This is a genomic window from Ruegeria sp. CRTD044, assembly GCF_059613485.1.
Genome location: NZ_JBXWSP010000019.1, coordinates 388838 through 445028 on the forward strand (window position 1 = coordinate 388838; position 56191 = coordinate 445028).

The following is a 56191-nucleotide window of genomic DNA, read 5'->3' on the forward strand; positions in this document are numbered from 1 at the left end:
CACCCTGAACCAGCTGCTGATCCTGATCACGATGGGCCTGATCGGCGGCGTCGCGCAGATTCTGGTGACCTCGTCCTACCGGTTCGGGCAGGCCTCGATGCTGGCGCCCTATGATTATACGTCGATGCTGTTTGCGATCTTCATCGGCTATGTCTGGTTTGACGAGCTGCCGACCCTGGCGATCCTGCTGGGGGCGGCGCTGGTGATCGCCGGCAATGCGGTGGTGATCTGGCGCGAACACCAGCTGGGTCTGGAGCGCGGCAAAGCGCGGTCACTGACCGATCACAAACCCTGACTTTACCTTTCGCGCCCATCGCCTAGGTTGGCGCGGACAATCAACGAGGTTTTGCCATGAGCGACGCACAGGACCACAAACAGAAGATGCAACAGGTGCAGGCCCAGCACCGCAAGAAAGTGTCCGAGGCCGTGGATCCCGGCCGGGGGCTGGTGTTGATCAACACCGGCAAGGGCAAGGGCAAATCCTCGGCCGCCTTCGGCGTGGTGATCCGCGCATTGGGCTGGGGCCAGAAAGTCGCCGTGGTGCAGTTCATCAAGGGCAAATGGAAGACCGGCGAGCGGCGGTTCTTCGAAGAACGCGATCTGGTCACCTGGCACACGATGGGCGAAGGCTTCACCTGGGACACCCAGGACCGCGACCGTGACATTGCCGCCGCCACCGCTGCCTTCGACAAGGCGCGCGATTTGATGGCCAGCGGTGATTATGACCTTGTGGTGCTGGACGAGATCAACATCGCCCTGCGCTATGAATACCTGTCGGTGGACGCCGTGATCGAGGGGCTGAAGTCGCGGTCAGACCGGACCAGCGTGTTCCTGACCGGGCGCGACGCGCCGCAGGCGCTGCGCGAATATGCGGATCTGGTCACCGAAATGACCGAGGAGAAGCACCCGTTCCAGGCCGGCATCAAGGCCCAGCGCGGCGTCGATTTTTGATCGGTCAACGCGGGACGGCACCACTTGCCGGTGCCGCCGGCGTGCTCTGCGGGACAGTGGCGCTCCGGGCGTCCGCAACCCCGGCCGCCCGATCACAGCGTCCGTCCTGGCATTTGCAGTCCAGGTAGGCCACCAGGTCGCCATCGGCGCAACACCCGCTGCCAAGGGGCAGGTCTGAACTGGACAGAAGTTCGAGTATCGAGTCGCGCATCGCGTGGCCTCTCCGAAATCGTTTCCGAGACGGTGGCGCGCCCTCGCAGATGTTCGGCTTGGCGCGCAGGCCGTCTCGGAATCAAAGGCTTGATACCGGGTTATCTGGCGCTGGCCTATAACTGACAATTTTTGTCGATCTTTTCAAGGCCAAAATTCGCCCCGGCCAGATGGCCGGAGCAAGGGGTCAGGCGGTGGCTGTCTGGTCGGGCGCGCTGAGCGAGATCACGGCCACCACGGCGGCGCCATTCAGCCAGTAGTAGACCGCATCCAGACCGGTGAAGCCGAACAGGCTGGGCGCGAACAGGAAGGTGAGCCCCACCAGCAGATCGACGGCCAGGTGAAACCTGTAGGGCAGCACGCGCCAGACACCCAGGTGATGATCCGTCAGCACCGTCAACACGAAAGCCGCCACGCCGGTGGCCACCGACAACCACAGCGCAATCGGGTTCGACGCGCCCAGCCCCAGGGCAAAAGGCAGCCCCATCAGGGCGAGTGCCACCGGGTAGTCCAGATAGGCATGAATGGTGCGGGTAACGAAACGCAGAGACATGATATTTCCTTTCCTTGATTGACGATGGATCAAGGATAGGCTCGCCAACTCGAACGCAGCAGCCCAGATCGTTTGGGATATCTTGCAGATCGTCCGTCGAATCGCCGGATCAGTGCATCGCCCTGTAGGCGGCCGGAGAAAGACCGATCTGCTTCTTGAACACCCGCGAAAACGCCGCCTCGGAGGCATAGCCGACCTGAGCCGCCGCGTCGGCCACGTTCCAGCGGCCTTCGATCAGCCCGTGGCAGGCGATCTGCATGCGCCAGTCGGTCAGGTATTGCATGGGCGTGGTGCCCATCCTCTGGGTGAACAACTGCGCGAAGGTCGTGCGCGACATGCCGGCTTCACGCGCCAGCGATGCCACGCTCCACTCGCGGGCCGGGTCGCGGTGAAAGGCGCCCAGCGCGCGTGATATACGTGGATCTGCGAAGCCCGACAGGGCCGCATCGGTGGGGCTTTGATGTTCCAGATAGGCGCGGATTGCCTGGGCGAACAGAACCTCGGACAGTTTCAGCGCGATCAGGTCACCGCCGATCCGGGCTCCCGCAACTTCGGATTCGATCATCCGCAGCGTGGCCTCGATCCAGGCCCCGGCGGATTCGCCGTAGTTCTCGATCAGGATATAGGGCGGCAGGCGATCGATCAGCATGTGCCCGGTGCCGCGCCGCCCGGCCGGACCGGCAAACGAGAAATGCCCGCAGATCAGTTGGGTGTCACGGTCCTGCTCGGCTCCGCCATAGACCAGCACACCATCACCCTTGTAGCCGGCCCGGTCCAGGACCTGCTCCAGCGGCAGGGCATCCACGGGCCGGACCTCGTTGCACAGCAGCGCATGTGCGGCCCCGTGCGGGATCAGGATCAAATCCCCCTGCCGCAACCGCAGGGTCTCGCCGGTGGTTGACACATGCACCTTCAGTTCTCCGCGCTGGACGAAGTGAAACCGGGCGACGTTTTCGAACGCAGGCACCTGCACGCCGAAAGGCGGCGTGAACGAGGTCCGGAAATACAGGGTACCCCGCAAAGACAGGCGCGTCAGGATATCGCTGAGCAGGTCCAACATGTGCCAAGGATACGGATTCGCACCCGACCGTCCAGCGCAGCGGACGATCTGCAACAAACCCCGGACGGGCGGCAAGGCCGGTCGGCCACCGCCCGCGCGGATGTCGGATCAGCTGCGGACCAGCTGTTCGTAATCGTTGGCGATCTCGCGGGTCAGGTCGCCGACCTCGAAGGTATACTCGCCGATCTGGCCCACCGGCGTGACCTCGGCCGCGGTACCGGTCAGCCAGCACTGTTCGAAATCGGCCATCTCCTCGGGCAGGATGTGGCGTTCGTGTACGGTGATGCCCTTGTCTTTCAGCATCTGGATCACCGTCTGCCGGGTGATGCCGTTCAGGAAGCAGTCGGCCAGCGGCGTATGCACTTCGCCATCCTTGACGAAGAATACGTTGGCACCGGTCGCCTCGGCCACATAGCCGCGGTAATCCATGAACAAGGCATCCGAACAGCCCTTGGCCTCGGCCTTGTGCTTGGAGATGGTGCAGATCATGTACAGCCCCGCCGCCTTGGCATGGACCGGGATCGTTTCCGGGCTGGGCCGCTTCCACTCGGCAATGTCCAGCTTGGCGCCCTGCATCTTGGCATCGCCGTAATAGGCGCCCCAGGGCCAGACCGCGATGGCCATGCGGACCGGGTTGCGCGCCGAGGCCACGCCCATGTCTTCGCCCGAGCCGCGCCAGACCAGCGCGCGCACATATGCGTCCTTGAGGCCGCTTTTCTCGAGCGTTTCGGCCTTGGCCGCCTCGATCTGATCGACCGTGTAAGGCATCGGCATGTCCAGCGCCTCGGCCGATTTGATCAACCGCTCGGAATGTTCCCGGCTTTTGAAAATCTTGCCGTTATAGGCGCGCTCGCCCTCGAAGACCGAGCTGGCATAGTGCATCGCATGGGTCAGGACGTGCACCTTGGCATCGCGCCAGGGCACAAATTCGCCATCCATCCAGATGACACCGTCACGATCGTCATATCCCGCCATCCGAAACCTCCTGACCCGGGCCACATTTCCGATTGTTGCGCCACTTAGGTCCGACTCGGACACAAAATTGCGCAAAAACTGCGATTCGATACCTGTCCGCCCTTGGAATGTCAATAACGCTGACTTAAAGTCGGGGCGTGTAACGAATGAGGCCCGATATGTCCGAGATCCGCCCCGCCCCGGTCTTTGGCGGAGAAAGCCTGTTGTTTCTGACAGATGAACAGCTTCGGCAGGGGATCGAGGCGATGTTCTTTGCCTATCGCGGCTTTACCGCCGATCCCGACCGCATCTTGAGCGAAATGGCCTATGGCCGCGCGCATCACCGGGCGATCCATTTCATCAACCGCGCGCCTGGCACCACGGTGAACAATCTGCTGGCGATCCTGGGGGTGACCAAGCAGTCGCTGAACCGGGTGCTGCGCACGCTGATCGATGACGGCCTGGTCGAGAGCCGGGTCGGCACCGTCGACAAGCGCGAACGCCATCTGTACCTGACCGAAAAGGGCAAGGCGCTCGAGTCGCAGCTGTCGGACGCCCAGCGCGCCCGTATGCGCGCGGCCTACAAGGATGCCGGCCCCGAGGCGGTTGCCGGGTTCCGCAAAGTTCTTGAAGCGATGATGGATGCTGATATGCGTCGAGCCTATGTGAAACTTCGGGATTCAACTTCATGAGCGATGTGGACGCCCACCTTCTGATCGTCGATGACGATGAACGCATCCGCGATCTGCTCAAGAAATTCTTGATGCGCAGCGGATTTCTGGTGACGGCGGCGCGTGATGCCGCCCATGCGCGACGGGTCCTGTCGGGGCTGGATTTCGACCTGATCGTGATGGATGTGATGATGCCGGGTGAGGATGGCGTCAGCCTGACCCGAGCCCTGCGCGAGACACACGACACGCCGATCCTTCTGCTGACCGCACGCGGCGAGACCGAGCACCGGATCGCCGGGTTGGAAGCCGGGGCCGACGATTACCTGGCCAAGCCGTTCGAGCCCAAGGAACTGCTGCTGCGGATCAACGCCATCCTGCGGCGGATGCCGGAAACCACGGCGCAGGATACCGCCGCCAAGATCCTGCATCTGGGGCCGATCCGCTATGACATTGAACGCGGCGAGATGTGGCAGGGCGAAGAGCCGGTGCGGCTGACCGCCACTGAAAGCCAGTTGATGAAGATCTTCTCGGCCCAGCCGGGCGAGCCGATCAGCCGGTCGAAGCTGGTCGAGGATCTGGGGCGCGACAAGGGGCAGGCGCAGGAACGCGCGGTGGACGTGCAGATCACGCGCTTGCGCCGCAAGATCGAGCAGGACCCCAAGCAGCCGCGCTATCTGCAGACGGTGCGGGGCGCGGGATATATGCTGGCGCCCGATTGATTTTGCCGCTGCGCGGCGTTTTCTTGCCTTCGGCGAGAATATTGTTGGCCAGATGAAGTGGGGGATTTTGATGAAGACCGTTGTTTTGACGCATGCCGACTGTCTGGGTCATGTCACCCCCGAGGGGCACCCCGAGCGGGTGGCCCGGCTGGAACATATCCTGCATGCGCTTGAGCCGCTGGACCTGCAGCGGGTGACCGCACCGCTGGCGGCGGACGATGATCTGCTGCGCATCCATCCCGAGAGTTTCATCCGCGAAATCCGTGCCAGCCGCCCGACCGAGGGGTTCCGCCAGATCGACGGGGATACGTTCATGTCGCCCGGCTCGGTCGATGCGGCCTATCGTGCGGCGGGGGCCGTGGTGCGGGCGGTGGACATGGTGCTGGGCGGTGAGGCGCCGAATGCGTTCTGCGCCATTCGGCCGCCGGGGCATCATGCCGAACGGGAAACCGCCATGGGGTTCTGCCTGTTCGGCAACGCTGCTCTGGCAGCGAAGCATGCGCTGGATCATCACGGGCTGGATCGGGTCGCGGTGGTGGATTTTGACGTGCATCACGGCAATGGCACGCAGGATCTGCTGTGGGACGAGACCCGGGCGCTGGTGATCACCAGCCAGCAGATGCCGCTGTGGCCGGGCTCGGGGCGACCGGATGAAACCGGTGCGCATGACACCATCGTGAACATCCCGTTGGCCCCCGGCACCGGCGGGGCCGAGATGCGCGCGGCCTACGAGGCGCAGGCCTTTCCGCGGCTGCGCGCGTTCAAGCCCGAGCTGATCATCATCTCGGCCGGGTTCGACGCCCATCAGGACGATCCGCTGGCCAATCTGAACTGGTCCACCGACGATTTCGCCTGGATCACCGCGCAGCTGTGCCGGATCGCCGATGAGCTGTGTGGGGGCCGTATCGTCTCGACTCTGGAAGGCGGGTATGATCTGAACGCACTGGCCAAGGCCACACGCGCCCATGTTGAAGAACTGATGAAGGCAGCCCGATGACCGAGACCCCCGTTGAACAGATGACATTCGAACAGGCGATGAAAGAGCTGGAGGCCGTGGTCGGCCAACTGGAGCGCGGAGACGTGGCGTTGGACCAGTCGATCGCCCTGTACGAGCGCGGCGCCAAGCTGAAGAAACGCTGCGAGGACGAGCTGAAGCGCGCCGAGGAGAAAGTGGCTGCCATCACGCTGGATGCCGATGGTCAGCCCACCGGGACGACCCCTGTCGAAGGCCTGTAATGTTCTCCGAAAGGCTGGCGCAGGATGCTGCGCTGATCCAGGCGCAGTTCGATCTGATTCTGGGTGCTCTGGACGATGTCGATGTCACCCGCGCAATGGCCTATGCCACGCAGGGCGGCAAGCGGCTGCGCGGATTTCTGGTGCTGGAAAGCGCCCGGCTGCACGGGATGGACGAGACCTGCGCGATCTGGCCCGCGACCGGGATCGAGGCGCTGCACGCCTACAGCCTGGTGCATGACGATCTGCCCTGCATGGACGATGATGACCTGCGGCGCGGTCGTCCGACCGTGCACAAGCAATGGAACGAGGGCATTGCGGTTCTGGCTGGCGACGCTTTGCAGGCGCTGGCGTTCGAGCTGTGCGCCCGCCCCGAAGTGGGGCCGGCCGAGATCCGTGCCGACCTGACCCTGACGCTGGCGCAGGCGGCGGGCGCGCGGGGCATGGTTCTGGGTCAGGCGTTGGACATCGCTGCCGAAACTGCCGAACAGCCTTTGACCCTGCCGGAAATCACGCATCTTCAGGCTGGCAAGACCGGGGCGCTGATCGAATGGTCGGCGTGCGCCGGTGCTGTTCTGTCGGAGGCTGATCCGACCCCATTGCGCCAATATGCCCGTGCGCTGGGTCTTGCCTTTCAGATCGCCGACGACATCCTTGATGTGGAGGGTGACAGCGAAAAGGCGGGCAAACGATTGCAGAAGGACGCACAGGCGGGCAAGGCAACTTTCGTTTCGCTGCTGGGTCTGGATGCAGCGAAGGCGCGCGCTGCCGAGCTGGTCGAGCACGCCTGCGCCGCGTTGGACGCCTACGGACCGCGGGCCGAAACCTTGAAGGACGCCGCCCGCTTCGTTATTGCGCGTGAAAGCTGAACCGTAAGGGATGCCATGTCAGACCGTCCGAACACCCCGCTTCTGGACCTTGTGAACCGCCCGGCGGATCTCAAGCAGTTTTCGGACGCGCAGTTGCATCAGCTGGCGCACGAGCTGCGGGCCGAGACGATCTCGGCCGTTTCGGTGACCGGCGGGCATCTGGGCGCGGGGCTGGGCGTGGTCGAGCTGACCGTGGCCCTGCACGCGGTGTTCGACACGCCGCGCGACAAGATCATCTGGGATGTCGGCCACCAGTGCTATCCGCACAAGATCCTGACCGAGCGGCGCGACCGCATCCGCACCCTGCGCCAGAAGGGTGGCCTGAGCGGATTCACCAAGCGCGGTGAAAGCCCCTATGACCCGTTCGGCGCGGCGCACAGTTCGACCTCGATCAGCGCGGCATTGGGCTTTGCCGTGGCCCGCGACCTGGGCGGCGTCACGCCCGAGGGGCTGGGCGACGCGATCGCGGTGATCGGCGACGGGTCGATGTCGGCCGGCATGGCCTTCGAGGCGATGAACAACGCCGGCCACCTGAAAAAACGCCTAATCGTGATCCTGAACGACAACGAGATGAGCATCGCCCCGCCCGTGGGCGCGCTGTCGAACTATCTCTCGCGCATCTATGCCGAAGAGCCGTTTCACGATCTGAAAGCCGCCGCCAAGGGGGCGGTGTCGCTACTGCCCGAACCGTTCCGCGAAGGCGCCAAGCGCGCCAAGGAGATGCTCAAGGGCATGGCGGTGGGCGGCACTCTGTTCGAAGAGCTGGGATTCTCCTATGTCGGCCCGATCGACGGGCATGACCTAGACCAGCTGCTGCCGGTGCTTCGCACCGTCAAGGCGCGGGCGACCGGGCCGATTCTGATCCACGCGCTGACAAAAAAGGGCAAGGGCTATGCCCCGGCCGAGCAGGCCCGCGACAAGGGCCATGCCACCGCCAAGTTCGACGTGGTCACCGGCAAGCAGCAGAAGGCGCCGTCGAACGCACCGTCCTATACCTCGGTCTTCGGCAAGACCCTGGTGGACGAGGCCAGCCGCGACGATAAGATCGTGGCGGTGACCGCGGCGATGCCCGACGGCACCGGGCTGAACCTGTTCGCCGAACGCTACCCGTCGCGCTGTTTCGACGTAGCGATTGCCGAGCAGCACGGGGTCACATTCTCGGCCGCGCTGGCGGCGGGTGGGCTGAAACCGTTCTGCGCAATGTATTCCACGTTTTTGCAGCGCGGCTATGACCAGGTGGTGCACGACGTGGCAATCCAGCGCCTGCCGGTGCGCTTTGCCATCGACCGCGCGGGATTGGTGGGCGCCGATGGCGCGACCCATGCCGGGTCGTTCGACATCGCCTACCTGTCCAACCTGCCGGGCATGGTGGTGATGGCCGCCGCCGACGAGGCCGAGCTGGTGCACATGGTCGCCACAGCCGCCGCCCACGACGACGGCCCCATCGCGTTCCGCTATCCGCGGGGCGAAGGCGTGGGCGTCGATCTGCCCGAACGCGGGCAGGTTCTGGAAATCGGCAAGGGCCGCCTGATCCAGTCGGGGGCGCGGGTGGCGCTCCTGTCCTTTGGCACGCGCCTGGCCGAGGTGCAGAAGGCCGCCGAATCGCTGACCGCACGCGGCATCACGCCGACCATCGCCGACGCCAGGTTCGCCAAGCCGCTGGACCGCGACCTGATCCTGGACCTGGCCGCCAACCACGAAGCGCTGATCACCATCGAGGAAGGCGCCATCGGCGGGTTCGGCAGCCACGTGGCGCAGCTGCTGGCGGATGAGGGCGTGTTCGATCGCGGCCTGAAATACCGCTCGATGGTGCTGCCGGACATTTTCATCGACCAGGCCAGCCCCGCCGACATGTACGCGGTCGCGGGTATGAACGCCGAACAGATCGAAGCCAAGGTGCTTGCCGTTCTGGGCATCGCATCAATCGGAGAAAAGCGCGCCTGAATCCGACCGGATCGTCGGTTGCCCTCAGCCAGAGCGGCATTCGGGTCGAACGACGGGTGAACAAGGCCAGTCGCCCTCCAACAAAACCTCACATCGGGGTCAACAACCGGTCTTGCCTACGCCCGTGGGACGGTTTAAACGATCCTTCGCACCGCATACCGCGCCCCCACGGGCACGGGTGCGCGTCAAAAAATGGGCCGCTGTAGCTCAGCTGGTAGAGCACGTCATTCGTAATGATGGGGTCGGGGGTTCGAGTCCCTTCAGCGGCACCATAGCTTCTTGGAACAAACTTCTCTGGTTTGCCGCCAGTTTTCCCGTCTGTTGCTTCGGTTTCGCAATTTATCTGCCGTTCAACCTTTCCAGAAGTTTGGGTTGCTCATCCGCGTGGCGGCCCTAACTCGACGGAAATGACGCAGACAAACGAACGCTCCCCCAGCCGACTGATCCTGGTTCTCGGCGACCAACTGAGCCAAAGCTTAAGCGCCTTGAGTCAGGCGGAGAAGGCCCGCGACACGGTGTTGATGGCCGAAGTCGCGGACGAGGCGAGATATGTTCCGCATCACAAAAAGAAGATCGCGTTTGTCTTTTCGGCGATGCGTCATTTCGCAGATGAGCTCGGCGCGGCGGGGTGGCAGGTTCGTTATGTCAGGCTGGATGACCCTGACAATACCGGCTCCATCACAGGCGAGATCGCGCGGGCCATCGCGGATCTGTCTATTGCGAACGTTCAGGTGACCGAGCCCGGCGAATACCGGCTGAAAGCCGCCTTGCTTGAGTGGGCGGACCAAAGCCAAACCGATCTACATATGCTGGAAGATGACCGGTTTGTCGCCACGCATCAGGAGTTCCGCAATTGGGCGGACGGACGCAAGCAGTTGCGGATGGAATATTTCTATCGCGAGATGCGGCGCAAAACGGGGCTGTTGATGAACGGCGACCAACCCGAAGGCGGACGCTGGAACTTTGATGCGGAAAACCGCAAGCCCGCCACTGCCGATCTGTTCATGCCCCAACCGCCCCGATCCGAGCCGGATGACATCACCACCGAGGTTCTGAGCCTTGTCGAAACCCAGTTTGGCGGCAATTTCGGACAGCTGCGCCCGTTCTGGTTTGCGGTGACCCGCGCCGGCGCGCTCGAGGCGCTGGACCGTTTCGTGGAACACGCTCTGCCTCTGTTCGGGGACCATCAGGACGCAATGCTACAGGCAGAACCATTCCTCTATCACTCGGTCCTGTCGCATTACCTAAACGCGGGTCTGCTGGGGCCGATGGAGATCTGCCGGCAGGTCGAGCGTGCCTATTATGAAGGCCGCGCGCCTTTGAATGCGGTCGAGGGCTTTATCCGTCAGATCATCGGCTGGCGAGAATATGTTCGGGGCCTCTATTGGCTGAACATGCCCGGGTACACGGAGCGCAACCACTTCGGTGCAACCCGCCCGCTGCCGGATTTCTACTGGACGGCCAAAACGGAAATGGCCTGCATGGCGGCCGCAATCGGGCAGACGCGCGACCACGCCTATGCCCACCATATCCAGCGCCTGATGGTGACTGGCAATTTCGCGATGCTGGCCGGGGTCAATCCGCACGAAGTCCACGAGTGGTACCTGGCGGTTTACGCCGATGCGTATGAATGGGTCGAGGCCCCCAACGTGATCGGAATGAGCCAATTCGCCGATGGTGGATTGCTTGGATCAAAACCCTACGCAGCAAGCGGCAATTACATCAACAAGATGTCGGATCACTGTTCGCATTGCCGCTATGACGTGAAACGCAAGTTCGGTGCGAATGCCTGCCCATTCAATCCACTGTATTGGGATTTCCTCGCACGCAACGCCGACAAGCTGCGTGGCAATCCCAGATTGGGCCATGCCTACCGAACCTGGGACCGGATGGACCCCGAAAAACAGGCCCAATACCGCGACAGCGCGCGCGAGATACTCGACAGCCTCTAGCGTTGGCCGGTCGAAGATGATCGGGCTCGGCGGCAACGCTGCGAGCAGTGGCGGACCTCGTCCCAGACCTTGGCCCATTTTCGCCGCCAGGTGAAAGGACGCCCGCATGTGGCGCAGGTTTTCGTCGGAAGATCCGACTTTTTCCGCATCCGCATCTAGTCCCCCAGATCCAATGACAATTGCGCCGGGTTGCGGGTGACCCCACGGCTGTTTCCTTTCCGCAAGCGCCCCTTGCGGCTGCCATGCCGGGCCAAGACCTTCGCAGCCTCGTCCCGGAATCCTTCCCCGCGCCGCACCTCCCAGATCCGATCCCGGGCGAACCGGGCCGCCGCGACGTGATCGACGATGGGCATCGGGTAGCGTTTGCCCAGCACGGCACCTGCGTTCTCGGCCTTCCACGGCTCTTGCAGATGGCGATCCGGGATATCTGCCAGTTCCGGCAACCAACGGCGGGTAAAGGTCCCGGTCGGGTCCTGATCATGGCCCTGTTTCACCGGGTTGTAGATCCTCAGCGCGTTGATGCCCGTGGTGCCGGCCTGCATCTGCACCTGGCTCCAGTGGATGCCCGGTTCGTAATCGGTGAACAGGCGGGCGAGAACCTCACCGGGTGCGCGCCAGTCAAGCCACAGGTGATAGCTGGCCGTCGCCATCACCATCGCGCGCATTCGAAAGTTGAGCCACCCCGTTGCCCGTAAGTACCGCATGCATGCGTCAACAAATGGCAGGCCGGTCTCACCGTTGGCCCAGGCCTCCAGCCGATGCGAATCCGGGGCCGAGGGGCGGATCCCGTCATAGGCGCGATGCACGTTCTGGAACTCGATCCGGGGGTCATCCTCCAGTTTCTGGATAAAGTGGCAGTGCCAATGCAGCCGGCCTTCGAACGAGGACATCGCCCCCCGCCACTGTTTGTCGGAAGTGTGGCTCAGCGCTTTTTGCCGCGCCCATGTGGCCTGCATCACCTCGCGCATCGACAGCGTTCCCCATGCCAGATGCGGGGACAGGCGCGAACACGCATGTTCCCCCAGCTGAGGTGAGGACATCGCGCTGCGATAGGTCCGGCCGCGCGTGCTCAGGAATGTGGTCAACCGGTCCGACGCCGCGGTGTGGCCGCCCGACTGCCGCCGTGGACATGGGTCCGGGTGCAACCCCAATTCCGTGCTGGACGGGATCCCACCCGGGTCCATCGGGATGGGCCGCAGTATGGGTGCGGGCGTGATCGGTTCGCTCATGAAGCGATCCCACTCTTTGGCCCAGCCATCGCGCGAAGCCAGACGGCGGCGAACCCCGTGATTGCGCGGCTGGTGCCAGGGAATACCCTGGGTTCGGCACCAGGACGCCACGCGTTTGTCCCGCTGAAAGGTCCAGTCGTTTCCCGTTTCTTCATGCGACCACAGGGCCGTGAGGTCGAAACTTTGCGCAAGATCGTCCAGGACCGACAGCATCTCGCCCGTCCGTACGATCAGGGGCTGGCCCAGTTCCGCAAGCTGCCTGCGCAGCTCGACCAGGGTTTCGTGGATGAACGCCCATTGGCGAGCGGACATGTCGGGTTGACGCCAAAGATCGGGTTCAACCACGTAGAGCGGCACCAGCGCCCCCCGCTGTGCCGCCTGAGCCAGGGCACGATTGTCCTGCACCCTGAGATCCCGCTTGAACCAGACGATCTGCAAAACCGTTCTCCGAATCAAATCTGGGCAATAGCTAGTCTGGTCCGGCCAGCCCTCAACCGGGTGCAATACGCCCCGGCAGGGCCTGGACGCAAAAACCGCGCGGAACCGGTTCCGTCATGGCCCGGTGTGACCGAAGCCTGTCGGGAATGGGCGGGTCGGTTCACAAAGCGCTGTCTTGACGGGCGCTTTTTCGGTTGCAATGATCAAAACATGGGCGCTTTGAAAACTATTTTCGTTTCAGCACTATGCACTTTCTCATCTATCGGATTGCTTCATGCTGAAACCGACATGGTCAAATCGTTTGCCGGCTGCGCCGGGCGTTTTTCGGCCGCAATGGAGCATGCCTGGCTTCTGAACGACCCCAAGGCGCAGGACTATGAGTTGCTTCGCGGCGGCTTCGTGTCCTTGCTTGAGGCGACCGTGACGGCAGAGGAGGCCGAACTGGTCCTGAGCCACCGGGTGAACTCAAAACACGCCCATGCGCGCTTGCTTCATACGGCGACCTTTGGCTCGGACATCACGGCGGCCAGCGCCGCGCGGCAAACGGCCAGCGACCTTCTCGATCAGTGCAGCCTGCTGATACTGGGCGGCGTCTGAGACCACCCTTCGCTGCAGCGCCGCATTTTTGGGCGAACTATGCGGCACCGCCGCAAATTTGGGCAACGCGCTGAATCAATCCAAAAACTCGCGCCACCGGACTCTGAGCCCCGGCAAAAGCTGACCTAGCAATGTGGTGCGCCGAAAGACGGCTTGGAAAATGTGCGAAGGTGCCCGGCCTAGGAACCTGATGACGCCCTCGCACACCGCAATTAAGCGTGGGGGGTATATGGGATGTTTCGACGTTCCGGACAAGCCTGCTGCGCATCGCACAAAAGGAAACGCTGATGCACTCCAAACTACTCAACACTACTGCTGCTGTATTGTTCGCAACCGCCCTGCCCGCGCTGGCCGATTGCCCGATCAAAGTGGGCGTTCTGCACTCATTGTCAGGTACGATGGCCATCTCCGAGACCACGCTGAAAGACACGATGGAGATGCTGGTCGAACAGCAGAACGAAGCTGGTGGCCTGCTGGGCTGCGAGCTGGAAGCCGTAGTTGTCGACCCCGCCTCGGACTGGCCCTTGTTTGCCGAGAAAGCGCGCGAACTGCTGACCGTACACGAAGTTGACGTGATCTTTGGCAACTGGACATCGGTGTCCCGCAAATCCGTATTGCCGGTCATCGAAGAGCTCAACGGCTTGCTGTTCTATCCGGTTCAGTACGAAGGCGAAGAAAGCTCGAAGAACGTCTTCTACACCGGTGCCGCACCGAACCAGCAGGCGATCCCCGCAACGGACTACTTCCTTGAGGAACTGGGGGTCGAGAAATTCGCCCTGTTGGGCACCGACTACGTGTATCCGCGCACGACGAACAACATCCTCGAAAGCTATCTGAAGCAGAAAGGCATCGCCGAAGTGGACATCTTCGTGAACTACACGCCCTTTGGCCATTCCGACTGGTCCAAGATCGTGGCGGATGTCGTTGCGCTGGGCGCGGACGGCAAGAAAGTCGGCGTCATCTCGACCATCAACGGCGACGCGAATGTGGGCTTCTACAAGGAACTGGCCGCCGCAGGTATCTCGGCCGATGACATTCCGGTTGTTGCCTTCTCGGTCGGCGAAGAAGAATTGGCCGGCCTGGACACGACCAACCTGGTCGGGCATCTGGCCGCGTGGAACTACTTCCAGTCGGCAGAGAGCGAAGCGAACGAGGCCTGGGTTGCCGCCTGGAAAGCCCGCATGGGCGAAGATCGGGTGACCAACGATCCGATGGAAGCGCATTACATCGGCTTCAACATGTGGGTGAACGCCGCAACTGAGGCGGGCTCGACGGATGTCGATGCCGTGCGCGCAGCCATGTACGGCCAGGAATTCCCGAACCTGACGGGCGGGACGGCCGTCATGCTGCCGAACCACCACCTCGCCAAGCCGGTTCTGATCGGTGAAATCCAGGAAGACGGTCAGTTCGACATCATCAGCCAGACCGAAGAGGTTCCGGGCGATGCCTGGACGGACTACCTGCCCGAATCCGCGGTTCTGGTCTCGGATTGGAAAGAGCTGGGTTGCGGTATGTACAACACCGAAACGAAAAGCTGCGTACAGATCAAATCGAACTACTAAGATCTGAACCGGAACACCTCGGGGCGCGTCACGTGTGCCCCGGGGCCCAATGCCGAGGTCTCCCCAAATGACGCTTTCGATTTGCCGGGCTTTGTTTGCCCTGCTGCTGTTCGTGGCCCCTGGTCTTTTGCAAGCCCAATCCTCCGACGCGCCGGTCCAGAAGCTTTTGCAGGCCCAGGCGGAGGTCATTCAAAAATCCTCTCGCAAGACGATTGGCCCGGCAATTGACGCCCTGGCGCAGAGTGGATTGCCCGAGGCACAAACCGTCCTGGAACGGTGGCAGGCCAAGGACATGTGGTTCAACCGGGATACGGGCCTTTTCGTTTTTGCGTCCAAAGCCGAGGGCGGTTTGCGGGTTTTCGATATCTCAGACGGGGCCGAGATTGGTATCGTCGACAAGAAGGACTACAAACAACTCAAGCCGAACTCGGGCATTCGCGGGTTGATCGCTTCGGCGCTGGTGCAGTTTCAATTGAACGACCCCGACCCGCTGAACCGAAGCGCAGCGCTGACGGCGATCGAGCGGGACGCGGAACCCTCGCACCTATACGCCCTGCGCGGCGCCATTGCCGGAGAGCAGGACCCGGATCTGCGGGCCCGCAAGAACCGGCTCGAGCGTCTGTTGACGATCCGGTTCGATGATGACTCGGCCGCAAGGTTGGCTGCAATCGACAGCTTCGCCGGCGATCTGGGCGTTGACGTGCGCGCAACGCTCAATCCCCTTGTTGCATCTGAAATCAAGGTGTCCGACACAGTCCCGGATGGCGCTGTGACCATCGAGGCCGGGTCCGACGAACTAACACAGAAACAGGCCTATGACCTGTTGGTTGAGAACGGGTTGGCACCGGCCCTGGTGGACGACGGCACCATCAAAGAGACCCTGATTTCGAATATCGACGGTGACAGGGTCGCAGGCGTACAGGTGGCAAGTCTGGACGAAGATGCGGCACGACAAGCGGCATACCAGCTGCTGGCCGATCAGGGGCTCGCCGCTCCACTGGTGACGCAGGACGACATCGCCGAGGCCGTGCAACAGTACAAGTTCTACCGGGTCTACACTTCGGCACCGTTGCCCGTGGCGCTGGCGGCGCAGGCCGTGCTGGACAATATCGAGACACAAGTCGCTCTCAACCAGACGGCGGATCTGGTTCTGGATGCGCTGTCTCTCGCCTCGATCTATTTCCTTGCCGCCATCGGCCTTGCCATCACTTTCGGCGTCATGGGCGTCATTAACATGGCGCATGGTGAGTTCATCATGATGGGCGCCTATACCGGATATGTGGTTCAACTGTTCATTCCGGACCTGACGCTGTCGATCATCGTCGCCATTCCCTGCGCATTCCTGGTGACCTTCGGCGCCGGTGTTCTGCTGGAACGTCTGGTCATTCGCTGGCTGTATCACCGTCCGCTGGAGACTCTGCTTGCGACCTTCGGGGTTTCCATCGCGCTGCAGCAACTGGCCAAGAATATCTTTGGAACCCAGGCCCGTCCCCTGACCGCCCCGGCCTGGCTGGACGGTTCGATGGTGCTGAACGATATCGTCTCCATCAGTTACATCCGCATCGCGATCTTTGTTCTGGCGCTGCTGTTCCTCGCGCTTTTCCTCATTGTCATGAACCGGACCCGGCTGGGGCTTGAGGTGCGCGCCGTGACGCAGAACCCGCGCATGGCGTCATCGATGGGTATCAATCCCGACCGGATCAACATGCTGACCTTCGGCTTTGGCTCGGGCATCGCGGGCATTGCCGGCGTGGCGATCGGACTTTACGCCAAGGTCACGTCCGAGATGGGTTCGGACTATATCGTGCAAAGCTTCATGACAGTGGTCGTGGGCGGTGTGGGCAACATCTGGGGGACGCTGCTGGGGGCGACGATGGTCGGCACGCTGCAGAAGGGGATCGAATGGTTCAACCCGTCCAATACCCTGGCGGCACAGACCTACATGATCCTGTTCATCATCCTGTTCATTCAATTCCGGCCGCGCGGCATCATCGCGCTCAAGGGTCGGGCGGCGGAAGCGTGATATGGTTGACATGACATCCACAGCCGGCCCGATGCGAAAGCCATTTGTGCTGCGCTATCCCTCGGTCGCGATCTTTCTGATCATTCTGGCGCTGTTCACGGCGACCATAACTGTGCTGGGCGAAGGGTTCGGGATCGGCCTGATATCCACCAGCTTCGTCAAGACATTGGGCAAGACCCTCTGCCTGTGCCTTGCGGCCCTGGCGATGGATCTGGTGTGGGGCTACACGGGCATCCTGTCCTTGGGGCATATGGCCTTCTTCGGTATCGGCGGATACGCCATCGGCATGTGGCTGATGTATGCGCGGACCGAGATCATCGTGATCGAAAGCCTCGCGTCCTCGGCCCTGCCGCCAACGGCCCAGGAAATTTCTGACGGAATCGCCACCCAGATCTTCGGCGTCGTCGGCGCATCCGAGTTCCCACCGATCTGGGCTGTCGCGCATTCGCTGCCCTTGCAACTGGCCGCAGTGGTACTGGTGCCCGGCTTGCTGGCCCTTGTGTTTGGGTGGCTCGCCTTCCGCAGCCGTGTGACCGGGGTCTACCTGTCGATCCTGACACAGGCGATGACGCTGGCGCTGTCCCTGTACCTGTTTCAGAACGACAGCGGGCTGCGCGGGAACAACGGCCTGTCGGGTCTGCAGAATTTGCCGGGTCTGGATTCGGTGCCGCAATCGACGGTTTCGATCCTGTTCTTCTGGGCGTCGGCCCTGGCGCTGGGGTTGGGCTATCTGGTCTGCGCCTGGATGGTGTCCGGCAAGTTCGGATCGGTCATTCGCGCCATCCGGGACGACGAAAGCCGGGTTCGGTTCCTTGGATATTCGGTCGAAGCCTACAAGCTGTTCATCTTCACCTTCACCGCCGTGATCTGCGGCATCGCGGGCGCCCTGTACTACCCTCAAGCCGGCATCATCAATCCAGCCGAGATCGCGCCCATTGCATCAATCTACCTGGCCGTCTGGGTGGCCATCGGCGGACGGGGCCGTCTGTACGGAGCGGTGATCGGCGCAGCATTCGTTTCTCTGCTGTCCACCTGGTTCACGGGTGGTCAGGCCCCCGACATCTCGCTGGGATTCTACACGATCCAATGGGTCGACTGGTGGACCATCCTGCTTGGGTTGTCATTTGTCGCGGTCACGCTGTTTGCGCCTCGGGGCATCGGCGGTCTGATCGACAGGTTTGCCGAACGGCGCGCCCCGGACCGCCACGGCGCCGATCTGGGGCCGGACCTTGGGTCGCTGCGCGAAAAAGAGGCCGACGAATGAGTACGTTACTTGAAGTCTCCGGCGTGTCCGTAACCTTCGACGGATTCAAAGCCATCAACAACCTGACATTCCAGATTGGCCCAGCCGAAATGCGCGCGGTCATCGGCCCGAACGGGGCGGGCAAGACGACGTTCATGGACATCATTACCGGCAAGACCAAACCGGATGACGGCCATGTCCTGTGGGGCGACAAGTCCGTCTCGCTCCTGTCGATGAGCGAAAGCCAGATTGCCCAGGCCGGCATCGGCCGAAAGTTCCAACGCCCCACCGTCTTCGAGGACCAGAGCGTTCGCGAGAACCTGATGCTGGCCCTCAGGAACAAACGCGGCCCGCTGGCGGTCCTGCGGTTCCGGGCCGGACAGGCGGATCATCAGAAAGTCGCTGACCTGGCCGAGGAAATCGGACTGCAGAATGCCTTGAACCGCAAGGCGGGCGAGCTGAGCCACGGACAGAAACAGTGGCTTGAGATCGGCATGCTGCTGGCGCAGGATCCGCAGTTGCTGCTGGTCGATGAGCCGGCCGCCGGAATGACCCCCGCCGAGCGCGAGCACACGACTGACATTCTTGTCGCGGCCGCAAAATCCCGCGCCGTGGTGGTGGTTGAACATGACATGGAGTTCGTCCGCCGCCTGAACTGCAAAGTCACGGTGCTGCACGAGGGGTCGGTTCTGGCCGAAGGGTCGCTGGACCACGTCACCAATAATGACAAAGTGATTGAGGTGTATCTTGGCCGCTGAGCTTCTGGAAATCTCGGACCTGTCCCTGCACTACGGCGGCAGCCAGATCCTGAGCGGGATCGACATCACCGCGCGTCAGGGTCAGGTCACCTGCGTGATGGGCACCAACGGCGTCGGCAAGACCAGCCTGTTGAAAGCCATCTCCGGAACGCACCCCCGCAGCGGCGGTGAATACCGGCTTGGCGGCGAGGAGATCAGCAAGGCCACATCCTATGAGCTGGCTCGAAAAGGTGTGGCTTATGTTCCGCAAGGACGAGAAATCTTTCCGTTTCTGACGGTCCGCGAGAACCTGGAAACCGGTTTTGCCTGCCTGCCCCGCAGCGAACACAGGATACCTGACTACATCTTCGAGCTGTTCCCTATTCTCAAAGAGTTCCTCTCACGACGCGGCGGTGATCTGTCAGGAGGTCAGCAGCAGCAGCTTGCGATTGCGCGGGCGTTGATCACGAAACCCAAGCTGCTTTTGCTGGATGAACCAACCGAGGGCATCCAGCCCAACATCATCAAGCAGATCGGCGAAGTCATCCGCCTGCTGCGCGACCAAGGTGAGATGGCGATTGTCCTGGTCGAGCAGTATTTTGATTTCGCGTATTCCCTAGGCGACAGTTTTCTGGTGCTGGAACGCGGGTCGCCATTCCTCAAAGGGTCAAAATCCGAACTTGGTCAGCAGCAGCTCAGGGCGGCCGTTTCGGTTTGACCTTACCGGCCCAGTGCTTCGGGCAGGTATTCCACCAAGGCCCGCTGCACGACGGCAAACCGCGGCGTCCGCGCAATCTCTTCAAGCGTGGCCACCCACAGAGGAACCTCGATTTCTGGATCCATGTCCGGCGCCCGCCGCAACCGCGGGTCCGCATCACCGATGAACGTCGGCAGAAACGCCTTGCCGACGCCTGTCGCAGCCATCTGCTGGAGCACAAGGAAACTGTCCGCGCCGATGGTGGTGTCTTCATCCCGCACATGTTCGGCCATCCATCTGGCCGGGACCGAACCGCTCAGCGCCCCATCCAAACGCATCCATTTTCGGTAGGAGGACCCATCGTCGTAGACCCCGAAGGCCAACGCGCCAGCGCGCTCGCCCACCAAGTCTTCGCCCAGGCGGATTGATGGACGCACGGCAATGTCCGCGGTCAGCCGCGACAGATCATGGTGATTGTTCCCGCTCAGCAGACTCAGTTCCAGACCCGGATAAAGGGCAGAAATGCGGTTCAGTATCCCGGGCAGCACAAGCTGGCAAAGGCTGTCGGTCGAGGCAATCCGCACCCGCCCGGTCGGCGAACGGTCCGCGCCCACGATTGCCCGTTCGACCGAAAGCACCGCGTCTTCGACATTTTCCATGGCCGAAAGAATGGCCCGGGCCTCGGGTAGCGCGCTGTAGCCCGACGGGTTCTTTTGGAAGATCACGCACCCATGGCGTCGTTCAAACGCGGCCACCCTGCGCAGCACCGTTGCATGGGTCACGCCCAGCGCTGTGGCCGCTGCGTTCAACGAGCCGTGCCGGCTGACGGCGAGGGCGTATCGGATGTCATCCCAGTTTTGATTGTTCATAAGTTAACAAGAAACGCAGAGAAATAAACAATTACAAGAAATTTCGATCAAGCTACCATTCGGCACATTCATGTGGGAGAGATACCATGATCAAGAAATTCTCAATCCTTGCGGCGAGTTTGATTTCTGTGGCCGTTATTGGCACGGCCGTAGCCCAGGAAAGCGAAAACCCGGCCGTCAAGGCGCGGAAGGCCGTCATGCAGCTGTATGCGTTCAATCTGGGCACGCTTGGCGGCATGGCCAAAGGCGAAGTGGAATACAACGCCGAGGCCGCAACGCGCGCGGCCAACAACCTGGTTGCCGTGACGCAGATCGATCAGTCGGCCATGTGGCCAGCCGGGTCCGACAATGTCTCCGACCCATCTTCTCGGGCGCTTCCGGCGATCTGGGAGAACTTCCCGGATGTCAGCGCCAAGGGTCAGGCAATGGCTGAAGCCGCGGTTGCGATGCAGGCCGCCGCCGGGCAAGATGTCGAAGCGCTGAAAGCAGCGATGGGACCATTGGGTGGAGCCTGTTCGGCATGTCACAAGGCATACAGAGCCCCAAAGAACTGACAAGGCCCTGACGGTGCGGCGGCTTCTGTCGATTGCCGCGGGCGTCGTGGTCCTGGCCGGGCTGACCGGTCTGGTTCTGACCCGACCGCAACACGTCGATCCGGCCGAGTTGGACGGTATTGCCCCTGATCTTGTCAGGGGCGAGACCGTGTTCTTTGCGGCCGGATGCGCCTCGTGCCATTCAGCGCCGAACTCCGAGGGTGAGGAAAAGCTGGTGCTGGCGGGCGGACGCCGGTTCGAGACGGATTTCGGTACGTTCATAGCTCCGAACATATCCAGCGACCCAGAAGCCGGGATTGGGACATGGTCGGCGCTGGAACTGGCGGATGCCCTGATCTACGGAACCGGGCCGGCCGGGCAGCACTACTACCCGGCCTTCCCTTACACGACCTATACGAACATGACGCCGGAGGATGTCGTGTCGCTGCACGCATTCCTTGGCACCCTGCCGGCCGCCTCGCAGGAAAGCAGCGCGCATGAGGTCGGTTTCCCCTTCAACATCCGGCGAAGCTTGGGCGGCTGGAAGCTTCTCTACCTTGAACCAGGGTGGGTGGTGGACGGTGATCTCGATGCGCAGCAGCAGCGCGGGCGCTACCTGGTCGAAGCCTTGGGCCATTGCGCCGAGTGCCACACGCCCAGAGATGGCCTTGGCGGCTTGAGCCGGGATCAATGGCTGGCGGGTGCGCCAAATCCCAGCGGAAAAGGGCGCATTCCCGGCCTGACCACCAACCACCTGGATTGGTCCGAAGCCGACATCGCCGAATACCTGAAGTCCGGTTTCACTCCGGACTATGACAGCGCCGGCGGAGAGATGGCCGAGGTCATCGAGAACACTTCCCGTCTGTCCGATGAGGACCGGTTGGCGATTGCCGCATATCTCAAGGTTGTTCCGGTACCGGCCAACGACGCCACAACAGACTGAGCCGACGCCTGCATTTCCCGGCTACCGATGAGCCATGGCGGTTCGCCGGGCGGCGGGATCTTGGCACCTTGGGCCTTTTCGCTTCCCCTTTCGGACGTTTGGTTGGAAATTCGTCGGACCTAAGCCCGATGTGGACTGATCCAACCCGGCTTAGCCTCCCTACGACAACCAGACATTTGTCGAACAGCAAAGGAGGCTGAAATGATAGCAAACCGGAAACTGGGACAACTTCTCAGCACTGTGGCACTGGCTACGTTGATTTCGGCGGCGCCATACACTCCCAAGTTCAGCACCGAGGGCGGCTTGCAGCTTGAGCCCGCTTACGCGTTTGCCAAAAGCGGCAAGGGCAAGGGTGGCAGCGGTCGGGACGACGATGATGACAACGACGATCGGGACGATGATGACGACGATCGGGATGACGACGACGATGATGATCGGGATGATGACGACGACGATGACGACGATCGGTCAAGTCGCAGCGGCAGCAAAAAGGGATCGTCGCAATCCGGAAGCGCCCCGACCGGGTCGGCCGGCATAACCAAGGTCGAGACAACTGCAAACGGAATCGAAGTTCGCTATGCGGACGGAACAAAGGAAGAAATCGAAAACGGCCGGTATGAGAGAAAGAATGCTCAGAACCGGACCGTTGAGGAGCGGCCAGCCACAGGTGCCGACATCTCAAGGCTTCGTTCTCTGGCGAACGGAATTTCGATCAAGAATGTAAGCGCATCCGGGCAAGGTGGTGTGGCCGGAAGCCGCCCCACAAAGATCGAACGTCAGGGAAACAACATCGAAGTCAACTACGCCAACGGCTGGAAAGAAGAGATCGAGTTCGGGCGCTACGAGCTGAAAGACCCCTTCAACCGGACCGTTGTGGAAAGAACAGCCACGGCCGCAGACATCCGGAGGCTGCAATCGGTCGCGAACTGACGAACAGCGCGAATTTCCCGGACGGTCTCTCGGTCAGAGAGGCCGTTTCGGCGACTACAGGCTATGCGGCTAGTGTTTCTTGCCCCACGCGTCGTGCGCGATAAGCGCGGCCTCGACCCGGTTCCGCGCGTGCAGCTTGGACAGGATCGCCGTCATATAGTGTTTCACCGTCTTTTCCTGAAGATCCAGTTCCACGGCGATCTCGCGATTGCTCAAACCCTTGGCCACGCGCCTGAGTATCTCCTCTTCGCGATGCGTAAGATCATCCAGGACATCGCTGTTGTTCGCAGGGCTTGCGTCGTTGTTGATCTGAAGAAGTACCCGCGAAGCCAGCCCCGGCGAAACAAACCCCTCCCCCGCGGCGATGCTGTGCAGGGACGCGGTCAGTTCGCTCGCGTTTACGCCTTTGACAATGTACCCAATTGCTCCGGCCTCGAGTGCATCGGCAACATCGCTGCTGTTCTCCGAAACCGTCAGAATCGCGATGCAGGGCGGTTTTTCCATTGCGGCGATCCGGCGTGTCGCGTTGATCCCACCTCCGGGCATCGAGAGATCGAGAATTGCGATGTCGGGCTGGTGCTGAGCGACAAGCGCAACCGCCTCGTCGGCGCTGGATCCGGCCGCGAGAACTTCGAACCCTTCTGCCTCATCCAAGGTCCGCCGCAGCCCATCCCGGAAAATCGGATGATCATCTGCTATGACAAGTGTCTTGGTCATGGTGAGCTCGTTTTGTTGGGAAACAGGGTCATTTCGACGGTGGTGCCCTGACCGGGACTGGACGAGACCTGAAACCTGCCGCCGATGCTTTCGACCCGATCGCGCAGCCCCAGCAGCCCCTGGCCGCCATCATCGCGCAGAACAGTACCGTCCAAAGGATCAAAGCCGGGTCCATCGTCCTTGACTTGAATGACAATGCAATCGTCGCGAACATGGCAGGTGACGCTGCAGCGGGACTGCGGGGCATATCGCGCGGTATTCGAGAGTGTTTCCTGAAGAAAGCGGAAAACGCACAGTTTGTCAGACACCGACAAATTCGGCATGTCACTGCCATGAAACGAGATTTCAGGCCGCAACGGGCTGTGCTCCGCGTGGTCCTCGACCGCTCTTTTCACGACATCAATCAAGGTCAGGTTGTCGATATCGGGCGCAGACAGCCCCCGGGACAGCGCGCGGATTTCGGTCAAGGACTTCTGCAGCGACTGCTGGATTTCCTCGGCCTCCTTCGGTTTTGGGGATTTGTCCGAAAACGCGGCCTCCAACCGAAGGGCGGCAAGTGAAAGGTACTGCGCCGGGCCGTCATGAAGTTCGGCGCCGAGTTTCTTCAGAAACCGGTCCGTCTGCGCGGCATACCGCCCCGAGGCCTCGACCACCCGCGACCGCAGCATCGCATTCTGCGCCGCCATCCTTTCGCTTTCCGCCAGCCGTTTCTTCAATAGCCTCGCCTGCCGCCGGATGGTGTTGTCCCCGATCGCAACGATGCAAAAAAGGACAACCGTGCTTGCCAGAAAGGCGGAACCGACCACTAACCAGCTTGTGCGCCTGGCTTTTGCCAGATCCATCTCCAATTGATCGGCCCTTTCATAGAACTCGGCCACGGCAATGATTTCACCGGACCACAGTTCACGAATGGGGCTGTAGACCTCGAGCAGCGGTATCCCCAAGGCCGCTTCGGCAGCGCTTTCATCGTGATCCAGTTCCTCGAACGAGCCCGAGATTTCGCCGATCCAGGCGCGCTGAAGGTCACCCGTCGGCTCGAAACGGTTACCGATGATGCTTGTGTCCGAGGCGTGTACGACCACACCACCCTGCTTCCAGAACTTGTATGATACGATACGATCGCGCATCGGCTGGGTCATGAAAATCTCGTCCAGCGCCCGCCTCGCCTGCTCGGACAGGCGGTCACCCAACGCCAGTTCCTGGCTGAGAGGTGAGACGATGCTTTCCATATACAGCGCCGCCGAATTGGCCGAGTTCTGCACGACCGCATTCTGGATTCGATTTGAAACCCACACACCGACGATCGCGGTTGCAGATCCCATCACAAGGATGCTTGCCGCAAGAAATACTCGCGACAACGACCAATTCCCAATCGTCAGCTCAGCAACTTTCGTCCTCATCTTGGCCCCGACTATGACCCACAATCAAAAATCGCACCACAGACCTTGGTCTGACATGATCCAGATGTTCGCCCCAGCAAGCCCCGACCGCAGCCACAGAAGCACACCCAGATTTGCAATGCCTTTTGCGACTTGAAAAACACCCCGTACCCCGCAAGCATTGATACAACCGTTGCCCCTTTGGTTGAGCGTCGGCTGACCGGCGTTTCAGCGAAAATCAAATAGTTCAAAGGATTTTGATGCGCGCCGCCGTATTTATCTTGTCGATCGTCTTTTTGGTTTTTTCGGGATCCGCCCAGGCACAGAGCGTCATTCCGCTTACCCAAAAAGGTGGGCTGCACGCGGCATATGTGGTTCCCGTAAACGACTTCGACCGCGTGGATGTTCAGTTGATTGTTCTTTCGGGGTCGTATGACGACCCGGACCCGTCCGGCACAGCCCATCTGACCGAGCATCTCGCCGCGTTCTCGGCCGACGCCACCATTCTCAGAAAACCGCGCGAGCGCGACATCTACGCCACCACGCACAATGTCGCGACCGTGTACACGAATTCCGGACTGCCATCCGAGGCAGAGATGCTGTTGCGGCTTTCTCGGGCCGTTCTGGACACGCCATCCGTATCCAGGCAATTTGCGGAGAGCGAAGTCGCTATCGTCCAGCGGGAAACCTTGCTGCGTGAACGGCAATATCCGTTTCGCTGGCTAAGCCGAATGGCACTTCAAAACCTCTACGGCACTTTGCGCGGCCGGGCAGATAACACCGTCGAAGATCTGCCCAAGCTGAGCCTCGAAAAGGCCTATCAGTTTCACAAAGAACACTATGTGCCGTCCAACGTGACGTTGATCGTCTCCGGCAACATTGATCCAGCCAGGGCCGAAGAACTGGTAGCGCGGGTGTTTGGCGACACCGAACCGTCTGACGCTCCGAATAAACCGTGGTTGGATCACAAGCCGGATCCGGGGAAACAGTCCGTAGTGCGTCTGCAGTCGGATCGTCTGCAACGCGACACCGTGCTGTTTGCAAAATTCGTGGAATTCGAAGACCGCTCCACGAGCATCGACATGCAAGGCGCGTTCTTCATCGCAAGCGGGATTCTGAACGAACGGATCGCCAAGGTCCTGCGGCACGAGGACACGCGGATACTCAACCATGGCGTCAACTGGTATTTTGCGAAGAATGCCGATGTTGAACTGGTGATCGACCTGCAACTTATGCCTGGCTTCACCGTGGATGAAGCCAAGGATCTGCTGACCGAGACCTTGGCTGGCTTGCTGGACGAGCCGATCAGCAAATACGAAATTCATGAGCTCCGTCAAAAGGAGGTGGTCTGGTCACAGAACATGGCCCGCCGTCCTTCGGCCTTTCTGTGGTTTCTGCAGAACGTCGCCGCCGACGGATTCCCGCCCATCAGCCCGTCGGTCTTTGCCGAAACACTGAGCAACACCACAGATCAGGAAGTTATCGATTTTGCGGAAAAAGTCTTGCAGCCCTCGGCGGCATCTTTCGTTCTTGCAGAGAAAGCTGACTGACATGCGCGTTTTCAAGGGCCGGCTTCTCCCAGTTCTCTTTGTTGCGCTTGCCTTGCTGCCGGGTGAGCGGGCACAGGCGGAACTGATTGCGACTGCAGGCGAAACGAAACTGGTCGAGCTCTCTCCGCTTGAGAACGGCACGTCCGCACTGACCCTGGTGTGGACGATTGACCACCCGACGCTGGACCGCACTGCCGCCATGTCCGCCGCCATTGCGAGCGTGGTGACAGGCGGGACCTCGACCCGCTCATCCTACGAAGTCAGTTCGTTCCTGAAGCTGAAAGGTGTCGAACAGAAAATCGGCAGAAGCGGCAAGAACCTGACGCTCACCGTCTCGGCGCCAAGCGACGTCTTCCCGGAAGTCCTGGTGCACCTCGAGAACGTATTGCTCGAACCCCGATACACACCAGACTGGTACGCACGAGAGCTTGAGACGTCTCGCCCAGTTATCTCGACCAGAACCAGACAGCCGTCGGATGTGTTGAACGAGGTTACCAATTATCTGGAATTCGACCCTGCCGCCACGGACGAAGAAACCCTTGAAACCGACTTTCAGTTCGGACGACCAGATCAGGTCATCCTCAGATCAGAGGACGAAGAGGTAACGCGCCGCACCGTCCGATTGATCAATTCGCTGCCGGGGGCGCGGTTCCGGCTGGGGCGCGCCCTGAGCAAATGGGCCGAAGGGTGGACCGGCGCGAACGGGGCGCCCTTTGCCCTGCCCAAAGGTATCGTGCATCTCGCCGATCCCGACGCATCCGAAATGTTGATCCTGCTTGCCAATGCAAAGGCGTTTTCGAATGCACAGGACCAGCTTGGGTCGAACCTTCTTGTTGACTACATCGGCGCCAACCAGGGCTCGGAGATGTTTCGTGTCATCCGCCAGTCCATGCGTGCATCCTACGATCCACGTTCGGACTTTGTGGTCGTGGGCAAGAACAAGGCCGTGATCGCGCTGAGCGCGACCGTCGAAGCCAGCGCATGGCCCGAGGTCCACGGCAAGATCATGGAAATCTATCAGGGCGTCCGCGACGGGGGTGTTGTCCCGGAAAGCCTGGAAATCCAGAAAGATCGGTTGGACCGCACCTACTATCACAGATTCTTCACAGATCCCGACTGGGGCGCGCGCCAGCTTCTGGACGAACATCCCGACGGCGTAGAAGGCGAAATCACCCTTCCACTGTTTGAGGCATTCCGGACAGTCTCGACCGAAGAGACGATTGAGAACGCCGATACGCTGTTGCCACCGATTGAGGAGTTCCTGGTGATCTTGATCGGAGGAGGTGTTTCCCCGCCACCAAACATGCGGTCGGATGGGTACTGTGCCCTGCCCAAAGGCACACCAATCAGCCACTGCCTGAATAAGCTGTCAAACGCGGAATACTGACTGTCCGCGGGCCATTGCTGCGACGCTTCAAAGAGCAGATGATCCCCGCGATACATCGTCTCGAAGGCACCGTGGGATTGACCCTTTGGGATTGTCCGTCGGTCACGTAAGCTTGGATTTGCCGGTCGCGCAGCAAGGAGAACGCTATGCGTGTTCTTGAAATACTATCTTTGGTTGGTCTGTGTTTGGTGTTGGTATCGCCACTTCCCGGAAGTGCGGCCCCAACGGCAGCAGAGTGCAATAGCGCGGGAGGAAAAACCGTCACGATCAAGGGAAAGACCGCTTGCGCGTTCGCGGGCGGAGCATGCCCGGAGGGGTGGCGCTCATACGAATCCTACCGAAAATGGCAGCCGAAAACCTGCGGTGGCGCGCAATGCACTGGGAATACCAAATGCACAACGAGCCGAGGTTGGTCCATAACCGCACCAGAATGCAGATTTGAGAGAGGCAGAAACTCTCAGGGCGACTGCACCAAAAGAAGTGTATGCACCGCAAACAGGATCGCCAGAACCGCTTGCACGAAGTGACCTCGCCATCGCGGTTGAGCGGTGAAAACGAACCCGCAACCCGACTCGCGCTGAGTTGCTGGCGACCCCGGCAGGATTCGAACCTGCAACCTGCCCCTTAGGAGGGATGCGTTCATAGCGCTATTCCTTTTGTAATTTCTTGCTGTTGGGTGTTTGTACGGTGCCATCTTGTACGTGGTTTGTACGAAAACGGGCTCTGATGTCGGCCTCATCGGTCTCCGCGTGGGCATAGATCCGCATGGGCAAATTGGGGTCTGACCAACGACCAGCCTTGGCTGCGGTGACCGGGTCGACGCCTTGACGAACGACTAACTCAGTGAAGAACCCATGCCGCCCAGCAGGGTGCGCTGACAGGTAAGGAATACCCGCGCGTTTGCAGATCGTCTTCCAGCGCGTGTTGTAGCCTGTCGAGCTGCCGTAGCCGAAAACACGGGCTTTCATCAGCTTGCCGGTCTTGCGGTTCTTGGGCCGTTTGGCTGGCAGTGCGAGAAGCTCGTCCATCATCTGAGGCGAGACGGTGATCCAACTTTCCGGATGTCCCTTCTGCGCCTTTACCCGAACTTTGTTTTCGTGCGGTCGAAGGTCATCCGGCTCCAGTGATACAGCCTGATCAATCCGCGCAGCCGTTTCAAACATGAAACGGACCAGAGCGGCGTTATACGGATCAGCTGCACGGCAAAATGCCTCGATCCATTCCTTGTCAGCCGGGGTGCGCTCGACACGACTAAGCTTCCCGCGTCGCTTGTCCTGAGCGATGCGTTCGAACTTGTCGTACGGCTTCACGCGGATCAGAGGAGTGCCCTCTAGCTCATGCGCGTTGTTGATCACAGCACTCGCGGGCGTCACGATTTCGCGCCACCAGGTATCAGTCGACGCTTTGGGCTTCAGCTTCGGCCCCAGGCTCTTCAATAGCGCGCCAGAAATCGCGCCTAGCGACAGGTCACCGATCGCTTCGACAATCGGGATCAACTGCTTCGCCGCTTTTGGGGACGCATTGTAGAGCATGATTGCATCAGAGAACGTCTTGCTCGGTTCGTCGCCCACGACATAGCGACGGATCTGACGTTCGGTCTCATGGTTTATCCAGTCCCGTGCGCCCTCTTCTGTAGATGCCTTAGTGCTTCGCCGGTATGGGCCGGCGATTGGCCTGCCGTTGTATTCAATCCACCCCTTGGCCCAGTAGACACGGCCCCTCTTGTAAATTTGGAGCGGCATGACTGGCCTCCTTCAAAAATCGTATCAATCTGCGCGGGCGTGATCAGCATGGTCCGCCCAAGGCGATAAAATGCGCCGGTCTCATTGGCGCGTTCGCGCAGAGTGCGTTCTGAAATATCGATCCCCATCCCGGCCATGACTTCGACCCATTGCGCGGGCGTTTTCCCAAGCCCCAGGATCTGAGAGCTGTCTGAATAGTTGGTCTCTGCCATTTCAGTTGTCCTTGTCCGCTTAAGTGGAATCGGCGACACGTATGGAATCGCTTGTTCTGCACCTTCTGACGTGGTCAGATGGGATTAACTGGAATTTTATGTCATTTTGTGCAGTTTCGCGCAATTTGACATTCACGTCAATGGGAACCTTGCATGGCGCGGGATTTGAAGGCTGTCTTCTCGGCAATGGGTGCGCGACTTGCGATCGCGCGCAACGAAGTCGGCTTGACGCAAACCGCCATGGCGGACGCGATCGGCGTCTCACACCGCGCCTATCACAGCTACGAAAAAGGCCAGCGCGGCCTTCCCGTTGAGGCCTTGGTCGCGATTGCCGACAAGTTCGATGTAGACGCAGCATGGATCCTATTGGGCACAAAGTCTGTAAGAGCGGCTCATGACTTTGAGGCGCTAAAGAGGATCGAGATTTCGCTCGATCAACACCTCACTGACGAAAACATCAAAATTAAGAGCGAAAAACGCGGAGCAATCGTGGCTCGCTGGTATCAGTCACACGTCGAAGGCCGTGAAGTCAGTGACGACGACGTTCACACGTGGATTGAATTGGTAAGGGAGTAATCTGGTGAACAAGGCAAGCAAACGCTGGGACATGTTGCGACATTCAGTCTTGGAGCGCACTCGCCGTGAGGTGATCGAACCCTTTGGGCCACTTTACCTGATCTTCCTTGGAACCAGTGTGTTCTACCTGATTGGCTTGGGTCGATTATCACTGGCACAACAGACCGCCGAATATTCAGTTTTGGCCACCATCATGATTTTCGCAATCGCTGCGGCTGGTTTGGCGCTTCCATTTTTGACAGGCGCGGTGCTGACCCTACGTGCGGCCGATCGAAAACTGGAACACCTTCAACGCGGCTGATCGGATGGCCTTTGGTATTTTCATCCATCGCAGCGACTCGATTTACGACGACATTCCGTCGGAGCGGTATCAGTTCCCCAAGCAATACCTTTCACGCGCCCAACAGTGCGAAGGGGATTGGATCGTCTACCTGGAGCCAAGCAAGGTCAAAGAGACCAAAGGTTACTTCGCGGTCGCCAAGGTCCAAGAGATCATTCCGGATCCTAGGAAGCAGGACATGTTCTTGGCGGTGATCGAGCCTGGAACGTATCTTGATTTCGGCGACCCTGTTTCATTCCGGGACGAGAATTCAATCATCGAAAAAGGGTTGTTGAACGATCAAGGCAAGATATCCGGACGCGCGCAAGCCGCAGTAAGAACCCTTTCAGCTGAAGACTTTGCCCGAATAGTCGAACGTGGCCTTGGACGAGATGAGGACATCCTGCCTCGCGTGGGCGACACGATGCAGATGCCAGGGTTTCAAGATGCTCAAACACATTTCCAGCACATGCCCGCTCGAGAACGCGTCAGCCAGCTGACCAATCGCGCGGTTCGCGACCGCAATTTTAGAAAGAACGTCCTGCGCGCCTACGGCGAACGGTGTGCCATTACGGGCTTGCGTCTCATCAATGGCGGTGGCCGCGCCGAGGTGGAAGCCGCTCATATCAGACCGGTCGAACACGACGGCCCTGACATCGTGAGCAATGGGCTCGCCCTGTCCGGAACCGCGCATTGGATGTTTGATCGCGGCCTCGTTGGGTTAGCAGACGACCTAACTATTCTGGTTTCCCGTCAAAGTAACGATATCGAAGCCGTGACATCGATGATCAACTTGTCCGGCAAGATCTTGGTGCCGGACCGCCTCGCCAACCGGCCGAGGACTGAGTTTGTAGCCTGGCACAGAGAGAATTGTTTCAAGCATTAATACTCAGTGCGGACATTGGCGTAGAACGCAGCGTACTGCCGGAAAGAGCCCATTTTACCGAATGCTGCGGCTTGCACGAACGGTGGCGAAGCTCTGTAGGCGGACATAGCGCCCCCTGAGGACGGACCAGATTAGACGTTCATCTTACGAAAGGGAAAACGTCGGCTATATGCTGCAAAGGTGTAGCAACCGGTTTCTCGTCAATCTCGCAATGCAAGTGGCAAGGCACCCGCCGTCACTGTGCAAGCTGGATGACTGCTCGTAGCAATGAATCTCTTTGGGATATTGCGCAGAGCGCAGAAGCCGAGAACCCTGCGTTCGCGTCTCTTATATGCCGATTGACGACTTCGCGAGCAAATCAAGTTCTAACAAAATCACCGAACTTGTTGCTATGGTTTCGAGACCGTAGGGCGGTAGGGTTCATCTAGGCCAACATAGCCTGGCCCAAATGCCTCCAGTCCCTTTTGCGTTGTGAAGGGTTTCGGAGCGGGTAGTACGACCACGGCAACATGTTGGCCGGTGAAGTAGTTCGGGTTGGTAACCGGTTCTCCGGATTCGGTGTCGATTAGGCAGATCAAATCAGGAATGGTTGTATGAACTTCGCCATTCAATATTCCTACCATGTTCTCATTCTTGAGCCAGATCTTGAATGTATCTCCTTCGAACCCACTAGCTCCCAAAATAGAAATGTTGCCATAGGTGAAGCCGTCTTTGGTTTCCCAATCGCAATCGCTGATGGCGCCGCGAAACGCCACAAGGCCCGCGCCCTGCGCCGCGATGGTCTGGGCGACGTCTTTACCGCTTGCGCGCGCTTCCCTCCAGACCCGGCCCATATCCATGGCCAGAGAGATCGCGCCGGGGATGATCGCGTTGCGGATCTCGTGAATTTCAAGGGCGTGGTCGATGGCGGCGATGTCGTTGCGGCTGACCTTGGACAGGGCGCGCACGATATGCTCGGCGCGTTCGTCATCCATGACGTTCTCGCAAATGATCGCCTCGCCAAACTCGTTGGCCATGACGATGGGAGCGGCAGGTAAGCCATTGATATAATAAGTGGAATGGGTGATCTCGGGCACCGCGCGCCCTGCGGGGTCGGCGTCGATGATATAGGCCCCGGCCATCGCGGCGGCATAGAAGGCGGTGGCGGTGTTGGACCCGCCAAGCTCGCACGAAATGGTGCCGTAGAACGTCCGCCCCAGATATTTCTGGAACCGATCATAAGCCGCCAGGATCGATGGAATGCCAGTGCGCGGCAGACGCTCGTATTTGCGCTCTTCTTCCTCTGGCAAGGCCGAGATCGCGCCGAGCATATAGGGCGTGCAGACCAGCGCGTCTTGCGGCGCCTCATCAAGGCTGACCATGATGAACTCTTTGCCCTTCGACAGGGCATCGTCGATCATCGCCAGTCCGTCAGACAGCTCGCCACCGCCGCCGGTGCCAAGGATGGCCGCGCCATAAAGGATGTCTTCCAGATCCTGTCGGGACAGTTTTTGCATGGGTCAATTCCTGTTAGATGGGACGCGCTTCAGTCGCGCGATGCCCCGAGAAGTTTCAGAAGATCGGTGACCATGGACAGGGTCAGCAGCACGCCGATGGTTAAAAGCGCAAAGCCCATCGCGGCCGAGGCGACGACCGGCGTATAGCCATAGCGCACGTTGTTGAAGATGCGGATGGGCAGGGTCTCGACTGCGAAGCCCGACACCATATACGAGATCAGATATTCGTTGACGCTGATGATCGCGACCAGCGCATAGCCGGTGATGACATAGGGCAGGACCAGCGGGAAAATCACCTTGGTAAAGGTCTGCCACGGGGTGGCTCCCATGGTGCGCGAGGCCTCGATCACGTCGTCAGACAGGGCAGCGAAACCACGCGCGATGATGACCAGCGGCAGGGTGACGAAGAACACCCCGTGCGAGATCACAGTCGCCTCGGCCCGGCCATACCAGCCCATCTCGGCCCAAAAGACGCTGGCGCCCATGGCGATGATGATCGGGGGCAACATGAAGGGGCCGACGCCAAGCGCGAAGACCAGCTTGCCGAAGCCCGATTTCAGCCGCCACAGCACATAGTTCGCGGCCAGCGCGATTGACACGGCCAGAAGCCCCGCGAAGGCGGCAATGACCAGCGAATTGCGGATCGGGATCAGCCAGTCCTTCTGGGTCAGAAGCTCGGTGTACCAACGCGCCGACAGCTCGCTTGGGGGGAAGGAAATGTTGCTTTCCGCACTGATCGAGACGCCTGCGACGATCAGAAAGGGCAGGATCAGCCCTGTAGCGATGGCGGTGACGAAAAGGCGTTTCAGAAGGGTGCTCATGACGGCGCTCCTTTCTTGCGCGAGGCCAGCATGAGGCCGCCGATGATCAAGAGCGTAAAGACCAGCATGATGACCGACAGCGCCGCGCCCAAGGGCATATTGGCATCGCCCACGGCCTTGTCTGTGATGATCACGGTCATGTTCCAGTCTTGCGGGCGGCCCAGCATGGTGGGCATGACGAAGACGCCAAGGAAATAGACAAACATCGTTACGACGGAGGACAGGATTGCGGGCAGGAAGTTGGGCAGAACCACCTTGGAAAACACGCGGGCGGGCGGGGTGCCAAGGGTCAGGGCGGCCTCTTCAATGCTGCGGTCGCGTTGCGCCATCTGCGGGAAAAACATCAGCGCCACCAGTGAGAAGCCCAGCGTGATAAAGCCGATCAGCATCGCGCCGAAGCTGGGGGAAAGCGAGCGCGGATCGCTCCACAAGCCGACCCAGCCAAGGAACTTGGGGATGCCCGAGTTTTCGGAAAACAGGATCAGCCAGGCGAAGCCAATGATCACCTCGCTCAGGCACATCAGGGACAGCAAAAGGATCACCCAGAACAGCTGCCAGCGGCGGTGCATGTCGACGATGATATACATCGCCGGGAAGGCCAGTAGTACCACGACCACGGCGCCAAGCGATGCCGACCACAGCGAGCGCATCGAGATTGTGTAGTAAAAGGACGAGAAGAATTTAGCGTAGTTGTCCCAAACAAAGGCGACCTTGTAAAAGCCCAGCGGGTCGCGCTCGTAGAAGCTGACCACCACCATGAAGGCGAGCGGGGCGAGGAAGAACAGCGTCATCATCGCCAGCGGGAACAGCCCGATCAGATATGGAGCAAGCGCGCGTTTCATGACGGGATGACCCATGCGTGATCGAGGTCGAACTTGATCTCGGCGCGGTCTCCGACTTTGAATTCGGGGGCGCGGTCGGACACCATCGTGTGGATGAATGTCCGGTCCCCGACGCTGAGTTCGGTTTCAATGGATGCGCCAAGGTGGCGAACGAAATCGACGGTGCCGACAAGGCCGGAGTCGCCTTCAGATGCCGTCTGCAAGCGCACATATTCGGGGCGCACGGCGATGGTGTGCTTGCCGGTCAGGCTGCTCAGATCCCCTATGGCGGTGCCCAGATCGACGCCATCCAGCATGACGGGACCGCCCGCCGTAAACTCGGGGCTGAAGATGTTGTTTGTGCCCATGAAATCCGCGACGAAACGGGTTTGGGGGCGGGCGTAGACCTCGGTCGGGGTGCCGGCTTGCTCGATCCGGCCCTCATTCAGGATCACGATCCGGTCGGCGATCGACATCGCCTCGTTCTGGTCGTGGGTGACGAAGATTGTGGTGACGCCCAGCTTGCGTTGCAGCTTTTTGACTTCGATTTGAAGATGCTCGCGCAGGCCCGCGTCCAGCGCGCTGAAGGGTTCGTCCATCAGGAAAAGGGCGGGTTCGATGGCCAAGGCGCGGGCGATGGCGACGCGCTGGCGTTGCCCGCCCGACAAGGCCGAGACCGGGCGATCAAAAAGCCCCGTCAACCCGACAACATCCAGCAAATCCCGTGCACGCTCCAGCCGTTTGTCCTTGCCGACACCACGTATTTCCAATCCATAGGCGATGTTTTCGCCCACATTCAGATGGGGAAACAGCGCGAGGCTTTGAAACACCATGCCGACATTGCGCTTGTGACACTGCACGGCGGACAGGTCGGCATCATCCAGCAGCATGTCGCCCGAGCTCTGTTCCTCGAGCCCCGCGATGATGCGCAGAAGCGTGGTCTTGCCGCAGCCGGAGCCGCCAAGCAGGCAGATGAACTCGCCCGAGGCAATGTCCAGACTGACATCTTCCAGCGCCTGAAAGGTGCCAAAGGACTTCTGGATGTTCTGAAGCAGAAGCTGTGCCATCACGAAACACTTTCATAGATGCCGGGCCTACGCTGACGCACCGACCCGGCAGAGAGAGACCGATTATTGCGAGATCATCTCGAGGTATTTGTCCGACAGCCAATCCCCTTCACGCAAGTGGATATGGGTCTGGGTGCGGATCGGGGTGCCCGCGCTGCCGACGGATGCGAACTCTTCGTCCGTCAGGTCCATCGCGTCGCGTTGGGCCACAGGAGCGATGCCAAGATTGCGGGCCATTGCGGCCTGCACATCGGGGCGGATCATGTAGTTGATGAATTTCTCGGCGGCCTCGATACTTTTGGAATCGCGCGGCACGATCCAATAGGCGTCACCCAGAACGCCGCCTTCTTTCGGGAAGGTCGACACGACCGGCAGGCCATCAGCGGCCGACAGCATGGTCACGTCGTGATAGTATAGACCGCCCACCAGCTCGCCTGCTTCAAGGCTTTGCTGGAACTGACCTTCGTCGCGATACCACAGCTGCACTTGCGGCTTCAGCTCGGCGATTTTGGCGATGACCTGTTCCAGCCCCTCGCGGGTTTCCATGATCTCGTAGCCGCCAAAGAAGGTCAGGGCGGTGGCTTCCATCAATCCGCTATTCGCGTTCGAGGTCAGGCCCAGCTTGCCGTCCCAATCGCGGGTCCACAGATCAGCCCACGAGGTCGGGGCGTCGGTCACGGCTTCGGTGTTGGTGACGAAAGTGGTGTACCACGACAGAGCCCCCACGGCGTTCAAATCACCCGCCTCGCTGGTTTTGGTGAAGCCGTCCAGAAGGGTCGCGGTGTTGGGAATGCTGTCCGCGTTCAGATTGGCCCACAGCCCGATGGACTGGCCGCGCAAGAAGACCTCGTCCGCGACCAAAGACAGGTCGGCGGGCGCTGTCTTGGCACGCGCTGCGTTGGTCAGCTGGGTCAGCCACGCTTGGTCGGCGGGCTGCGCGATCGAGCGCACGGTGATGCCGGTTTCTTCGGTGAAGCCCGGATAGATCACGTCGCGCAGGGTCTCTTCGAAAAAGCCGCCCCACGCGCTGACGGTGATTTCTTCGGCCATCACGGCGCTGCCAGTAAAGGCAATCACGCTGGCGGCGAGGGCAATTGGTTTACGCAGGTTCATCTTTCGGGCTCCCGATTGTTGGTCTGTCCGTCACGGGTCACCCCGGCGGATCGTTGATTGCTTTAACCTTAGGCAGTCGCTGCCCCCCGAACCATATTGTTCTGGTGATACATACATAAGCCAATCGACATGCATTCGGTTTTTTGCTTTGCTTTCAGAAAGATCAGCTCCGGGGAATGAGATGAAACTGACCGATATCGACCTGCGTTTGCTGCGCGTGTTCAAAGCCGTCGCCGAGGCCGGGGGCTTTGTCAAAGCGCAGGACGAGCTGGGCATCAGCCAGCCAGCGATAAGTTCACATATTGCCAACCTCGAACAGCGACTGAATGTCAGGCTTTGCAACCGCGGCCGACAGGGTTTTTCTCTGACACCGGATGGTGAAGAGGTTCTGAACGAAACCAACCAGCTGCTGTCGCATCTGGATTCATATGCCTCGCGTCTCAATGAGATCGGCCGGAAAACCGAACAATTGGTCAGGATCGGGGTTGTCGATTGCCTTGTGACGGACCCAGCCAATCCACTTGCAGAAACGTTGCGTGCTGCAAGTGGAGAGTTTGAAGACCTTCATATCAGAGTTGGCGTTTACGACTATCTTGATTGCCTGACTGAGCTGCGTGCTGGTCGCCTGGACATTGCGATTGTTGGGATTGGAGTTGGCGAGACACTGCCCGGCGACATTGAAGCCCGACATCTTTACGACGAGCCCAGCGGTCTTTTTTGTCACGTGGATCACCCCTGCAACGGAACCAAAGACCCAGGTGCATTGAAGGAATTGCTTCGGCGAAGTAAGATCTCGGCCCACAGCTTCCTGAGCAATCCGATTGATGAAAGCCTAGATATCCGTCTGCTCGAACAAAACTCGGAAATCTCTCAGGGCAACATAGAATCAACGACCTATCTCACAATGGCAGGCACGCACGTTGGTTTAATCCCTATTCACTACGCTGCAATCTGGGAAAAGAGCGGAGGAGAAATTGTCGAGATTGCGCCTGAGATGTATCGGGTTGTGTCGCAGATTCATGCATTACAGCTGAGTTCGCGAACTCACGGTGACGCTGCAAATTGGATTTGCGATAGTCTCTCTTTTGAGGGCAAACAACACAGATAACCGACGGCACTGCTAGTGCCGGAGAATACCGATACGCGAAGCGAATCCTGGTGCCGGTTGCGGAGAACTTGAGCTGCCCGTCCTTGCTATGTTCCGCGGCTGTCGCAAACGGGTACAATGCTGTCGTTCGGGCTGGAAACATCAAGGGCGGTTTTGTCAGCAACACGGTCGTACAACCCCGAGGGCCTGAATGGCTGGTTTTCCCGCATGTGCATCCATGGAGTACGTTGCAGGCATGTCGCTGAATGCTGCAGAACGCGTTTAGGAATGCCGCTACAGATCTCCTAAACGCGCTAACACTTGCAGTAAGATTAAAGCGAGTGACCGCTACGGTGATTAATGCGGGCATCTAGCTCTCGTTCAGCCGCTTCTCGGCGTCTTTCGCTAGTTTCCAGCTGGTCTGTAATCCCACCTGAAGCGTGTCGTAATTCTGCTCCTCGCGCAGCAAGTCGGCCAATGTGGTGACGGACGTGAGATGTGATTTCATCAATAGCGCCACGCAATGCGCCAATCCATTCACCTTGCTTTCGATCCTGCTGGTCGAGCGTTTCTCCAAGGCGTGCAATTCCTTGGCTGAGCTCTCGCAGGCCGTCACCAACCGTTCGACGGATGTGAGCAATTCGCGTTCCAATGCTGTCAGGGTCTTTGTCATCTAAGGTTCCTTGATCTTGATGCAGATGATCGGCGTCCCCGCGATCGTGCAGGTTTTTAAATCGGTCCGGCTCTGGTCCAGCGCCACCCATGTCTGCCCGGCCTGCTCGATCCGTGTCAGGCCAAGTTCCGTCATCTCCGAATGCGAGATCAAACCCGTCCAAAACCAACTCGTGATCAGTACCGTCACGATCCAGACTGAGGCCATCGCCACGATCACCCAGGGGGAGATCGTCAACCAGCGGCGGATCGTCTCGCTCCGCCTCTCCAACTCGCTCTTGCTGTCGCTGAGAAAGAACCTGATATCGGTCTCGATTGTATGCAGCGCGCTGGTCGCAATGCTGCTGAAATCGCTCCTGAAGCTCTCCAGCTGAGACTCCATCAAGGCGGCGTGGTCGCGCCGGATCGTCTCCAGGTCCGCGTTCAATTTCTCGGCGAGGCGATTCGGCTTGCCAGTCGTCATGGAAAATCTCTCCTTTCAAACGCCAGCGCTCACCGGTGTCGGGGTCTTTGGCGGTGATGTAGTTTTTGCTGGTGCGGGGGATCTCGAAGCCCGCATCGGCCAAAGCATCGATCATGCTGGCGCGATCCGTGATAATGCCGACGCTGATCTGATCGAGGATCCAATCGTGCAGCGCTTCGCGACCCTGCGCGCGCGTCGGTGCTTCACTCGTTGCCCTCACTTCGCGGGCGCGTTCTGGGTCCAAAGGGTCTGCCCAACCGAGCCTCTTGTTCAAAAGATCGCGCAGGCTGGAAAATGCGTTCTCATGCCCTGGCGGCGCGATGTTCAGTGCCTTGCCGGTGCTGAGCTCAAGGCGTGGCGTGCAGAAGTGCAGCTCGATGTTGCCTTCATGCGAGTGGCGCACCCAAAGGCAATCATATTGATCCCTGTCCAGTCCAGCAAAGGCCAGAGCCTCAAATAGCTCAATGGCCTCTTGCTGGGCGTCGGGACTGGGATCATCGCTATCGGCAAAGCTGATCACGCCTGCCGTGTAGCTCCACCTGTTGGGGCTCGCGTCGATCAGGTCGCGGGTTTGGTCGGGGTTGCCGTGCAGCACCTCGGGCAGCGGGTCGCGGAGCTTGGTTTGCGGCTGGCCGTTGTCGTCGCGGATCAGATTGCGGTTCTCGTCATAGGCCAGAACTTCACGCGCTGTCAGGTAGTCTACGGGGGCCGCACCGCCGCCTGTGCCGGTAGAGAAGAATGAGATGATCATACGCAGTTACCGCCTGTGTGTGCCGCCACGATCTGCGCCAACTGCCGTTCGATGGCCACCAGCTGCGTCGCGACCTTTAGCGTGTCGATCTGGCTCGCGCGACCAGATTTGACCGCGCCGTTGATCCAGCGTGACAGTTGATTGAGGTTGCCGCCGACACGGGCAATCGCAAAGGTCAACTTCGGATCAACGCGAGGGACGAGCTTGCGACGACGTGCCTCGACCAGCCCCAAGGCCTCTCGCATCAGCGTGGCATTGGGCAGGCCAGCGGCGCGCGCTTTGGCCACAAGCGCTGCCTTTTCCGACGGGGTGCATCGAAAGATCACGCTCTCGGAAAGGCCCTCTTTGACGTTGCTTGCGCGCGTCTGGTTGGGGTTTGAAGGGGAGGCTTGCCGCCCCTCACAAGTCCCGCCGATGTAATCGGTGGGTAACCTTGCTCTCTGCTCTTTGTGGGGATCGGTCGCACTCATGCTCTGAGCCCCGCCGCTTCGATTTCAGCAGGGCTGACAAGCTTTGCAGCCAGCAAGGCTGTCACTTGGCCGGGTGTGATGTGGCGGCACAGTGGATGGCGGTCCGTGACCCAGTCGGCCAAGCCTTTCAGCAATTCCACCTCTTTTGCCTTGCCCGCTTCCCGCGCCTCCTCAACGTCGTGAAGGTATTTCAACCAACGGCCAGTGCTGAACCAATTGTCGGAGAAGCACACCTTGGATCGAGTGAATCCTTCGCTCTCGCTCGCATATGCCCGCACGGCGTCCTCGAGGTCTTTCGCGTCCACACCGTCGGCCAGGGCTTGGCGGATCTGCGAAAGGCAAACCGCTTTGCCGCGAATGCGATCCTCCGGATAGGCCGACAAAATCCTTTCAGAAACCTCATCCTCAACCGCCGCCTTCGCGTGCGAAGGATTTGGTTTTTGATATGGTTTATATCTGTTCTCATAGGATTTGCCCTCTGGGGCAGATGGCTTGCCCTCAGGGGCAAATGCATCGATTTCCCTTTCGGTCGGATCCATTTGCCCATTTGGGAAAATGGAGTTGCCTAGGGCATACCAGCAGGTCCGATCATAACGATCATCGCTGAAATTGCCCTTGATTAGCAGCTCTGCGCTGACCAGCTTTTCGAGCGCTGTTCGGATCTGCTTTTCGCTCAGATAGGGGAACAACTCACCAAAGGCCGAGATCGAATTGTAAGTCCAATACCGCCCGTCTCGAAGGTTGCGGCGATTGGCTTGGTTCTTCTCGATCCAGAAGGTGATGTTTTGGAAAATCACCGCTGCATTGAGACCCACACGCCCGGCGATTTCGGGATCAAAGCTATGGCGGCTCATGATTGGCCACCGAAATACGCACAAACGCGCGAATTTTGTACAGGTTTTGTACGAGATTTCGGTCGTTTTCGGAGAATTCGGCAGAAAACGAAACGGGCGTTTCTGCAAGCTTCTGCAGAACCCCTTGCAAATAAGCCATATTTTTCAGGTGTTTTTGGCGACCCCGGCAGGATTCGAACCTGCAACCTGCCCCTTAGGAGGGGGCTGCTCTATCCAGTTGAGCCACGGGGCCGCGCGGCGCCTTCTGTAGCCGGGTTTTTTCGGCTTGTCATGACCTTTGCACAACAGTTGAACAGATCGCCCTGTTCGCGCTAGCATCGGGGAAACAACAATGCAGGTATCCCCGGTGACAACAGAAACGAAACGCCCGCTTACCCTCCGTGATGTCTCAGAAGCGTCCGGTGTGTCGGAAATGACGGTCAGCCGGGTCCTGCGCAATCGGGGCGATGTGTCGGACGCGACCCGCACCCGGGTTCTGGCCGCAGCGAAAGAGCTGGGATACGTGCCCAACAAGATCGCCGGCGCGCTGGCCTCGAGCCGGGTGAACCTGGTGGCGGTGATCATCCCGTCGCTGTCGAACATGGTCTTCCCCGAAGTGCTGACCGGCATCAACCAGGTGCTTGAGGATACCGAGCTGCAGCCGGTGGTCGGCGTTACCGATTATCTGCCGGAAAAAGAGGAGAAGGTCCTGTACGAGATGCTCTCGTGGCGTCCGTCGGGCGTGATCATCGCCGGGCTGGAACACACCGAGGCCGCGCGGGCGATGCTGGATTCGGCGGGCATTCCGGTGGTCGAGATCATGGATACGGACGGCAAGCCAGTGGACGCGATGGTGGGCATTTCGCACCGCCGGGCCGGGCGCGAGATGGCGCAGGCGATCCTGAAGGCCGGGTACCAGCATATCGGCTTCATGGGTACCAAGATGCCGCTGGACCACCGCGCGCGCAAACGGTTCGAGGGCTTCACCGAAGTTCTGGGCAAGCACGGGATCGAAATCGAAGACCGAGAGTTCTATTCCGGCGGCTCGGCTCTGGCCAAGGGGCGCGAGATGACCAAAGCCATGCTCGACCGGTCCCCGGAATTGGATTTCCTGTATTATTCCAACGACATGATCGGCGCGGGCGGGCTGCTGTACCTGCTTGAACAGGGAATCGACGTGCCCGGACAGATCGGCCTTGCGGGATTCAACAACGTCGAGCTGCTGCAGGGTCTGCCGCGCAAGCTGGCCACCATGGACGCCTGCCGGCTTGAAATCGGTCGCAAGGCGGCAGAAATCATCGCCGCCCAACTGGCTGACCCGAATACCGAGATCGAAACTCGTATCACTTTAACCCCCAAGATCAGCTATGGCGACACGCTCAAGCGGCGCTGAACGGGGCAAGCTGCAACAACTCGACAACCGAACCGCCCGTGCGTTGTTCATGGATCGCCACGCGCTGGCGGAACAGCCCGCAGGCCCGGCCAAGGGGCCCGATCTGCTGCATCTGATCCACCGGTTGGGTTTCGTGCAACTCGACAGCATCAACACCGTGGCGCGCGCCCATGACATGATCCTGTTTTCGCGCCGCCCGTCCTATCGGCCGAACGACCTCAAACGCCTGTACGAGCGCGACCGCAGCCTGTTCGAACACTGGACCCACGACGCTGCCGTGATCCCGATGGCGTTCTACCCGCATTGGCATCTGCGCTTCCAGCGCGACGCCGAGATGCTGCGGGCCCGCTGGCGCAACTGGCGGCGCGACGGGTTCGAACAGCAGTTCGAAACCGTGCTGCGGCACATCCGCGACCACGGCCCGGTGTGCTCGGCCGATGTGGGGCAGGATGAGAAAAAGGGCTCGGGCGGGTGGTGGGATTGGCATCCCTCGAAAACGGCACTGGAATACCTTTGGCGCTCGGGCGCGCTGACGGTGGTAGGGCGCCGAGGGTTTCAAAAGCAATACGACCTGACCGAGCGCGTGATCGATACCCATCTATGCCCCGGCGTGATGGAGTGCGATCATCAAGCGACGGTGGACTGGCTGTGCCACGCGGCGCTCGACCGGTTGGGCTTTGCCACCTCGGGCGAACTGGCCGCCTTTTGGGACACGGTCACCGCCGCCGAGGCGAAAGAGTGGTGCAAACAGGCTCTGACACGGGGTGATTTGCAGGAAATCGAGGTGGAATGCGCCGATGGTCGAATGCGCCGCGTGTTCGCGCCACTAGGCTTGGCGGACCAGGCTGCCGACCCTGCCCCCGCGCCGGGGCGAATCCGCGTGCTCAGCCCGTTCGACCCGATGCTGCGCGACCGCAACCGCGCCCAGCGCCTGTTCGGCTTCCACTATCGGATCGAGGTTTTCGTGCCCGAGGCCAGGCGCACCTATGGGTACTACGTCTTTCCACTGCTCGAGAAAGACCGTCTGATCGGACGGATCGACATGAAGGCTCATCGCGACGAAGGCATCTTGCGGGTCCGCGCCCTGTGGCCCGAGCGCGGGGTCAAGTGGTCGCACGCCCGCACCCGGCGGCTCGAGGCCGAGTTGGACCGGGTACGCCGTTTTGCCGGACTGGAACAGGTCGCCTTTGCCGCAGACTGGCTGCGCGCGCCTGTTTGATCGGCTGAAAGCCCTTTCATAGGTCTATTCCGCCGGCCCGAGGGTCAGGCGGATGGGATCCAACCCGTCGATACCGCCGGTCAACACATCTCCGGCGACGACCGGGCCGACACCGGCGGGCGTTCCGGTCAGGATCAGGTCGCCGGGCCGCAGGTGATAGAACCGGGACAGGTGCATGACGATCTCGTCGATCTTCCAGATCAGTTCGGACAGGGTGGCGTCCTGCCGGACCTCACCGTTCACGCTCAGATGGATGCGGGTGTCATCGGTCAGCGCCCAATCGGCAGCGCGGGTCAGCGGCGCGAACACCGCGCCGTTTTCCACATCCTTGCCCAGATCCCAGGGGCGCTGCTTGTTGCGCTCGCGGATCTGCAGGTCGCGCCGGGTCATGTCCAGCGCGCAGCAATATCCGAACACGGCATCCCAAGCCTGCTGCGACGTCGCCTGAAACACCGGGCGACCGATGGCCAGGGCCAGTTCCATTTCGTGGTGATAATTCTCGGTGCCCGGCGGGTAAGGCACGGTCTGGCCGGTCAGAATGGCGTTCTGCGGGGACTTGGTGAAATAGAACGGCGCCTCGCGGTCGACCTCGTTTCCCATCTCGGCCGCATGGGCGGCATAGTTCCGTCCGACGCAAAAGATGCGCCCCACCGGATAGGTGTTGGCCTCTCCAACTACTGGTATCTGCACCACATCCGGCAGGGAAAACAGAGATTTGGCCATGTTGCATCCTTTCCTTCACGTTGCCGCGCAGACTAAAGGAGACACACCGCTGTTCAACCCGGCAAACACGCCGATTATTGCCGCCCCGTCTGTAAGTTTCGGCGCGAAGTTGCCAAGGCCGCGGACCTGGGCGCAAGCCAGTTTCATCCGCACAGACTATCCGGCTTTAATCTAGGGAAACTTGGAACCACCCTCTTTGAAAAACCGCACAGGCCGCGCATCATGAACGGACATATCGGGCAGATATTCGAAGGCAGCGCAACAGGCCCACGGGCCGCGTCACCTTATTGCGACTTGGTTTCGCGGTCAGGTACGCTAGATATTCTTACAGACGGTCGGCGCGCCCAGCCAACCAAGCATGGTGCATCAGCGGGCCACCGTCGCGAATACCAAGGAATTATTACGGTTTCGGAGAACCGCCGCTCTGGCCTCATCCCCCTGGGTGCTTGGGCTGCGCCGTCGGGGTGCAATTTAGGCGCCTCACATTCTCCGATTCAGGGCCGGAACCCTTCAACACAGGGATTCTTCGGCCTCGGGCCAGGCAAATAACTTCAGACACCGTCTGGCCGCCCCGCCGGAGTCGACCCCTAGTTTCTCCGGCGGGGTTCTCCGATCCGCACAACCGGTGCGTTTTTCTTTATTAGAGCCTGAATTTGGATCGAACGGGCGCCACGGTCCCACCTCACAGCGCCCTCGTCGTCCGGAATTTGATTGACCTGCCCGCCTGCATCGCCATCACTTGCCCGCGAAAGATGCGAAGGCGGAAGGCAGGGCAGATGAGATGGGATGAATTCTCGGAATGGGGCAAACGCATTTCCGAGTGGACGCAACATTATCACCAAACCGTCGGCCAGCACCCGGTGCGCGCCCGGACCGAGCCCGGCGAGGTGCTGAACGCGCTTCCCGCGACGGCGCCGGAACAAGGCGAACCGATAGAAGGGATTTTCCAGGATTTCGAACAGATCGTGATGCCCGGCATCACCCACTGGCAGCACCCGCGCTTCTTCGCCTATTTCAACTCGAACGCCTCGGCGCCGTCCGTGCTGGCCGAGTTTCTGGCCAGCGCGATCGCGCCGCAATGCATGTTGTGGCAGACCTCGCCCGCGGCGACCGAGATGGAAACCCGGATGATGGACTGGCTGCGGCAGGCGCTGGACCTGCCCGAAGGCTTTGCCGGGGTAATCCAGGACTCAGCCTCGTCGGCCACGCTGGCCGCCGTTCTGACCATGCGGGAAAAGGCGCTGAACTGGCAGGGCAACCGTCAGGGCCTGTTCGGGCAGACACCCTTGCGCGTCTATTGCTCGTCCGAGGTGCACACATCGGTCGACCGCGCCATCTGGGTGGCCGGGATCGGGCAGGACAACCTGGTGCGCGTCCCGATCAAGGGTGACTGGCGCGGGATGGACCCCGCAGCGCTCGAGGCCGCGATCCAAGCCGATCTGGACGCCGGCCTTCACCCCGCGGGGGTGATCCTGTGCGTCGGCGGCACCGGAACCGGCGCGACCGATCCAGTGGATGCGTGTTTGAAAGTTGCGCAGAAATACGGGCTGTATACGCATGTGGATGCGGCCTGGGCCGGGTCGGCGATGATCTGCCCCGAATACCGCCACTATTGGCCGGGGATCGACCAGGCCGACAGCATCGTCTTCAACCCGCACAAATGGCTGGGGGTTCAGTTCGACTGCTGCGCGCATTTCCTGAAAAACCCCGACGATCTGGTGCAGACGCTGGCGATCAGCCCTGAATATCTGAAAACCCATGGTCAGGACGGGATCATCAATTATTCGGAATGGTCGGTGCCGCTGGGCCGCCGGTTCCGGGCGCTGAAACTGTGGTTCGTGATCCGCGCCTACGGGCTGGAAGGGCTGCGCGCGCGGCTGCGCAACCACGTCAACTGGTCGCGCGACCTGCATGACCGACTGGCGGCCGAGCCGGATTTCCGGATCGTCACCCCGCCCACGTGGTCCCTGTGGACCTTTCGCTATGAACCGGCCGATGCTGCGGATCTGGACGACCTGAACCTGCGGCTGGTCAACGCCATCAACGAAGACGGGCGCATCTATCTGACCCAGACCCGCGTGGATGGCGACATCGTCATCCGCTTTCAGGCCGGCCAGTTCGAAACCACCGAGGAGGACGTCCGGATGGCCTTTGACGTGATCACCCAAATCGCCCGCACCTTGCCCACACCCCCGCAGGAGGACCGCTGATGCCCGCCCCGAAAAACCCGTTCAAACAGGCTCTGACAAAGGGCGAAATGCAGATCGGCTGCTGGATGAGCTTTGCTGAAGCCATCACCGCGGAAATCATGGGAACCGCCGGTTTCGACTGGCTGGTGATCGATGGCGAACATGCGCCGAATGACATCCGTTCGATCCGCGATCAGCTGATTGCGCTGGCCAACAGCCCTTCGCACGCGGTGGTGCGGCTGCCCGTCGGCGAGACCTGGATGATCAAGACCGTGCTGGATGCCGGCGCCCAGACGATTCTGGTGCCGATGGTCGAAAGCGCAGATCAGGCGCGCGAGCTGGTTCGGGCCTGCCAGTACCCGCCCAGAGGTGTGCGGGGTGTCGGGGCCGCCGCAACACGGGCGACAATGTACGGCACGATCCCCGATTACGTGGCGACGGCCGACCCCGAGATCTGTTTGCTGGTTCAGGTGGAGAACCTTGCGGGCATGGCCGCCCTGGACGACATCCTGCAGGTCGAGGGCGTGGATGGCGTTTTCATCGGCCCGGCCGATCTGTCCACCGACATGGGTTATAAAGGCGACAGCACGGTGCCAGAGGTCCGCACCGCCATCGCCGATGCTTTGAAGCGGATCCGGGCAGCAGGCAAGGCGCCGGGTATTCTGGGCACCAATGATGAAGCGGTTCAAGCGTATCGGGACATGGGCGCGCAGTTCCTGGCGGTCGGTATCGACGTCATGCTGCTGGCTCAGGCCGCCCGCGGGCTGGCCGCGAAATGGCGTCCCTGAGGGCGGCTCATCCCTGCATTGCGGCGGCGGCCTGCGCATAGCCGCCCGATGCACCATCGACGAAATGTACGTGATCGTCGCGCGTGGCGGCGGGCACGAAGCAGGTCATCATCGCCTCTTGCTGGGAATGGATGCCGTATCTGATTTTGCCGCGTCCGCGCGCATCTTCCAGGGTCCGGGCGATGCGCGACAGGGTCTCGTTGTCGCAATCCAGCGTCATCTTCAACCCGTCATCAAACTTGCGGAAATCCGCATTTCGGCTGACCATGTTCTTGTAGTGGCCCGGCTCGAACTCGCCCAGTCGCTTGCCCGATTTGAACAGCAGCCAGATCAGCAGGTTCTGCACAAGCAGCGCGGCCTTGCGCACGGCCAGATTGCGCCCAGCGCGCGAGACATGGGCATCCAGTGCAAGACCCGGAGGTGGCCACTTGATCGGAGGGCCGCCGGCCGGCACGGGATGGCCCGCGCGCTCCAGAGCCTCGGATGCGGACAGAACCGATTGCGCCAGATCAGCAAAGTCGCGTTCTGTCGCCTGCGCAGTGGGCTGGATGACAAGTGAAATGATCTGCCCATGCCGCGCAGGGCTGTTGGACCAGCGGCAGGACAGTCCCGTCAGGTCAGGCTTTGCGTCGGACCCGGCGGGCGGAACCTCGTACCGGCCAGCCTTCATCTGCGCCTCGGCCCAGGCCAGTCCGCCACCGGTGAACATGGCGTAATCCACCCCCGAGGACGGCGCATAGCGCGCCACCCGCAAGTCGAGCCCCTCCGCGCGCACGTCGGACACAGGAACTAAAGCCGCACGCAGCGCGATGCCGAACTCGGTTTCCGCCCAACTGCGCAGCGCAGCCAAGGTGTCGCGCGCCACGTCGGCATCCTCCTTCGGGATGGCAAATCCGGCGCCGTCGCCACCAAAAACATAGGGAAAAACCCGCCCGCTCAGCGCGTTGATCATGCCTGAGATCACCGCCGCGCCCACCATGTTCACCGTCTTGTAGCGACCACGCGCGATTTCGCCGGTCGAGTCCACGATATCGGCGACGCCCACGATCCAGTCATCCGGGACCGGGGTGAATTGTTCTGGATCAGACAGGGCAAGAAAATCGCGCGTAATGGGTACGCGGTCATAGAATCCGATATAGGCGGTCTTCATTGTCCCTCCCGTTAGCTTGCCGCAATGATAGCGTAGTGCGGGGGCGTTTCCCGATACTGCAACATATCACACGCGCTTGTGCATGGCATCGGGACGTGCCAAGCATCCCGGTGAGGCGGACGGCAGGGAGACTGACATGCAGGCAGGTTTGGTGATCTTGTGTCTGGCCTATGTCCTCAGCCAATTCTTTCGCGCGTTCCTTGCGGTTCTGACCGCCGATCTGGCCCGCGACATCGGTGCCACGCCCGAGGATCTGGCCTGGGCTTCAGGCTTGTGGTTTCTGGTCTTTGCGGCGATGCAGATCCCGGTGGGGTGGGCGCTGGACCGGGTTGGCCCGCGGCAGACGGCGGCGGTTCTGCTGCTGATCGGCGGCGCGGGTGGAGCCGCGGTGTTCGCGTTGGCCACGACGCCCCTGCATGTAGCGGTCGCGATGGCGTTGATCGGGGTCGGGTGTTCGCCGGTTCTGATGGCCTCGTATTTCATCTTTGCCCGTGAATACCCGCCCGCGAAATTCGCGACCCTGGCGGCGGTGATGCTGGGTGTAGGGTCGGTCGGCAACCTCGTGGCCTCGTATCCCACGGCGCTGGCGGTCGAACTGATGGGCTGGCGCGCGACGCTGGCGGGGCTGGCCGCGATCTCGGGCGCGGTGGCTGTAGGTATCTGGGTCACGGTAAAAGACCCCGCGCGGGTGGTGTCCGAGCAGAAGGGTTCCGTTCTGGACCTGCTGCGCGAGCCTGCTTTGTGGGCGATTTTGCCCTTGATGCTGGTGGCCTATGCGCCCTCTGCCGCGCTGCGGGGGCTGTGGGCCGGTCCCTATCTGCTGGACGTGTTCTGGCTGAGCGCCACCCAGATCGGGCAGGCTACGCTGGTCATGGGTGCCGCGATGATCGCGGGCACCTTTGCCTATGGGCCGCTGGACCGACTGCTGAACACCCGAAAATGGGTGATCTTCGGCGGCAACACGCTGGCGGTGCTGGCGCTGGGGCTACTGGGGCTGTGGGTCGCCGATGCCGTCTGGCTGTCGGTTCTGCTGATGGCGCTGATCGGGTTTCTGGGGGCCTCCTTCCCGGTGATCATGGCGCATGGGCGCGCCTTCATCCCGGCGCATCTGGTGGGGCGCGGCGTGACCCTGCTGAACCTGTTCGGGATCGGCGGCGTGGGGCTGGCGCAATTCGCCACCGGCCGCATCCATGCGGCGACGGTGGACATGGGGCCAACCGCACCCTACACAGCGATATTCGCCTTCTTTGCCGTCACGCTGACGATCGGCTGTGTGATCTACCTGTTCAGCCGTGACAGCATGGAGTGAGACCCCGCAGGAGCGCGCCCCGTGAACGACCCCGTTGTCCTTGCCCCAAACCTCAAACGCCGCCTGTCCGGCGTGACCGCGACGATCGCGCGGCTGGTGCCGTTGCAGGCGCAGTGGATCGACATCGCCGCCACCGGCCCGGGCCTGCCTGAGGACATCCCGCACATCCCGCTGGGCCGCCTGCCCTTTCTGTCGCGCAAGACGCTGCGGGTCTGGCACGCCCGCCGCAACACCGAGATGCTGCTGGGCCTGATCCTGCGCGACCTGCTGCGGCTGCGGCTGAAACTGCTGTTCACCAGCGCCTCGCAGCGGGCGCATACGGGCTATACCAAGTGGCTGATCGGCAAGATGGACGCGGTGGTGGCCACCTCGCGCAAGACGGCCGGCTACCTCGAGCGCGACGCACAGGTGATCATGCACGGCATCAACCTGCAGGATTTCACGCCACCCGCGGACAAGGCAGCGCTGCGCGCGCAGATGGGGCTGCCCGACGGGCTGTTGCTGGGTTGTTACGGGCGCATCCGCCACCAGAAGGGCACCGACGCTTTTGTCGATGCGATGATCGACCTGTGCGGGCAGGTCCCCGACGTGCATGGCATCGTCATGGGCCGCGCGACCGAGAAACACAGTGCTTTCCTGACCGAACTGAAGGACAAGGTGGTCCGAGCCGGCCTGTCCGACCGCATCCTGTTCAAGCCCGAGGTCACAGTGGATAAGATCGCCCAATGGTACCAGGTGCTGGATCTGTTCATCGCCCCCCAACGCTGGGAGGGGTTCGGACTGACCCCCCTCGAAGCGATGGCCTGCGGCGTGCCCGTGGTGGCCACCGATGTGGGCGCGTTTTCCGAGATCGTGACCGACCCGGCGTTGGGTCGGGTGGTGCCTCCGGGCGACATTCCGGCGCTGGCCGCGGCCGCGGTCGAGATGCTGGCGGACCGTGATTCCCTGGCCCGCGCAGGCCAGGCCGCCCGCGCCCATGTCGAACGGAATTTCGACATCAACGGCGAGGCGCAGGCGCTTGTTGCGCTCTATCAGCAGCTGCTGAAGGCCTGAGTCGCCGTAAAACTGCGTCATTCGGTCAATTCCGCCGCGAAGGCCCTTTTTTATTTTCTGCAACGCGGCTATGAACGCGCGTCCTTAATTCAGGAGACTAGACATGGGCTATCGCGTCGTTGTCGTCGGCGCCACGGGTAACGTGGGCCGCGAAATGCTGAACATCCTGGCTGAACGCCAGTTCCCCGTGGACGAAATTGCCGTTCTGGCAAGCCGTCGTTCGCTGGGCACCGAAGTCAGCTTTGGCGACAAGACACTCAAGACCCAGGATCTGGACACTTTCGATTTCGCCGGCTGGGACATGGCTCTGTTTGCCGTGGGGTCCGCCGCGACCAAGGACTACGCCCCCAAGGCGGCGGCGGCTGGCTGCGTGGTGATCGACAACTCGTCGCTCTATCGCTACGATCCCGAGATCCCGCTGATCGTGCCCGAGTGCAACCCTCAGGCGATCCACGACTACAAGAACAAAAACATCATCGCCAACCCCAACTGCTCGACCGCGCAGATGGTGGTGGCACTGAAGCCGCTGCATGACCGCGCCAAGATCAAGCGCGTCGTGGTCTCGACCTACCAGTCGGTCTCGGGTGCGGGCAAAGAGGGTATGGACGAACTTTGGGATCAGACCAAAGCCGTCTACAACCCGATCAACGAGGTCGCCCCGAAGAAATTCCAGAAGCAGATCGCCTTCAACGTCATTCCGCATATCGACGTCTTCATGGAAGATGGATCGACCAAGGAAGAGTGGAAGATGGTCGTCGAGACCAAGAAGATCGTCGACCCGTCGATCAAGGTCACCGCGACCTGTGTGCGGGTGCCGGTTTTCGTCGGACATTCGGAGTCGGTGAACATCGAGTTCGAGGAATTCCTGGACGAGGACGAGGCCCGCGACATCCTGCGCGAAGCCCCGGGCGTGATGGTGATCGACAAGCGCGAGGCCGGTGGCTATGTCACGCCGGTTGAATGCGTCGGCGATTTCGCCACCTTCATCAGCCGGATCCGTCAGGACTCGACCGTGGAAAACGGCCTGAACCTGTGGTGCGTCTCGGACAACCTGCGCAAGGGCGCGGCCCTGAACGCAGTGCAGATCGCCGAGCTGCTGGGCCGCGAGGTCCTGAAAAAGGGCTGATACACCGAACCAGTCAGACATCTGAAAACCCTGCGGCATGGGCTGCGGGGTTTTTTCATTTTTTGGCAATGCGAGACGGAAGGTGCGCCGGGCATCACCGCAGGTTCTGCCCAAGCAAAAGTAAATTCGCCAGATGAATAGCTATTATTCACATAATCAATTTTTCATATTTCGCAGCTGCTGGTATTTTTCCGCCCATTGAAGGCGCCTTCGTTTCAATCTCAGCCGAGGGGAAACGAGCCATGATTGATCAAACAGAGCCTAACCTGTCGCAGGAACCGGGGTTCGACACCGCGCAATCCCACGTGCTCTGGAACCGCTGACAAGGCAGATTTTTTCCGGCCTTCAGTGCTCAACGCCGCACTTCCGGACGGTTCGGGCCGGGTTGGGCAGCGTGGTTCGGATGCCCGCGGTAGAACACACTTTTTCGGCAAAATCCGATTTTAACGCCCCGTGCGGCTCATCGGATACTCAAAGGAGACCGTTATGACCAGATTGCCCATCTTTTTTCTGACCACCGCAACCATATTTGCCGTTTTGGGCATGTTGTGGGGTATCCAGATGTCGGCCAGCCATGATCACACGCTGTCTCCGGCACATGGCCACTTGAACCTGATCGGGTTCGTTGCGCTGGCAGTGTTCGGATTCTACTACGCTCTGACCCCCGAGGCGGCGCGCAGCGGTCTGGCGAAACTCCACTATGGGCTGTCCGTGGCAACGGTGCTGGTGCTCGTTCCCGGAATCGTGCTGGCAATCACCGAAAGGGGTGAAACCCTTGCCCAGATCGGATCGCTTCTGGCAGTTCTGACCATGGTCCTGTTCGTGTTCATCCTGCTGCGTCACGGTTTCGGAGCGACAGACGCGGACAACCGCAGGCCGGTGGCCGGCAACCCCAACCCAGCCGAATGAACAAGACCGCCCCGCCTGCGCGAGGCGGGGCTTCGCTCAACGGAACGACCGTTTATCCCGGGGTGTACCAGATCGGCGACGTATAGGCCCGTTCGGTCGTGATCATCGGAACATAGTCCGGCATCTCGATCCCGAACCGTTTGGCCTCGTAGGCGGTCCAGCGGGGGGTCGGGATCTCGATCACACGGGCATAGTAGAACGCAGACAGGCTGGGATCGAAATCCGGATCCTGCCACGTGGTGATCAACTCACTTGCCCCGATGGTGTTGGTCCAGGTGGCGTTTTCGACATCGACGGTGTTGCCGACTTCGGGCAGCTTGCCATTCTCGTCCAGCTGGCGATCGCCGGCCCAAACGACGTTGTAGACTTTCTCCTGCAGGGCCCCGTCAGCATCGACCCAGCCCTTGACGATCTGGATGCGATCCAGGTTGCCGGAAATCGGGTCCTTCAATGCAAAAACAAGGAAGTTCGGAGCCCGCCCATCGGGAGACGACTGCAGGTTGCCGCCCATCGGTACGCCTTTTTTGTAGCCCGCATCCGCAGGTACGCGGCTTGCGGCATCCTGATCGGTGAAGTCATAGCCGCCGAAAAACCGTACCCCCATACGCGACCCGGTGGTTGCATAGGTCTCCCTGCGCTGCATCGCATCAAAGATCGCCTCGCGGGTGTTTTCGGTCGCCCAGACCGCACCCAGTCCACCAGCGGCCTGTTTCCAGCCATAGATCGACAGCTCTGGGTCGGGTGCTTCGATTACCAAATGTTCCCAACGGTTCGGGCCGGGCTCGACACCGGAATGTTTGCCGAAAAAGTTGTCTTCCTGGGCCGTTGCCATACCGGTATGCGAATCCGTCGCGCCGACCATCCCGAACTTGAACGGGTTCACGCCCAGCTCCTGCTCGATCTTGAGCCCGCGCTTCAACGCCTCGCGCGCGTATTCACCGGCCAGCATCTCGGGTTGCTTCAACTCGGTTCCGTTCAGATTGGCCGCGTCCCATGTGTCGAAATCTGCGAACTCGTCATCGGGGCTGAGGAACGGATGCGCCTCACCGTCACCCTTGATCTGCGTCGGTTCGTACAGCGGCTCGAACCGGGCGCGCAGGCTTGCGATCTCCTGAGTCAGTGCGGATCCATCGTAGGCGTTCAGAGAGAACATCCGCCCGTTCGACAGGTTGCCGTTATGCGCGATGGCCAGGACCTCGCCGCCTGTCCGTTCCTCGTATTCGGCCAGAAAGGCCCACAGGTCCTCGGGGTTCTTGCTGTCATATTGCGAGAACGGGCGGGTCTGGTTGGCCCGGTCGCGCCCATCGCGGAACAGCACGTTCCGGTGCAGGTTGTTGGCGCCTTCGGTGGTGTATTCATAGCCGATGATGGCTGAAAAGACCCCCGGCTCGTTGAAGCTGTCGGCAAGCGCCGTGTACGCCTCCCACGCATGCTTGATGGCCTTGGGGTTGTCGATGGGCGGGACGTCATCCGACAACGAGGCGACGATCTCCATTGCCGTGTCAAACGCAAGCTGGCTGTCACCCGCCGTCAGCGCCTCGTACCAGGCCTTGCCCTGGGGTGTCGCCAGAACCTCGGCGTCTCCGGCCAGCAGTTGCGGCATCAGCCCGTACATCTCCGCATGGTCCGAGACGACCAGCCAATCGAGCGGACGGGACAGCTTGGCCCGAAGGCCGTGGGTTGTCGTGACCTCTTCGCCGCGGGCAAAGCGAAAGGCCTGTTCCTGGGTCAGCCGGGTCATCGTGCCGGCGTCAACCGAAACCGAAGTATGCAGATGCGAGTCTCCCCACAGCGGCCGTTGGGGAAAGTTCCGCCCCGCATAGGGAGAGAAATCATCAGGCGCCAATACGACGTCCGTGCTGCCCTGCTCGGTCTGGAACTCCTGCGCGGACACGGATGTGGCGGTCAGCGCGGCCAGACAGGCCAACGTCCACAAAGGTCGTTGTGAAGCGGTTGCGAAAGGCTTGGTCATGAAATCCCTCCCAGGTGTGTCATTTCCATTCTGTTGGTTCCGGAAATGACGGGAGCCTATCACAGATTTGGATATTCGAATAAAATTACCTGACGACGTAGCCCGGACCTCGCGCTGCAGTACCGCGGCGCGCGGGCGGCAGACCAATGCAGGGCTGAGGAATCACTCCCCGCTCTGGGCTAGGTCGGCGTTCTGTTGAAACTGGCCACAGGGACGGTCATTCGCAGGGGTCACCGTGGCGCCAGAGTTGGCTGGCCCGTTAGGTTCGTCCCCGAACAGAAACCATCCACCGGTACGGCACCCAAGTTCGCGCGAGCCTTCTTTCGAGAGATGGCGACCGTCGCGATAGTATGCCGTCGAGCCGTCGCTGGCGCGGCACATGCCATCGGCATCGCAGAGTATCCGATCCAGCCAGACGACTTTGTGGCGGCTCTCGAGCTGGTGCAGCATCTCACCAACCTCAAGAAGCTCCGGCTGTATGTCCGCGAACGGATAGTCGCACAGATGCGGGTCAGCGCCTCGGAGTTCGGCATTCACCACGCAATAGCCCAGGTTTTGGCCATTCGAGGGGGGCGGAGACACGACGATCGGGGTTTTACCGGCAGACACAAGCCGTTCGAGCGTTTTTGCCAGGTTCCGCAGTACCGTGCTCTGCGGGCCTGCGGGGTCCATTGCGCCGTCAACGGCAGCAAGTCCGCCCGGCTCGAACAAATAGTAGAACGGCGATGAGACGATGACATAGTCAATGCTGTCGGTCGAAGTGATATAATCCAGCACCCGGTCGCTGAAATCCAGACAGGCCTGCGGGGATTCTCCGGTCCGGCCGCGATCGGCAAAGGCGATACCGGCGATCGGCGCGCAGAGCGACTTGGTCAGCTGAACGACCCCAAGCTCGGGGTAGGCCGCGGTCAGGCCGACCACCAGATGCATGGCGAAACTGTCCCCCCAAACCGCAACCTTGGGGGACTCGGAAGTCGCGCAGCTTTCAGGCACTGGCATCCGACCGTTGCACGCATTGCTCAAACCCCGGTTCGGAGCCAGGCTTTCGGTCAGTCTCGGCAGATCGAGATTGCGCAGCGCC

General features: G+C 60.8%; 53 protein-coding genes and 2 tRNA genes (2 of these 55 cut by a window edge). 33 read left to right on the top strand and 22 right to left on the bottom strand.

Annotation, left to right across the window (positions count from 1 at the left end; translation table 11 throughout):
• A protein-coding gene (locus AC2FNL_RS18190; protein WP_496834601.1) for a DMT family transporter crosses the window boundary here: on the top strand, positions 1 to 295 show its 3' end. Its footprint begins 641 nt before the window's first position; only the last 295 of its 936 coding nucleotides appear in the window; its start codon lies beyond the left edge, outside the window; it ends in the stop codon at positions 293 to 295.
• A 56-nt stretch (positions 296 to 351) separates the two neighbouring features.
• Positions 352 to 951 (top strand): cob(I)yrinic acid a,c-diamide adenosyltransferase, encoded by a 600-nt coding sequence (gene cobO, locus AC2FNL_RS18195; RefSeq protein WP_093964019.1) that lies wholly within the window; start codon positions 352 to 354, stop codon positions 949 to 951.
• A 397-nt stretch (positions 952 to 1348) separates the two neighbouring features.
• Here the strand turns inward: cobO and AC2FNL_RS18200 are convergent, their stop codons facing one another.
• From AC2FNL_RS18200 to AC2FNL_RS18210, 3 genes are all read right to left on the bottom strand, one after another.
• Positions 1349 to 1714 carry a hypothetical protein gene (locus AC2FNL_RS18200; protein ID WP_093964017.1) on the bottom strand — a complete coding sequence of 122 codons (366 nt, stop codon included), beginning with the start codon at positions 1712 to 1714 and terminating at the stop codon, positions 1349 to 1351.
• A gap of 109 nt (positions 1715 to 1823) precedes the next feature.
• Complete coding sequence (locus tag AC2FNL_RS18205) at positions 1824 to 2774, bottom strand: AraC family transcriptional regulator (RefSeq protein ID WP_093964016.1); 951 nt, start codon at positions 2772 to 2774, stop codon at positions 1824 to 1826.
• A 108-nt stretch (positions 2775 to 2882) separates the two neighbouring features.
• Positions 2883 to 3749, bottom strand: coding sequence for a branched-chain amino acid aminotransferase (locus tag AC2FNL_RS18210; protein WP_170340845.1), 867 nt, complete (start codon positions 3747 to 3749; stop codon positions 2883 to 2885).
• 158 nt (positions 3750 to 3907) lie between these two features.
• On the opposite strand from AC2FNL_RS18210, the gene AC2FNL_RS18215 reads away from it, so the two are divergent.
• The 8 genes from AC2FNL_RS18215 (at position 3908) to AC2FNL_RS18250 (ending at position 11116) form a co-directional block, all read left to right on the top strand.
• Positions 3908 to 4420: a MarR family winged helix-turn-helix transcriptional regulator gene (locus AC2FNL_RS18215; RefSeq protein WP_093964014.1), complete on the top strand. Its 513-nt coding sequence runs from the start codon at positions 3908 to 3910 to the stop codon at positions 4418 to 4420.
• A complete protein-coding gene (locus tag AC2FNL_RS18220) occupies positions 4417 to 5118 on the top strand; it encodes a response regulator (protein WP_093964013.1) in 702 nt (233 codons plus the stop codon). Before AC2FNL_RS18215 ends, AC2FNL_RS18220 begins: the two co-directional genes overlap by 4 nt.
• Before the next feature lie 70 nt (positions 5119 to 5188).
• A complete protein-coding gene (locus AC2FNL_RS18225) occupies positions 5189 to 6115 on the top strand; it encodes a histone deacetylase family protein (protein ID WP_496834602.1) in 927 nt (308 codons plus the stop codon).
• On the top strand, positions 6112 to 6354 hold the full coding sequence (locus tag AC2FNL_RS18230; protein WP_005979588.1) for an exodeoxyribonuclease VII small subunit: 243 nt from the start codon (positions 6112 to 6114) through the stop codon (positions 6352 to 6354). The genes AC2FNL_RS18225 and AC2FNL_RS18230 overlap by 4 nt, the downstream gene beginning before the upstream one ends.
• Complete coding sequence (locus AC2FNL_RS18235) at positions 6354 to 7220, top strand: polyprenyl synthetase family protein (RefSeq protein WP_496834603.1); 867 nt, start codon at positions 6354 to 6356, stop codon at positions 7218 to 7220. The genes AC2FNL_RS18230 and AC2FNL_RS18235 overlap by 1 nt, the downstream gene beginning before the upstream one ends.
• 15 nt (positions 7221 to 7235) lie before the next feature.
• Positions 7236 to 9164: a 1-deoxy-D-xylulose-5-phosphate synthase gene (gene dxs / locus AC2FNL_RS18240; RefSeq protein WP_496834604.1), complete on the top strand. Its 1929-nt coding sequence runs from the start codon at positions 7236 to 7238 to the stop codon at positions 9162 to 9164.
• A gap of 196 nt (positions 9165 to 9360) precedes the next feature.
• Positions 9361 to 9436, top strand: a tRNA-Thr gene (locus AC2FNL_RS18245).
• Between the two features lie 135 nt (positions 9437 to 9571).
• The gene (locus tag AC2FNL_RS18250) at positions 9572 to 11116 is read left to right on the top strand and encodes a cryptochrome/photolyase family protein (protein ID WP_496834605.1); all 1545 of its coding nucleotides are present in this window, start codon (positions 9572 to 9574) and stop codon (positions 11114 to 11116) included.
• Here AC2FNL_RS18250 and AC2FNL_RS18255 read toward each other — a convergent pair.
• Both AC2FNL_RS18255 and AC2FNL_RS18260 read right to left on the bottom strand, forming a co-directional pair.
• A complete protein-coding gene (locus AC2FNL_RS18255) occupies positions 11113 to 11265 on the bottom strand; it encodes a DUF2256 domain-containing protein (protein WP_217353607.1) in 153 nt (50 codons plus the stop codon). The genes AC2FNL_RS18250 and AC2FNL_RS18255 overlap by 4 nt on opposite strands.
• A 6-nt stretch (positions 11266 to 11271) precedes the next feature.
• Entirely contained in the window at positions 11272 to 12783 is a 1512-nt protein-coding gene (locus tag AC2FNL_RS18260) for an FAD-binding domain-containing protein (protein WP_496834606.1), read from the bottom strand.
• Between the two features lie 288 nt (positions 12784 to 13071).
• Here AC2FNL_RS18260 and AC2FNL_RS18265 point away from each other — a divergent pair, with 288 nt between their 5' ends.
• The 6 genes from AC2FNL_RS18265 (at position 13072) to urtE (ending at position 19663) form a co-directional block, all read left to right on the top strand.
• The gene (locus AC2FNL_RS18265; RefSeq protein ID WP_141138509.1) at positions 13072 to 13380 is read left to right on the top strand and encodes a hypothetical protein; all 309 of its coding nucleotides are present in this window, start codon (positions 13072 to 13074) and stop codon (positions 13378 to 13380) included.
• A 287-nt stretch (positions 13381 to 13667) separates the two neighbouring features.
• Positions 13668 to 14942, top strand: coding sequence for an urea ABC transporter substrate-binding protein (gene urtA, locus AC2FNL_RS18270; protein WP_496834607.1), 1275 nt, complete (start codon positions 13668 to 13670; stop codon positions 14940 to 14942).
• 67 nt (positions 14943 to 15009) lie between these two features.
• A complete protein-coding gene (urtB, locus tag AC2FNL_RS18275; RefSeq protein WP_496834608.1) occupies positions 15010 to 16965 on the top strand; it encodes an urea ABC transporter permease subunit UrtB in 1956 nt (651 codons plus the stop codon).
• A gap of 31 nt (positions 16966 to 16996) precedes the next feature.
• The gene (urtC, locus tag AC2FNL_RS18280; RefSeq protein WP_170364400.1) at positions 16997 to 18229 is read left to right on the top strand and encodes an urea ABC transporter permease subunit UrtC; all 1233 of its coding nucleotides are present in this window, start codon (positions 16997 to 16999) and stop codon (positions 18227 to 18229) included.
• On the top strand, positions 18226 to 18966 hold the full coding sequence (gene urtD / locus AC2FNL_RS18285) for an urea ABC transporter ATP-binding protein UrtD (protein ID WP_093964004.1): 741 nt from the start codon (positions 18226 to 18228) through the stop codon (positions 18964 to 18966). The genes urtC and urtD overlap by 4 nt, the downstream gene beginning before the upstream one ends.
• Entirely contained in the window at positions 18956 to 19663 is a 708-nt protein-coding gene (gene urtE / locus AC2FNL_RS18290) for an urea ABC transporter ATP-binding subunit UrtE (protein WP_170582332.1), read from the top strand. The genes urtD and urtE overlap by 11 nt, the downstream gene beginning before the upstream one ends.
• A gap of 2 nt (positions 19664 to 19665) precedes the next feature.
• Here the strand turns inward: urtE and AC2FNL_RS18295 are convergent, their stop codons facing one another.
• A complete protein-coding gene (locus tag AC2FNL_RS18295; protein ID WP_480696061.1) occupies positions 19666 to 20511 on the bottom strand; it encodes a LysR family transcriptional regulator in 846 nt (281 codons plus the stop codon).
• A gap of 86 nt (positions 20512 to 20597) precedes the next feature.
• Here AC2FNL_RS18295 and AC2FNL_RS18300 point away from each other — a divergent pair, with 86 nt between their 5' ends.
• From AC2FNL_RS18300 to AC2FNL_RS18310, 3 genes are all read left to right on the top strand, one after another.
• Positions 20598 to 21065, top strand: coding sequence for a c-type cytochrome (locus AC2FNL_RS18300; RefSeq protein WP_170370342.1), 468 nt, complete (start codon positions 20598 to 20600; stop codon positions 21063 to 21065).
• Between the two features lie 13 nt (positions 21066 to 21078).
• The gene (locus tag AC2FNL_RS18305) at positions 21079 to 21987 is read left to right on the top strand and encodes a c-type cytochrome (protein WP_496834609.1); all 909 of its coding nucleotides are present in this window, start codon (positions 21079 to 21081) and stop codon (positions 21985 to 21987) included.
• A 201-nt stretch (positions 21988 to 22188) separates the two neighbouring features.
• The gene (locus AC2FNL_RS18310) at positions 22189 to 22917 is read left to right on the top strand and encodes a hypothetical protein (protein WP_496834610.1); all 729 of its coding nucleotides are present in this window, start codon (positions 22189 to 22191) and stop codon (positions 22915 to 22917) included.
• A gap of 69 nt (positions 22918 to 22986) precedes the next feature.
• On the opposite strand, the gene AC2FNL_RS18315 is transcribed toward AC2FNL_RS18310, so the two are convergent.
• Together AC2FNL_RS18315 and AC2FNL_RS18320 are read right to left on the bottom strand one after the other, a co-directional pair.
• Positions 22987 to 23634, bottom strand: a complete 648-nt coding sequence (locus AC2FNL_RS18315) for a response regulator (RefSeq protein ID WP_496834611.1) — start codon at positions 23632 to 23634, stop codon at positions 22987 to 22989.
• Positions 23631 to 24956 (bottom strand): sensor histidine kinase, encoded by a 1326-nt coding sequence (locus AC2FNL_RS18320; protein ID WP_170340815.1) that lies wholly within the window; start codon positions 24954 to 24956, stop codon positions 23631 to 23633. Before AC2FNL_RS18320 ends, AC2FNL_RS18315 begins: the two co-directional genes overlap by 4 nt.
• 317 nt (positions 24957 to 25273) lie before the next feature.
• Between AC2FNL_RS18320 and AC2FNL_RS18325 the strand changes: the two genes are divergently transcribed.
• Complete coding sequence (locus AC2FNL_RS18325) at positions 25274 to 26563, top strand: M16 family metallopeptidase (protein WP_496834612.1); 1290 nt, start codon at positions 25274 to 25276, stop codon at positions 26561 to 26563.
• A 1-nt stretch (position 26564) separates the two neighbouring features.
• On the top strand, positions 26565 to 27950 hold the full coding sequence (locus AC2FNL_RS18330) for a peptidase M16 family protein (RefSeq protein WP_496834613.1): 1386 nt from the start codon (positions 26565 to 26567) through the stop codon (positions 27948 to 27950).
• Positions 27951 to 28597: 647 nt separating this feature from the next.
• Here the strand turns inward: AC2FNL_RS18330 and AC2FNL_RS18335 are convergent.
• Positions 28598 to 29692 (bottom strand): tyrosine-type recombinase/integrase, encoded by a 1095-nt coding sequence (locus AC2FNL_RS18335; protein ID WP_496694585.1) that lies wholly within the window; start codon positions 29690 to 29692, stop codon positions 28598 to 28600.
• 365 nt (positions 29693 to 30057) lie between these two features.
• Here AC2FNL_RS18335 and AC2FNL_RS18340 point away from each other — a divergent pair, with 365 nt between their 5' ends.
• From AC2FNL_RS18340 to AC2FNL_RS18350, 3 genes are read left to right on the top strand one after another with little or no spacing between them, the layout of a single operon-like run.
• Positions 30058 to 30480: a helix-turn-helix domain-containing protein gene (locus tag AC2FNL_RS18340; protein ID WP_191287347.1), complete on the top strand. Its 423-nt coding sequence runs from the start codon at positions 30058 to 30060 to the stop codon at positions 30478 to 30480.
• Between the two features lie 4 nt (positions 30481 to 30484).
• On the top strand, positions 30485 to 30781 hold the full coding sequence (locus AC2FNL_RS18345) for a hypothetical protein (protein WP_496694584.1): 297 nt from the start codon (positions 30485 to 30487) through the stop codon (positions 30779 to 30781).
• A complete protein-coding gene (locus AC2FNL_RS18350) occupies positions 30741 to 31685 on the top strand; it encodes an HNH endonuclease (RefSeq protein WP_496694583.1) in 945 nt (314 codons plus the stop codon). The genes AC2FNL_RS18345 and AC2FNL_RS18350 overlap by 41 nt, the downstream gene beginning before the upstream one ends.
• A gap of 389 nt (positions 31686 to 32074) precedes the next feature.
• On the opposite strand, the gene AC2FNL_RS18355 is transcribed toward AC2FNL_RS18350, so the two are convergent.
• The 5 genes from AC2FNL_RS18355 to AC2FNL_RS18375 form a co-directional block, all read right to left on the bottom strand.
• Entirely contained in the window at positions 32075 to 33181 is a 1107-nt protein-coding gene (locus AC2FNL_RS18355) for an S-methyl thiohydantoin desulfurase family protein (protein WP_496834614.1), read from the bottom strand.
• A 29-nt stretch (positions 33182 to 33210) separates the two neighbouring features.
• Positions 33211 to 34002, bottom strand: coding sequence for an ABC transporter permease (locus AC2FNL_RS18360; RefSeq protein ID WP_496834615.1), 792 nt, complete (start codon positions 34000 to 34002; stop codon positions 33211 to 33213).
• Positions 33999 to 34844 carry an ABC transporter permease gene (locus AC2FNL_RS18365; protein ID WP_496834616.1) on the bottom strand — a complete coding sequence of 282 codons (846 nt, stop codon included), beginning with the start codon at positions 34842 to 34844 and terminating at the stop codon, positions 33999 to 34001. Before AC2FNL_RS18365 ends, AC2FNL_RS18360 begins: the two co-directional genes overlap by 4 nt.
• A complete protein-coding gene (locus AC2FNL_RS18370) occupies positions 34841 to 35890 on the bottom strand; it encodes an ABC transporter ATP-binding protein (RefSeq protein WP_496834617.1) in 1050 nt (349 codons plus the stop codon). The genes AC2FNL_RS18365 and AC2FNL_RS18370 overlap by 4 nt, the downstream gene beginning before the upstream one ends.
• A gap of 63 nt (positions 35891 to 35953) precedes the next feature.
• Positions 35954 to 37003 carry an ABC transporter substrate-binding protein gene (locus tag AC2FNL_RS18375; RefSeq protein WP_496834618.1) on the bottom strand — a complete coding sequence of 350 codons (1050 nt, stop codon included), beginning with the start codon at positions 37001 to 37003 and terminating at the stop codon, positions 35954 to 35956.
• Between the two features lie 181 nt (positions 37004 to 37184).
• Between AC2FNL_RS18375 and AC2FNL_RS18380 the strand changes: the two genes are divergently transcribed.
• On the top strand, positions 37185 to 38111 hold the full coding sequence (locus AC2FNL_RS18380) for a LysR family transcriptional regulator (RefSeq protein ID WP_496834619.1): 927 nt from the start codon (positions 37185 to 37187) through the stop codon (positions 38109 to 38111).
• 311 nt (positions 38112 to 38422) lie between these two features.
• Here AC2FNL_RS18380 and AC2FNL_RS18385 read toward each other — a convergent pair whose 3' ends face one another.
• The 4 genes from AC2FNL_RS18385 to AC2FNL_RS18400 form a co-directional block, all read right to left on the bottom strand.
• On the bottom strand, positions 38423 to 39976 hold the full coding sequence (locus AC2FNL_RS18385) for a relaxase family protein (protein WP_496694581.1): 1554 nt from the start codon (positions 39974 to 39976) through the stop codon (positions 38423 to 38425).
• Positions 39973 to 40446 (bottom strand): plasmid mobilization protein, encoded by a 474-nt coding sequence (locus AC2FNL_RS18390; RefSeq protein ID WP_496706903.1) that lies wholly within the window; start codon positions 40444 to 40446, stop codon positions 39973 to 39975. Before AC2FNL_RS18390 ends, AC2FNL_RS18385 begins: the two co-directional genes overlap by 4 nt.
• Entirely contained in the window at positions 40443 to 41300 is an 858-nt protein-coding gene (locus tag AC2FNL_RS18395; RefSeq protein WP_496706905.1) for a hypothetical protein, read from the bottom strand. The genes AC2FNL_RS18390 and AC2FNL_RS18395 overlap by 4 nt, the downstream gene beginning before the upstream one ends.
• Before the next feature lie 155 nt (positions 41301 to 41455).
• Positions 41456 to 41532: transfer RNA gene (locus AC2FNL_RS18400), tRNA-Arg, on the bottom strand.
• Positions 41533 to 41646: 114 nt separating this feature from the next.
• Between AC2FNL_RS18400 and AC2FNL_RS18405 the strand changes: the two genes are divergently transcribed.
• Both AC2FNL_RS18405 and AC2FNL_RS18410 read left to right on the top strand, forming a co-directional pair.
• The gene (locus AC2FNL_RS18405) at positions 41647 to 42672 is read left to right on the top strand and encodes a LacI family DNA-binding transcriptional regulator (protein ID WP_170340809.1); all 1026 of its coding nucleotides are present in this window, start codon (positions 41647 to 41649) and stop codon (positions 42670 to 42672) included.
• Positions 42647 to 43891, top strand: a complete 1245-nt coding sequence (locus AC2FNL_RS18410) for a winged helix-turn-helix domain-containing protein (RefSeq protein ID WP_496834620.1) — start codon at positions 42647 to 42649, stop codon at positions 43889 to 43891. Before AC2FNL_RS18405 ends, AC2FNL_RS18410 begins: the two co-directional genes overlap by 26 nt.
• A 24-nt stretch (positions 43892 to 43915) precedes the next feature.
• On the opposite strand, the gene AC2FNL_RS18415 is transcribed toward AC2FNL_RS18410, so the two are convergent.
• On the bottom strand, positions 43916 to 44614 hold the full coding sequence (locus AC2FNL_RS18415; RefSeq protein WP_170370348.1) for a fumarylacetoacetate hydrolase family protein: 699 nt from the start codon (positions 44612 to 44614) through the stop codon (positions 43916 to 43918).
• A 776-nt stretch (positions 44615 to 45390) separates the two neighbouring features.
• Between AC2FNL_RS18415 and AC2FNL_RS18420 the strand changes: the two genes are divergently transcribed.
• The gene (locus AC2FNL_RS18420; RefSeq protein WP_496834621.1) at positions 45391 to 46824 is read left to right on the top strand and encodes a pyridoxal phosphate-dependent decarboxylase family protein; all 1434 of its coding nucleotides are present in this window, start codon (positions 45391 to 45393) and stop codon (positions 46822 to 46824) included.
• Entirely contained in the window at positions 46824 to 47591 is a 768-nt protein-coding gene (locus AC2FNL_RS18425; RefSeq protein WP_496834622.1) for an HpcH/HpaI aldolase family protein, read from the top strand. Before AC2FNL_RS18420 ends, AC2FNL_RS18425 begins: the two co-directional genes overlap by 1 nt.
• A 7-nt stretch (positions 47592 to 47598) precedes the next feature.
• On the opposite strand, the gene AC2FNL_RS18430 is transcribed toward AC2FNL_RS18425, so the two are convergent.
• On the bottom strand, positions 47599 to 48741 hold the full coding sequence (locus AC2FNL_RS18430) for a DUF3095 domain-containing protein (protein WP_496834623.1): 1143 nt from the start codon (positions 48739 to 48741) through the stop codon (positions 47599 to 47601).
• Between the two features lie 136 nt (positions 48742 to 48877).
• Between AC2FNL_RS18430 and AC2FNL_RS18435 the strand changes: the two genes are divergently transcribed.
• The 4 genes from AC2FNL_RS18435 to AC2FNL_RS18450 all read left to right on the top strand — a co-directional run bounded on the left by AC2FNL_RS18435 (position 48878) and on the right by AC2FNL_RS18450 (position 53138).
• The gene (locus AC2FNL_RS18435) at positions 48878 to 50050 is read left to right on the top strand and encodes an MFS transporter (protein ID WP_496834624.1); all 1173 of its coding nucleotides are present in this window, start codon (positions 48878 to 48880) and stop codon (positions 50048 to 50050) included.
• Positions 50051 to 50071: 21 nt separating this feature from the next.
• Positions 50072 to 51103: a glycosyltransferase family 4 protein gene (locus tag AC2FNL_RS18440; protein WP_093963960.1), complete on the top strand. Its 1032-nt coding sequence runs from the start codon at positions 50072 to 50074 to the stop codon at positions 51101 to 51103.
• 103 nt (positions 51104 to 51206) lie between these two features.
• On the top strand, positions 51207 to 52229 hold the full coding sequence (locus tag AC2FNL_RS18445) for an aspartate-semialdehyde dehydrogenase (RefSeq protein ID WP_093963959.1): 1023 nt from the start codon (positions 51207 to 51209) through the stop codon (positions 52227 to 52229).
• A 486-nt stretch (positions 52230 to 52715) separates the two neighbouring features.
• The gene (locus AC2FNL_RS18450) at positions 52716 to 53138 is read left to right on the top strand and encodes a hypothetical protein (RefSeq protein WP_496834625.1); all 423 of its coding nucleotides are present in this window, start codon (positions 52716 to 52718) and stop codon (positions 53136 to 53138) included.
• A 52-nt stretch (positions 53139 to 53190) separates the two neighbouring features.
• On the opposite strand, the gene AC2FNL_RS18455 is transcribed toward AC2FNL_RS18450, so the two are convergent.
• Positions 53191 to 55110, bottom strand: a complete 1920-nt coding sequence (locus AC2FNL_RS18455; protein WP_496834626.1) for a DUF3604 domain-containing protein — start codon at positions 55108 to 55110, stop codon at positions 53191 to 53193.
• 162 nt (positions 55111 to 55272) lie between these two features.
• Positions 55273 to 56191, bottom strand: the final stretch of a protein-coding gene (locus tag AC2FNL_RS18460; RefSeq protein WP_496834627.1) for an acyltransferase family protein. It continues 1175 nt past the right edge of the window; 919 of the gene's 2094 nt are visible here — the last part of the coding sequence; the start codon falls outside the window, past its right edge; it ends in the stop codon at positions 55273 to 55275.

What these genes read in the sequence shown, in the direction of transcription:
- cobO (WP_093964019.1), top strand. Translation starts at nt 352, where the DNA reads ATGAGCGACGCACAGGACCACAAACAGAAGATGCAACAGGTGCAGGCC.
- AC2FNL_RS18200 (WP_093964017.1), bottom strand. Translation starts at nt 1,714, where the DNA reads ATGTCTCTGCGTTTCGTTACCCGCACCATTCATGCCTATCTGGACTAC.
- AC2FNL_RS18205 (WP_093964016.1), bottom strand. Translation starts at nt 2,774, where the DNA reads ATGTTGGACCTGCTCAGCGATATCCTGACGCGCCTGTCTTTGCGGGGT.
- AC2FNL_RS18210 (WP_170340845.1), bottom strand. Translation starts at nt 3,749, where the DNA reads ATGGCGGGATATGACGATCGTGACGGTGTCATCTGGATGGATGGCGAA.
- AC2FNL_RS18215 (WP_093964014.1), top strand. Translation starts at nt 3,908, where the DNA reads ATGTCCGAGATCCGCCCCGCCCCGGTCTTTGGCGGAGAAAGCCTGTTG.
- AC2FNL_RS18220 (WP_093964013.1), top strand. Translation starts at nt 4,417, where the DNA reads ATGAGCGATGTGGACGCCCACCTTCTGATCGTCGATGACGATGAACGC.
- AC2FNL_RS18225 (WP_496834602.1), top strand. Translation starts at nt 5,189, where the DNA reads ATGAAGACCGTTGTTTTGACGCATGCCGACTGTCTGGGTCATGTCACC.
- AC2FNL_RS18230 (WP_005979588.1), top strand. Translation starts at nt 6,112, where the DNA reads ATGACCGAGACCCCCGTTGAACAGATGACATTCGAACAGGCGATGAAA.
- AC2FNL_RS18235 (WP_496834603.1), top strand. Translation starts at nt 6,354, where the DNA reads ATGTTCTCCGAAAGGCTGGCGCAGGATGCTGCGCTGATCCAGGCGCAG.
- dxs (WP_496834604.1), top strand. Translation starts at nt 7,236, where the DNA reads ATGTCAGACCGTCCGAACACCCCGCTTCTGGACCTTGTGAACCGCCCG.
- AC2FNL_RS18250 (WP_496834605.1), top strand. Translation starts at nt 9,572, where the DNA reads ATGACGCAGACAAACGAACGCTCCCCCAGCCGACTGATCCTGGTTCTC.
- AC2FNL_RS18255 (WP_217353607.1), bottom strand. Translation starts at nt 11,265, where the DNA reads ATGCGGAAAAAGTCGGATCTTCCGACGAAAACCTGCGCCACATGCGGG.
- AC2FNL_RS18265 (WP_141138509.1), top strand. Translation starts at nt 13,072, where the DNA reads ATGGTCAAATCGTTTGCCGGCTGCGCCGGGCGTTTTTCGGCCGCAATG.
- urtA (WP_496834607.1), top strand. Translation starts at nt 13,668, where the DNA reads ATGCACTCCAAACTACTCAACACTACTGCTGCTGTATTGTTCGCAACC.
- urtB (WP_496834608.1), top strand. Translation starts at nt 15,010, where the DNA reads ATGACGCTTTCGATTTGCCGGGCTTTGTTTGCCCTGCTGCTGTTCGTG.
- urtC (WP_170364400.1), top strand. Translation starts at nt 16,997, where the DNA reads ATGCGAAAGCCATTTGTGCTGCGCTATCCCTCGGTCGCGATCTTTCTG.
- urtD (WP_093964004.1), top strand. Translation starts at nt 18,226, where the DNA reads ATGAGTACGTTACTTGAAGTCTCCGGCGTGTCCGTAACCTTCGACGGA.
- AC2FNL_RS18295 (WP_480696061.1), bottom strand. Translation starts at nt 20,511, where the DNA reads ATGAACAATCAAAACTGGGATGACATCCGATACGCCCTCGCCGTCAGC.
- AC2FNL_RS18300 (WP_170370342.1), top strand. Translation starts at nt 20,598, where the DNA reads ATGATCAAGAAATTCTCAATCCTTGCGGCGAGTTTGATTTCTGTGGCC.
- AC2FNL_RS18310 (WP_496834610.1), top strand. Translation starts at nt 22,189, where the DNA reads ATGATAGCAAACCGGAAACTGGGACAACTTCTCAGCACTGTGGCACTG.
- AC2FNL_RS18315 (WP_496834611.1), bottom strand. Translation starts at nt 23,634, where the DNA reads ATGACCAAGACACTTGTCATAGCAGATGATCATCCGATTTTCCGGGAT.
- AC2FNL_RS18320 (WP_170340815.1), bottom strand. Translation starts at nt 24,956, where the DNA reads ATGGGATCTGCAACCGCGATCGTCGGTGTGTGGGTTTCAAATCGAATC.
- AC2FNL_RS18325 (WP_496834612.1), top strand. Translation starts at nt 25,274, where the DNA reads ATGCGCGCCGCCGTATTTATCTTGTCGATCGTCTTTTTGGTTTTTTCG.
- AC2FNL_RS18330 (WP_496834613.1), top strand. Translation starts at nt 26,565, where the DNA reads ATGCGCGTTTTCAAGGGCCGGCTTCTCCCAGTTCTCTTTGTTGCGCTT.
- AC2FNL_RS18335 (WP_496694585.1), bottom strand. Translation starts at nt 29,692, where the DNA reads ATGCCGCTCCAAATTTACAAGAGGGGCCGTGTCTACTGGGCCAAGGGG.
- AC2FNL_RS18340 (WP_191287347.1), top strand. Translation starts at nt 30,058, where the DNA reads ATGGCGCGGGATTTGAAGGCTGTCTTCTCGGCAATGGGTGCGCGACTT.
- AC2FNL_RS18355 (WP_496834614.1), bottom strand. Translation starts at nt 33,181, where the DNA reads ATGCAAAAACTGTCCCGACAGGATCTGGAAGACATCCTTTATGGCGCG.
- AC2FNL_RS18360 (WP_496834615.1), bottom strand. Translation starts at nt 34,002, where the DNA reads ATGAGCACCCTTCTGAAACGCCTTTTCGTCACCGCCATCGCTACAGGG.
- AC2FNL_RS18365 (WP_496834616.1), bottom strand. Translation starts at nt 34,844, where the DNA reads ATGAAACGCGCGCTTGCTCCATATCTGATCGGGCTGTTCCCGCTGGCG.
- AC2FNL_RS18370 (WP_496834617.1), bottom strand. Translation starts at nt 35,890, where the DNA reads ATGGCACAGCTTCTGCTTCAGAACATCCAGAAGTCCTTTGGCACCTTT.
- AC2FNL_RS18375 (WP_496834618.1), bottom strand. Translation starts at nt 37,003, where the DNA reads ATGAACCTGCGTAAACCAATTGCCCTCGCCGCCAGCGTGATTGCCTTT.
- AC2FNL_RS18380 (WP_496834619.1), top strand. Translation starts at nt 37,185, where the DNA reads ATGAAACTGACCGATATCGACCTGCGTTTGCTGCGCGTGTTCAAAGCC.
- AC2FNL_RS18385 (WP_496694581.1), bottom strand. Translation starts at nt 39,976, where the DNA reads ATGATCATCTCATTCTTCTCTACCGGCACAGGCGGCGGTGCGGCCCCC.
- AC2FNL_RS18390 (WP_496706903.1), bottom strand. Translation starts at nt 40,446, where the DNA reads ATGAGTGCGACCGATCCCCACAAAGAGCAGAGAGCAAGGTTACCCACC.
- AC2FNL_RS18395 (WP_496706905.1), bottom strand. Translation starts at nt 41,300, where the DNA reads ATGAGCCGCCATAGCTTTGATCCCGAAATCGCCGGGCGTGTGGGTCTC.
- AC2FNL_RS18410 (WP_496834620.1), top strand. Translation starts at nt 42,647, where the DNA reads ATGGCGACACGCTCAAGCGGCGCTGAACGGGGCAAGCTGCAACAACTC.
- AC2FNL_RS18415 (WP_170370348.1), bottom strand. Translation starts at nt 44,614, where the DNA reads ATGGCCAAATCTCTGTTTTCCCTGCCGGATGTGGTGCAGATACCAGTA.
- AC2FNL_RS18420 (WP_496834621.1), top strand. Translation starts at nt 45,391, where the DNA reads ATGAGATGGGATGAATTCTCGGAATGGGGCAAACGCATTTCCGAGTGG.
- AC2FNL_RS18425 (WP_496834622.1), top strand. Translation starts at nt 46,824, where the DNA reads ATGCCCGCCCCGAAAAACCCGTTCAAACAGGCTCTGACAAAGGGCGAA.
- AC2FNL_RS18430 (WP_496834623.1), bottom strand. Translation starts at nt 48,741, where the DNA reads ATGAAGACCGCCTATATCGGATTCTATGACCGCGTACCCATTACGCGC.
- AC2FNL_RS18435 (WP_496834624.1), top strand. Translation starts at nt 48,878, where the DNA reads ATGCAGGCAGGTTTGGTGATCTTGTGTCTGGCCTATGTCCTCAGCCAA.
- AC2FNL_RS18445 (WP_093963959.1), top strand. Translation starts at nt 51,207, where the DNA reads ATGGGCTATCGCGTCGTTGTCGTCGGCGCCACGGGTAACGTGGGCCGC.
- AC2FNL_RS18450 (WP_496834625.1), top strand. Translation starts at nt 52,716, where the DNA reads ATGACCAGATTGCCCATCTTTTTTCTGACCACCGCAACCATATTTGCC.
- AC2FNL_RS18455 (WP_496834626.1), bottom strand. Translation starts at nt 55,110, where the DNA reads ATGACCAAGCCTTTCGCAACCGCTTCACAACGACCTTTGTGGACGTTG.